Genomic DNA, 53,331 nt, shown 5'->3' with positions numbered 1-53,331 from the left:
AGGGACAGCCGGCCGGGGTATCAAACAAACTTTGGCACTGGCTTTACAAGCACCCTGTTGAGTTCTCAAAGAACAACCACACACCAGACCCGCACCGCCATCGGCGACCCGCATCCGGGGCAACTCCCCAACTCTACCGACCGGAACCGACCGCGTCAAGTCCTTGTTTGAACTCTTCTCAAGTCGCTTCCGAACATGCCAGATCACCGTATCGGTGACCTTGGTGTCGGGGAATCCGACAGACCGGCCGGCGGCACTGCTTTCACGGCGCTACACCCGCCCGGCTCCTGCCGGCTTGACTACTTTAGCGGTCCTACTTCGCTCCCACAACCCCGAGGGGCCGTGTCACGAGATAGTCCTGCTGCCACTTCTGTGTCAGCAAGTGGCGCTCGCGGAACCGGCCGATTCCGTCCGGTTGCCCCGCGGGCAGAGAGAAAGTTACGCGGCGGGAGAACCAACGTCAAATCGGCTCCAGATGTTCCCGATCACGTGACTCAACCGCTCGCGTCTTTCCACGCCGCCCGCGTACGCAGTTGAATGGGCAGATGAGCCCGGCGTACCCCGGCACGACCGCTTCCGGACAGAGTGGCTGTACCGCTTCCGGTCACTACAGCTGCACAGCAACCGCGACAACCGGCGGCGACGCACTGCTCGCCACCCTGGCTCCGATCTGGCAGGTCGTCATCGGTGGATGCGTGCTGGTCACCCTTGTCGCCGCGTCTGCGCGGCTCGCGCGGCGCGGACGTTCACGGATGACCACCGCGCTCCTCGTGGTCGGCGCCGCCATCGTCGGCCTCGCCATCATCGGCGTGCTGACCAGCGAACACTGACTCGTGGGTCGCGATCGGTCACGGAGAATTACAACGCTGTGGCCGCTGAGCTACCGTGGCGCGCCCCGGATACGTACCAGGTAGGCGCTGACCTCGGGACCCAACTGGTCACAGGGGCGTACAACGCGGTGGGCGTGCGGTTGTTCCGACCTTCGACGGCGTCATCCGGCGTCGACGGCGGGCCGGGGGCCGGAACGGCGTTGTCAACTGCGGGTGAGTCGACGGTTGGCGAGACTCGGTAGCTCCGCGCGGATGGTGGTGAGCCGTTCAAGGTCGACGTTGGCGACAGTGACACCAACGACGTCGGGGGCCTGGGCGATCACGGTCCCCCACGGGTCGATCACCATGCTCCGGCCGTAACAGGTACGACCGGGATCGTGGTCGCCGATCTGCCCGGCAGCGATCACGTAGCACTGGTTCTCGATCGCGCGCGCCCGCAGCAGCACCTCCCAGTGATCCCGGCCGGTGTGCATCATGAACGCCGCGGGCACCACGAGCACGTTGGCTCCGGCGGTCGCCAGTTGCCGGTACAGCTCCGGGAAGCGCAGGTCGTAACAGATCGACAGGCCCAGCCGTAGCGCGCCGGCCGTCGCCACGACGATCTCGGTACCGGGTGCGACGGTCCGCGACTCGCGGTAGGAGACCCGGCCGGGGATCTCCACGTCGTACAGGTGGATCTTGCGGTAGACCGCGGCGAGCGCGCCGTCCGGTCCGAAGAGCAGCGACGTGTTGTACGTCCGCTCGGGGTCGGGGCCGACCTCGTGGAACGAGCCGGCGTGCACCCAGATGCCGAGCTGGCGAGCCGCCTCGGCGAACAGCTCGCCGAACTCGCCATCGACCGGCTCCGGCTTGGGCGCCCGGGCCGCCGGCCCGAGGTAGTCGACGTACTCCGGGAGGACGGCGAGGTCGGCTCCGGCCGCCGCCGCCCGGCCAATCAGGTCGCGGGCCACCCGTAGGTTCTCAGCACGATCGTCGCGCGCGTTGAGCTGACACACCGCCACCCTCATGCGGTGCAGCCTATGCCGGGGGCGGCTCCGGCTCCACTGCTACGGCGGCCCGTACGCCGAACGGCCGGCTCGGATACCCGAGCCGGCCGGCGGTACGTATGGATTGGCCCTCCCGCCCAGCGGGAGGGCCAACATGATCAGGCGGACTTCTCCTCGCGCTGGTGGCGGCGCACCGCCTGGCGGGCGAGGTCCCGCGGCACGATCGTGGGGATGACCTTCTCCAGCACGACCTCGCGGGTGATCAGGACGCGACCGATGTCGGGGTTGCTCGGCACCTCGTACATGACCGAGAGGAGCACCTCCTCCATGATCGCGCGGAGGCCGCGGGCACCGGTACCGCGCAGGATCGCCTGGTCGGCGATGGCTTCCAGCGCCTCCTGGGCGAACTCGAGCTCGACGCCATCGAGTTCGAACAGCCGCTGGTACTGCCGGACGAGCGCGTTGCGTGGCTCGGTGAGGATCCGTACCAGCGCCGAACGGTCGAGGCTACGGACGCTCGTGATCACCGGAAGCCGGCCGATGAACTCGGGGATCATGCCGAACTTGAGCAGGTCCTCGGGCATGACCTCGGCAAAGATGTCGTCGAGGTTGCGCTCGGAGACCGACCGGAGGTGAGCGCCGAAGCCCAGGCCCTTCTTGCCGACCCGCGACTCGATGATCCGGTCCAGACCGGCGAACGCCCCGCCCACGATGAACAGTACGTTGGTGGTGTCGATCTGGATGAACTCCTGGTGCGGGTGCTTGCGGCCGCCCTGCGGCGGGACGTTCGCGACCGTACCCTCGATGATCTTCAATAGTGCCTGCTGCACGCCTTCACCGGAGACGTCCCGGGTGATCGAGGGGTTCTCCGACTTCCGCGCGATCTTGTCGACCTCGTCGATGTAGACGATGCCGGTCTCCGCGCGCCGGATGTCGTAGTCCGCCGCCTGGATCAGCTTGAGGAGGATGTTCTCCACGTCCTCGCCGACGTAGCCGGCCTCGGTGAGCGCCGTGGCGTCGGCGATGGCGAACGGCACGTTCAGCATCCGGGCCAGGGTCTGCGCCAGGTGCGTCTTACCGCAGCCGGTGGGGCCGATGAGCAGGATGTTGGACTTCGCCAGCTCGACGTTGTCGGTGCTGGAGGAACCGGCGGCGTCCGCCTGGATCCGCTTGTAGTGGTTGTAGACGGCGACCGCCAGTGCCTTCTTGGCCTGCTCCTGCCCGACCACGTACTGGTCGAGGAAGGAGCAGATCTCCATCGGCTTGGGAAGCTCGTCCCACTTGACGTCGCCGGACTCAGCGAGCTCCTCTTCGATGATCTCATTGCAGAGGTCGATGCACTCGTCACAGATGTAGACACCCGGACCTGCAATGAGCTTCTTCACCTGCTTCTGCGACTTCCCGCAGAAGGAGCACTTGAGTAGGTCGCCACCGTCGCCGATCCGTGCCACCTACGTATCTCCCTGCCCTCACGGCCGGACCATCGTCCGGTCTCGTCCACGTACACCGGAGCGTCCGGCGCTTCTCGGCCTAGGTGCCAGCCGCAGCCTCGACGTTACCCGGTCACGGGCACTTATCCGACCCCCGCGTGTGCGGTGTCTTGTCTGTTGCCGCTCGGTCATCGGGCACCAGACCCAGGATCCGACCAAACGACCGTCGGCGGCGCCACTATCGGTCGACACCGCCAATATGACGGAGCCGGGACGACCGACCCCTTCACCGCTGATGGTACCGGGCAGGAGCGCCCCGACGAGAGGGTCGAGCGCCCGATTCGCCGCCCAATTCCACCGTGACGTACCTGGACAAGCGAGGGGGCGGAGCGCCCGCCGGCGCCCGCCCCTCCCCCGCTACGTCAGCGCGCCGGCGCCAGCGCAGACTTCTTACGGCTGGCCAGCACCTGGTCAACGAGGCCGTAGTCCTTGGCCTCGTCGGCCGTCAGAATCTTGTCCCGATCAATGTCCTTGCGGACCTTGTCCGACGACTGGCCGGAGTGACGGGCCAGTAGGTCCTCGAGGAGGGTGCGCATCCGCAGGATCTCGCGCGCCTGGATCTCGATGTCGGAGCCCTGGCCGTACCCACCCTCGGTGGCCGGCTGGTGGATGATGATCCGCGAGTTGGGCAGCGCCATCCGCTTGCCAGGCGTGCCGGCGGACAGCAGGACCGCCGCCGCCGAGGCCGCCTGCCCCAGGCAGACGGTCTGGATGTCCGGCCGCACGAACTGCATCGTGTCGTAGATCGCCGTCATGGCCGTGAACGAGCCACCGGGTGAGTTGATGTACATCACGATGTCGCGGTCGGGGTCCATCGACTCGAGCGTGAGCAGCTGAGCCATCACGTCGTTGGCCGAGGCGTCGTCGATCTGGACGCCGAGGAAGATGATCCGCTCCTCGAACATCTTGTTGTACGGGTTCATCTCCTTGATCCCGTACGACGTGCGCTCGATGAACGACGGAAGGATGTACCGGTTGTGAACCTCACGCATGCCGGAGGACAGGCTCAGGTCAGTCATCGTGCTACTCCTCAGTCCCGGGTCCCGGCGCCGGCCGGCACCTGGCGCGCCCCGGACACAACATGGTCGATGAAGCCGTAGTCCAGCGCCTCCTGGGCGGTGAACCAACGGTCGCGGTCGGAATCGGCCTCGATCTGATCCTGCGACTGGCCCGTGTGGAAAGCCACCCGCTCCTGGAACATGCGCTTGGTGTAGAGCATCTGCTCAGCCTGGATCGCGATGTCCGACGCGGTGCCGCCGATGCCGCCGGACGGCTGGTGCATCATGATCCGGGCGTGGGGCAGCGCGTACCGCTTGCCCTTCGCACCGGCGCACAGCAGCAACTGACCCATCGAGGCGGCCAGGCCCATGGCGACGGTCACCACGTCATTGCCGACGAACTGCATGGTGTCGTAGATCGCCATGCCGGCGGTGACCGAACCACCGGGCGAGTTGATCCAAAGGTTGATGTCGCGCTCCGGGTCCTCGGCGGCCAGCAGCAGCAGCTGCGCGCAGATCCGGTTGGCGACCTGGTCGTTGACCTCGCTGCCGAGCAGGATGATCCGCTCCTTGAGCAGCCGGTTGTAGACCGAGTCGTCGAGGTTGCCGAGGCCGGCGTCGGCTCCTCGGGCGACCGGGGTCGCGGGAATGTGAAGGTCGGTCATGGCAGCCCTTCGGGATAGTCCTTGATACGCCGACACTAGCCGCTGGGACTGACGCGATGGTCGGGCTGGGCGCATTGTTCGCTCTGAGCGCACCTGCCCGCCCTACCCACCGATGAAACACGTCGCACCCGCGCAAGGCGGGTGCGACGTGGCCAAATGTCAGCCCTCGTGGGTGTGGTCGTGGTCGTGGTCGTGCTCGTCGCCCTCACCGGCGGAACCGCGAAGGTCGTCGAGGGACAGCGCGTTGCCGGCGGTGTCAACGATCTTGACTCGCTCCATGACCGCCGCCAGCGCCTTGCCGCGGCGGACGTCACCGAAGACGGCTGCCGCCATGCCGGACTTGATGAGCTGGTCGTAGTACTGCTGCGGCGAGACGCCGGCGCGCTGCGCCCGGTGGACGATCTCGTGGCCGAACTCGTCGTCGGAGACCTGGATCTCCTCGGCGTCGGCCAGCGTGTCCAGGACGAGCTGGATGCGCACGCCATCCTCGGCCGCCTCGGTCAGCTCGTTGTCGATCTCCTCCTGGGACTTGCCCTCGGCCTGGAGGTACTCCTCCATCGACGCGCCGATGCGCTGCAGCTGGTCGTTCATCGCCTCCTTGCGCTGCTCGACCTCCTCGCGCACGACGCCCTCGGGAGCCGGGACGGCGGCCGCCTCGACGATGGCCTTCAGCGCCTTGTCGCGGGCGTCGTAGAGCTGCTCGACGCGCTTGACCCGCTCCAGCCGGGTACGCAGGTCGGCGCGCAGCTCGTCGAGGGTGTCGAACTCGCTCGCCAGCTGGGCGAAGTCGTCGTCGAGCTCGGGCAGCTGCTTCTCCTTGACCGTCCGGACGGTCACCGCCACCTCGGCGTCGCGGCCGGCGTACTCACCGCCGACGAGCTGGGTGGTGAAGGTCGTGGAGTCGCCGGCGGACATGCCGACCAGCGCGTCGTCCAGGCCGGGCAGCAGCTGGCCGCTGCCGACCTCGTGCGAGACGTTTGTCGCGGTGCCGCCCTCGACCTCCGCGCCGTCGACGGTCGCGGCCAGATCGATCTGGACGTAGTCACCGTTCGCGGCGGCCCGCTCAACCGTCTTGAGGGTGGAGAAGCGGTCCCGCAGCCCGGAGAGCTGCTCCTCGATCTCCTGGTCACCGAGCTGGATCTCGTCGACGGTCACCTCGATCGTGTCGAGGTCCGGGAGCGTGATCTCGGGCCGTACGTCGATCTCGGCGGTGAACTTCAGCGGCGCGCCGTCGGCGAACTCGGTGATCTCCACCTCGGGCCGGCCGAGCGTCTTGACCTCGTGCTCACGCACGGCGGCGAGGAACTGGGTCGGGATGACGTCCTGGACGGCCTCGTTCAGGACGGCGCCGCGGCCCACCCGCTGGTCGATCACAGCGGTCGGAACCTTGCCACGCCGGAAGCCCGGGATGGTGACCTGCGAGCCGATCTCGCGGTAGGCCTTCTTGAGGCTCGGTTCGAGTTCGGCGAACGGCACCTCGATGGCCAGCCGCACGCGGGTCGGGCTGAGAGTCTCGACGGTGCTCTTCACAGGTACTCCTCGTGATGTGACGGATGAGGCCGCATCGGCCGCGAAAAGTCTAGGCGAGCCGGCCCGGGGTCCTTACGGGCGGGCTGACGCCCCGCCGGCGGGACGGCCGCCGACGGTCTCGGTCGGGGTGGCGGGATTTGAACCCACGGCCCCTCGCTCCCAAAGCGAGTGCGCTACCAAGCTGCGCCACACCCCGGTGGCGACGAGAAGTGTATGCGTTCATGTCATCTCCCGTCGCGCCACCCGTCTCTTCTATACCTCCCCACCGCTATTCCTACCGTCTCCCCGCGATCGCGTGGCAGCCTCCCGGCGATCGCGTGGCCACCACGCCGGGCCGGTCGCCGGTGGCCCGCGCGTACGGGAACGCGGTCATCGCCAGATTCCTTTCGTGGACACCCCGCCGTGGATACCCCACCTTCAGGCGGGGGAGGAAACGGATCTCCTGTGGCAGCAGGGCAAGGAAAGCCGGTTCGCCGCCACGGCGGACCGGCGCGGCAATCCATGGCGCGTGGGCGAACATGTGTGCTACTTTCTGTGCGCTTGGCCGGCGACAACCTGGCCGGGGACAACCAAGCCGGTCGGGCCTATCGCCGGGCTGGCGGGAAGTAACGTCTGTGGAGACCGCGTAAGACCGATGGGCGGTACACCGTCCCTCGCCGTTGACTCGGGTCGGCTGTGGTCGGCGAAGCAGAAAGCTCAACCCGCGAGGGTTGGATCCCCCTGCTTCAGCGGGGGAAATGTCAATCGGTACCCTAGGGGCCACCGCGCCAGTCGCGGCGATGCGGGCGTAGCTCAATGGCAGAGCTTCAGTCTTCCAAACTGACGGTGCGGGTTCGATTCCCGTCGCCCGCTCCACGTACGAAGGCCCAGGTAGTCGGTGTGATCGCCGATCCTGGGCCTTCGTCATTTCCTAGATCCTTGACCTTGCGTGCCAGCCGCGGGCCATTAGCCCACCCGTGCCAGCACGCCGGCCGCTCCGTCGTCGCCGTCGTCGCCCGTCTTCCCGCGCCGCTTGCGCTTGGCCTTGCGACCCGCCTGCCCGGTGATCCGGCGGTCCATCCCGGCCGCGATCTCCCGGTCCCGCTCGCTCGTCGCGTGCTGGTGGATCAGCACCGCGCGCATGCTGGACTGCCCCATCCGATGCATCAGCTCCCGTGTGCTCGCCCCGGCCGCCGCCGCGAGCGTGTTGCCGGTGTGTCGAAGATCGTGGAAGTGAAAGTCCCCAGCGATCCCGGCCGCCTTCACCGCGTCGGCCCACTTCACCGCACGGCGGAAGTTGCCGGACCGCAGCACCGCGCCCTTCTCTCCGGTGAACACAAGCGCCTCGGGCTCGGAGCCGACGTGCGCCAAGAGGTGAGGGCGCAGCGCGGCGACCGCAGCGGCCGGTAGCGTCACCGTCCGCACGCCCGCGTCGGACTTCGGCGGCCCGAACTCCATCCGGTTGCGGAGCGCGGCCAGCTTGCGCGGCACTCGCACCGTGCCAGCGGTGAGGTCCACGTCGCAGCGCCGCAGCGCGGCCAGCTCGCCCCAGCGCAGCCCGGAGAACGCCGCGACGATCACCAGCGCCGAGAACCGGTGCGGCACCGCACTGGCGAGCGCGTGGACCTGGGCGACGGTGGCGGTCGGCCGCTCCGGGGTGTGGTAGGTGTCGTACCCCTTCACCCGGCATGGGTTCTTGGGCACGATCTCGTCCTCTTTGACGGCCGTCGAGAAGATCGCCCGAAGGAGGCAGTACGCCTTGACCGCCTGCGGCTCGGGTCGACCGTCGTCAAGGGCGCCGCGCAAGCGCGGCGCGACCGTGCCGGCGCGGCGCGGCGCGCTCTGGACCTCCGGCCCGCCGCGCACGCGCCGGCCGGCCGCACCACGAAGCTGTCAGGCCCCGATCTCGGCGACCATCGTGTCCGAGTCCTCGAACGACTCGACCGTGCGGAACCCTTCAGCGGCGTACAACTGCGCGGCGAAGTTCGCCCGCTCCACGCTCAGCGACACCGACCGCACGCCACGGTCCCGCGCGGCATCCAGAGCAGCGCGCACGAGCGCGCGGCCGACACCTCGGCCGCGCGCTGGTTCCACCACACCGATGGTCAGCTCCGGCACATCGTCACTCACGTACCCGTAGCCCGGATCAGCGGCGGCCAGGAAGCGGAGCCAGGCCGCGCCGACTGGACAATCAGCCGAGTCCACGGCAACGACACCGAAGTCATCCGGTCGCATCCAACCGCTGACATAGTGCGCCAGCGACGGGTCCGTCATGATCTGGCCCCGAGACCAGTTGCGCTGAGGCAACCAGTTCACGGCCTCCACGAGCATGTTCACCAGGAAATCGGCATCAGCCGAGGTGGCCGGACGGATGCTGAAATCGGTCACCGCGGAAGTCTCGCACGAGATCGGATCTGCCTCGGCCCGGCGACACGACCAGGCGGGTCGGTGTCCCGTCCCCCGGTGCTCGACTCTCCACGCCTATCGGGTCTCCACGCCTATCGGGGGGACGGGGCAGAGCGGCGACAGCCGCGTGCCGTGCCGTCCGCGTGCCGGTAACCGGGTCCACCCACGGTCATGAACGGTCACGAGTGGTCACTTCGGCTGCGTCGGCGAGCAGGCGTTTCGGGCATCTCAGGGCAGCAATCGCCAGCCTTCCAAACTGACGGTGCGGGTTCGATTCCCGTCGCCCGCTCCACCACGAAGGCCCGGGCCGCTCGGCCCGGGCCTTCGCCGGTTCCGGGATCCTCGACCTCGCCGCGGACCGGCCCGTCCGGCGGGAGCGGTCAGGCGGTACCGGACAACCAGCGGTACAGCTGCATCACCCAGGGCGTCTGCTGCAGGTAGGCGACCCCGGCCGCGACCAGGAACAGCCCGGTGACCGCATGGGCGCCCTTGGCGCTGCGCCGCACCCGCCCCAGCCGCTGCACCAGGATGAGGCGGCCGAGCAGCCGGGCCACGGCGAACACACCGGCGGCGACCACGAGCACCAGGGAGAACGCCAGCAGCGGTCCCGCCAGGTTGCCCCGTGCGCTCGCCGCCCAGATACCCCAGCAGATGAATGCGAAGAACGCCCCGACCCCGGACAGCTCCCAGCCGCGCTTGAGCATGCCGGGCGCCTCCCGGGGGCGCTGCGGCCAGTCGGCGGGCTCCGGGTCGGCACTGAGGAGCGTCTCGGTGGGGTCGACGCGCTTGGGCGGCGGGACGCTGGCCCGGCCACGGATCTGCGCCGGCCCGGCGGGTGACACCGGCGAGGTCGGCGCGGCACCGGTACCGGTCACCGCCGGCGCGGCCACCCGGGTAGCGAGGCCGGGCGCGGCACCGGTACCGGTCACCGCCGGCGCGGCCACCCGGGTAGCGAGGCCGGGCGCGGCACCGGTACCGGTCACCGCCGGCGCGGCCACCCGGGTAGCGAGGTCGTCGGGGGCGGCGAGGGCGGCCCGCAGTTCGACCAGCTCGCGCTCGAGCTTCTCGATCCGTTGGAAGGCGTCCGTCTCGGTACCGGCGACCGGTGGCCGTGGCCGGGCCCGCCCGATGACCCGGGCCGTCTCCGACTCGCCCCAGTCGACCCCGACGTCGGGCGTACCGCTGCGGCGCACCAACTCGGCCAGGCGCTCCGTCCAGCCCGGCAGTTCGAGGGTGGTCGGCCGGTCGGCCGGCCGGTCGGCGAGGATCTGGTGCAGGTGGTCGCGGAGCGCGGGGACCTGTTCGAGTACCTGATGGCGGCGCAGCACGCTCCAGGCCGGCGGCGACTCCTCACCGGCCGACGACTGGCGGCCCGGCTCGCGCGGGTACTCGCCGGTGACCAGGAAGTACGCCACCGCGCCGAAGCCGTGTACGTCGTATGCCGGCCCCATCTGCGAGACCCCCGCGAACGCCTCCGGACCGCCGGACTCCGGCGTGTACGCGATCTGGGTGATCTCTTCGGGGCGCCAGTACCGGGCACCGGTGAAGTCGATCAACTTCACCTCGCCGGTGGCCAGCACCATCACGTTGGACGGCTTGATGTCCATGTGCAGTACCGGCGTGGCGCCGGGCTCCTGCGGGTGGTGCAGCGCGCGCAGCACGCCGGCGAGCGTGGCCAGCGCGGTGACCGCGTTGAGCCGGCGGGCGCCCGACTCCAGCCCGGCCCGGTCGACCACGTACTGGCGCAGGTTGATCCCGTGCAGGTAGTCGTACACCTGGTAGGGCACCGCATCGCCGTCGTCGGAAACCTCCCCGGGACGGTGCGGCGGCGGCCCGTAGAAGCCATCGGCGCGCCGGCAGATCGCCGGTACGCCCCGGTTGTTGAGGTCCATCAGGGCGGCGTCGCCCTTGTCCCAGGAGCGCAGCTCGTCCACCAGGGGCCGGCGCGGGTCGACCCGGAAGACCTTGACCGTCAACGGCGCCGACGAGACTCCCCCGCACAGCCGGACCGCCCGGTAGACGTCGGCCTGGCCACCGGAGCCGAGGTGTGCGACGAGCCGGTAGCGCTGGTGCGTTTCCGGCAGCGGACCGGCCGGACCACAGACAAGATCCAGCAACCGCGTACCGTTCGCAGTCATCCAACCTCCCCCTAGGCGAGTCTCAGGGTAACGGTCGGGCAAATTGCTCGCGGCCGGGCAGCCGAACCGGTAGACAGGTGCGGTGACACGTGATCCGTACCACCTGCGCACGCTCGACTCGATGGACGACTTCCCCCGGGTCTTCGACGTCCTCTCGGCCGCCTTCGGCGATGACTTCCCCGAGGAGGAGCTCGCCAAGGACCGGCTGGTCTTCGAACCCGCCCGGTCCCACGTCGCCGAGCACGACGCCGACGGGGTCGTCGCGCACGCCGGGGCGTACACCCGCGAGGTGACGGTGCCGGGCGCCGTCGTGACGGCCGCGCACGTCACGCTGGTCGGGGTGCGGCCCACGCACCGGCGCCGCGGCCTGCTCACCCGGCTGATGACCCGGCAGCTGCACGAGGTCCGCGGGCGCGGCGAGCCGATCGCGCTGCTGTGGGCCAGCGAGGGCCGGATCTACCAGCGCTTCGGGTACGGGCTGGCCGGGCTGCGCCACACCGTCATGGTCGACAAGCGCGAGGTCCGGATCAACCGGCCGGCCGACCCGGCGGCGGGCCGGCTCCGCGACGCCGCGCCGGAGCAGGTCCGCAAGGAGCTGGAGCAGGTGTACGAGCGGGTGCGCGCCGCCCGTCCGGGCTGGTCAAGCCGCAACGGCAACTGGTGGAGCTGGCGACTGGAGGACCCGCCGTCGCGCCGGCAGGGCCACACCGAGCGACGGGCCGTGCTGTTCGAGGGGCCCGACGGCACGGACGGGTACGCGCTGTGGCGGCGCAAGGGCGAGTGGGACGAGACCGGCCCGAAGGGCAAGGTCCAGGTGGTCGAACTGGTCGCCGCGACGCCGGACGCGTACCTGGCGCTGTGGGAGTTCCTGTTCTCGGTCGACCTGGCCCGGACCGTCCAGTACGGGTTCGCGGCCGCCGACGAGCCGCTGCGCCACCTGGTCAACGAGCCCCGGGCGCTGGGCGAGCGGGTGGCGGACTCGCTGTGGGTACGGGTGGTTGACGTACCGGCCGCGCTGTCGGCCCGCCGGTACGCCGCGCCGGTCGACGTGGTGGTCGAGGTCACCGACGGCCTGCTGGCCGACAACGCCGGCAGGTGGCGACTGACCGGTGACGGGGCCGGCGCGGCCTGCACCCCGACGACCGACCCGGCCGACCTGGCCTGCGACGTCGCCGACCTGGGCGCGCTGTACCTGGGCGGTACCACGCTCGGCTCGCTGGTGGCCGCGGGCCGGGTCCGCGAGCTGCGCCCGGGAGCCGTCACGGCGGTCGCGGCGGCGTTCGGCTGGCACCGGGCACCGTCGGCGCTCGACATCTTCTAGAGTCCCGGGCATGGGTACGGAGCGGCGGCGGCGCCGGACGCGACGGCCACGGTCCGCCGAGCTTGCCGCGTCGGTCACGGTCGACGCCGCGGCCACGGATGCGATCACGGCTGACGCCGACGCGGTCACCGCCGACGCGGCCGACGCGGCCGACACGGACGCGGTCACCGCCGGCGCGGCCGACACGGACGCGGTCACCGCCGGCGCGGCGCCCGTCGGGGCGCCACGTGCCCCGACTCCCCACGACCTGGCCGAGCGCGGCGCGTTCGCGATGACCGCAGAGGTGCTGGACCCCGAGGACGACCGGCCGAACCCCGGCGGCACCGCGGGGCACCCGGACGACACCGAGCCGCGGCCGGGCGCAGACAAGCCGGGTGTGGACAAGCCGGGTGTGGGCAAGGATGCCGTGCCCGCCCGGTCGACCGCCGAGGACCAGACCGAGCGGGGACTGCGTGGCCTGGTCGGCGGTGGCTCGTCACAGGTCAGCGTCGCGGCGGCGCTGCGGGCCCGGGACGCCGCCCGGCCGACCGACGCCGACCTCGCGGCCGCCGAGGCGGAGCTGGTGATCGTCCGCCGCGGCTGGGTGCCCCGCGAGGACCTGCCACCTCGGGGCGGCGCCCGCCACTGAGCCGTCCCCCGCCGGCGATCGTGGACACTTCCGCGAGCCGGAGGCCGCACCCGTGCCTACGACCGCGGGGAGACGGCGCCGTGGCTACGGCAGCGGGGGCAGCTCGTGGCTCTTCTCGTACTCCGCGATCTGGCCGATCCGCCGCAGGTGCCGCTCGCCACCGGAGAACGGGGTGGTCAGGAACGCCGCGACGATCCGGGTGGCCTCGTCGAGCGTGTGCATCCGGGCACCGACGGCCACCACGTTGGCGTCGTTGTGCTCCCGCGCCAGGTGCGCCGTCTCGACGTTCCAGGCCAGCGCCGCGCGTACGCCGGGGACCTTGTTCGCCGCGATCTGCTCGCCGTTGCCGGAGCCGCCGATCACGATGCCGAGGGCGCCCGGGTCGGCGACCACCCGGGCACCGGCGTGCAGGCAGAAGGCCGGGTAGTCGTCCTCGGGGTCGTACGCGGCCGGTCCCACGTCCACTACCTCGTAGCCCTGCGTCGGCAGGTGGCTGACAAGGTGGACCTTCAGTTCGTATCCGGCATGGTCGGAGCCCAGGTAAACGCGCATGCGACAGAGTCTGTCACCACACGATCAGGCCCGCGCACGAGCCGAGCATCAACAGGGTACCGATCACTACGAGCCCGAGGACCAGCACCGACGGCGGCAGCGTGCTGGCCGCCCGCACCGCCACGGACGCGCGACCGGCTGCCTCCGGTGAGTCACCGGCCCGGGCCCGGCGGGCGGCGCGCCACCCGTGTAGCACGTGACGCCGGTCGAACATCAGCGCCGCCGCCGCGTACAGCCCCATGCCGACGGCGAACACCGCCAGCGCGATGAAGAAGCGCATGCACCCTCTCCCAGCTCCGCTCGATCAAGCGGCCTGGGTATATCACGGCTCACCCCTCCACCGCGAAAACGGCTCAGCTCTCGGCCGTGAGGTCGGCGACCACCAGTCCGGCGCGGGCCTTGGGCGTGAACCAGGTGCTCTTGCGGGGCATCTTCAGCCGGGCGAGATTGACCGCGACGAAATCGTCCACGGTCACCGGCGCGATCAGCACGGCCAGTTCGGCCCGGCCCGCGTCCACCTCCGCGCGGAGCCAGTCAGCGGGATAGTCACCACCGACGTACGTGATCCGCTTGTCACCCGGGTCGAGGCCGAGGACGTCACCGAACAGGTACCGCTCGACCAGTGCGTGGTCGAGGTCGTCGACGACCTGGGCGGAGCCGGCGGCGGGCAGCGTCACCGCCCAGGCACCGGCCGCCGTGTACAGGTGGACCGTGCCGCCCTGAGCGGGGACCGCGGGGGTACCGGTCAGCGCGGTGACCGTCGCACCCACCGCGGTGAGCCGCGCGACCAGTTCCGCCGGCGTCAGGGACAGCTCGGCGACCAGCCGGTTGTACGGCTGGATCGCCACCGACGCGGGGGTCGTGACGACCGCCAGGAAGCGCGGCAGGTCGGCGATCTGGGCGGCCAGGCTGCGGTGGTTGCCGTCGGCGACGACCAGTTCCCCGCCGCCGGCCAGGGCGAGCAGCCGGTCCCGGGTGTCGCCAGGGCCGACCGGCCAGATCTCGTGGATACGCCCGGCCGGGTCGGTGTCGCGCGCGGCCGGCTCGCCCGCCTCCGCGACGGCCGAGGCGAGGGCGGTGTGCAGGTCGTCGCCGCCCGCGGTCTGCAGCAGCAGGACCGGCGACAGCAGGTGTTCGGTGGCCTTGGCGAGGGCGACCCGTTCGCGGACCTTCTCGATGAACACGTCCTCGTTGCGGATCACCAGGCCGGGCTCGTCGGCGCTGGTGGAGATCTGCGCCGTCTCGACCATGGTCCACAGCCCGTAGCCGCGCGTCCCGTCGGGACCGGTGATGCGGTACAGCACCACCACGTCGTCGGCCGCGGCGTAACGGCCCTGCTCCTTGGCGGTGGCCAGCCGGGCCACGGCGTCGGGCAGGCAGTCGGCGAAGGGCCGCCCCACGCTCTCCGGCGCCCGGTGTGGCATCTCCACCGCGAGAGCGCTGGACGGGTTGGCGGAGATGATCGCGGTGATCTCGGCGTCGTCGGCGAACTCGTCGTAGTTCTGCGCCGCGGTGGTCTGCCCGGCGGGGCCGCCGGTGGTCAGCCAGGCCCGGGCGATCGGGTGGACGATCGTCATGGGCCGACGGTATCCGTTCGAGGCCGGTCGCTCCCCTCCGCCCGGCACCGGTCCAAGGGATGGACGGCACCGGGCGTCCCGTGCGGACTCGGGCCACATGCACCCGGCCGGGCACCGCCCCGTACCGGGTGGCTCCCGTACCGGGTGGCTCCCGTACCGGGTGGCTCCCGTACCGGGTGGCTACGGCGGCGCGGTCAGCTCGCGTGGGAGCGGCGCCGGTGGCGCATCCGCCGCGCCCACCCCGGCTTGATGAGGCGGGTGGGGGCCTCGTCGGGCGCGGCGTGCCTGGGCCAGTACGGGACCGGCGCGGCGGTGTCGCCGGCTCCACCCGGCGCGGCCACGTCACCAGACCCGGCCGCGTCACCAGGCCCGGCCGCGTCACCAGGCAGGACGGCGTCACCCGCCGACCGGTTGCGGCCGGCGGAGCCGAACGTCTCGGCCGAGACCACGATGGGCGGGGCGAGCAGTTCCACCACCTCGTCGGGCAGCCGGCCGTACCAGCCGGTCCCCCGGACCGACCAGCACGCGGCCGGCCGGCTGCCCTCCACCGCCTCGGCGGCGACGGCGGTCTCGGTGGGCTTCGGATCCACGCTGGTCGACACCGGTCCTCCTCGGTCGGGGAAGCTGTACCGACGAGACGTAACGATGAGCGATACACAGCCGTGACGCACGCCACGAGGCGAATGTGCGACAGTCGGGGTTAACAGTCCGAACGAACGAGCCGCGGCTTCCGCCGTAGCGCCGGCGTCACTCGAACGACGGAGCCACGTCGCGTGTGCGCTTGAGCTCGAAGAAGCCCGGGGTACCGGCGACGAGCAGGGTGCCGTCCCAGAGCCGGCCGGCCGCCTCACCCTTCGGCGCCGGCGTGACCACCGGGCCGAAGAACGCGATCTGCTGGCCGTCGGGGCCGGGTACGTGGATGACCGGCGTACCGACGTCCATCCCGACCGGGCGCATGCCGGCCTCGTGGCTGGCGCGCAGGGCCTCGTCGTGCTCGGTCGACTCGGCGGCGTCGGCGAGTTCGACCGGCAGCCCGGCGTCGGACAGGGCCGCCTCGTACAGTGCCCGATCGCGCTCCTGCTTGCCGAGGTGGATGCGGGTACCCAGGGCGGTGTACAGCGGGCGCAGCGACTCGTTGCCGTACTTGCGCTCGGCGGCGATCGCCACCCGCACCGGCCCCCATGCGGTCTTGAGGAACTCCCGGTACTGCTCGGGCAGGTCCTCGCGGTTCTCGTTCAGAACGGCCAGGCTCATGACGTGGAAGCGGATGTCGACCGGGCGCACCTTCTCCACCTCGAGCAACCAACGGGAGGTGATCCAGGCCCACGGGCAGGCGGGATCGAACCACATCTCGGCGGTGACACGCTCGGTCACGACGACTCCTCACGTTGTTCAGGTGTGACAGGGGCTGGCACTCCTTACCGATCCTGACCCCGCCGGGTAGGCACAGCGACACTGCCGTAACGTGACCTGCGCCACTTCATGGCCCTCAGGCAGTTATGAAAGGATCCCTTCCTAGCCTGATCTGAACCGCTGGGGACCGCCCCCGTCGCCGGAGAGCGCGAAGGCTTCGCCCTTCACCGATTCGCCCTTCACCGATGAGACGTCACCCCTGATTGACAAGATGGAGACGACAACCGTGGCCGGAGTTCGCAACCTCAGGCAGGTGGAGGCCGTCGAGCGGGCCCGCCTGCTCGATGTCTCGGCATACGACATCAGTCTGGATCTCACCGACGGCACCGGCTACCCCGGGGAGGGCACGTTCCGGTCAGTGACCGAGGTGCGCTTCAGCTGCCGCGAGCCCGGCGCGACGACGTTCATCGAGATCGCCGCCGACTCGCTGCGCGGCGCCACCCTCAACGGCGAGCCGCTGGACATCTCCGGCTGGGCCGCCGACTCCGGCCTGGTCGTACCCGGTCTCGCCGCCGAGAACGTCCTCGTCGTCGACGCTGACTGCGCGTACTCGTCGGTCGGCCAGGGCCTGCACCGCTCGGTCGACCCGGTCGACAAGGAGGTCTACCTCTACAGCCAGTTCGAGACCGCCGACGCGCAGCGCGTGTTCGCCTGTTTCGACCAGCCCGACCTCAAGGCCGAGTTCACCTGGCACGTGACCGCCCCGGCGCACTGGCGGTTGGTGTCCAACATGCCGATCGAGCGCGAGGAGCCGGTCGCCGGGATGGAGCGCGCCAAGACCGCGCACTTCGTCCGGTCGCCGCGGATGAGCACGTACATCACGGCGATCTGCGGCGGGCCGTACCACGAGGTGCGCGAAACCCACGACGGCATCGACCTGGGCGTGTTCTGCCGCGCGTCGATGGCCCGCCACCTCGACGCCGACGACATCCTGCTCATCACCAAGCAGGGCTTCGACTTCTTCCACCGCGAGTTCGGTGTGCGCTACCCGCTGCCGAAGTACGACCAGGTCTACAGCCCGGACTTCAACGCCGGCGCGATGGAGAACTTCGGCTGCGTGGTCCACGCCGAGCAGCACTACATCTTCCGCAGCCAGGTCACCGACTACGAGTACGAGCAGCGGGCCAACACCATCCTGCACGAGATGGCCCACATGTGGTTCGGCGACCTGGTCACCATGCGCTGGTGGGACGACCTGTGGCTGAACGAGTCGTTCGCCGAGTGGGCCAGCCACTGGGCCAACACGGGCGCCACCCGCTTCTCCGACGCCTGGACGACGTTCCTGTCGGTACGCAAGAACTGGGGATACCGGCAGGACCAGCTCTCGTCGACCCACCCGGTCTACTGCGAGATGCCCGACGTCGACGCCGTCGAGGTCAACTTCGACGGCATCACGTACGCCAAGGGCGCGAGCGTCATCAAGCAGCTCGTCGCGTACGTGGGGATCGAGCCGTTCCTGGCCGGGCTGCGCGCCTACTTCGCCAAGCACGCCTGGGGCAACGCCACCTTCGACGACCTGCTGTCGGCGCTGGAGGCGGCGTCCGGGAAGGAGCTGCGCAAGTTCGCGGCCCAGTGGTTGGAGACCTCGCAGGTCAACACGCTGCGTCCGGAGATCACGCTTGCCGCGGACGGCACGTACGAGTCCGTTGCGGTACTCCAGCACGCCCCGGAGCGGTACCCGACACTGCGCACCCACCGCATCGGCATCGGCCTGTACGACCTGGAAGACTCCCGCCTGGTGCGCCGCGAGCACATCGAGGTCGACATCGATGGTGCGCGGACCGGGATCCCGCAGTTCGCCGGCCGGCCCGCCGCCGACGTCCTGCTACTCAACGACGACGACCTGACGTACGCGAAGCTGCGCCTGGACGAGCGGTCGATGGCCACCGTCGTCGACCACATCTCCGGCTTCGACAACCCGCTTGCCCGCGCCCTGTGCTGGGCCGCGTCCTGGGACATGGCCCGCGACGGCGAGCTGGCGGCCCGCGACTACGTCCGGATGGTCGTCCGCGGACTGCCGGACGAGAAGGACATCAACCTGGTCACCGCGACGCTCGGCCAGGCCCGTTCGGCGCTGGCGTTCTACGCCGACGAAGGCTGGGCGCCCGAGGGATGGCAGCAGCTGGCCCGCACCGCCGAGCGGATGGCGGAGCGGGCGACTCCGGGCAGCGGCTTCCAGCTTGCCTGGGCCCGGGCGTACGCCGCCGCCGCCCGCGAGGGCGCCGACCTCGCCATCATCGCCGACTGGCTGCGCGGCGAGAACGTCCCGGACGGGCTGGTGATCCAGGCCGACCTGCGGTGGGGTCTGCTGCACTCGCTGGTGGCGAACGGCGCGGCCGGGCCGGACAGGATCGAGGCGGAGCTCGACGCCGACCGGACCGCCAGCGGCGAGCGGCAGGCCGCGCTCGCCCGGGCACTGGTACCCACGCCGGAGTCGAAGGCCGAGACCTGGCGCCGGCTGGTCTCCGACCACGGCCTGCCCAACTGGTTGCAGCGGTCGCTGCTGCAGGGCTTCCAGCACCCGGCCCAGACCGCGCTGACCGCGCCGTACGCGGCGAAGTACTTCGAGGTCGTGGGCGACGTCTGGGAGGCGCTCGACAGCGAGCCGGCGCAGGACTTCGCGATGCTGGCGTACCCGGCCTACCAGATCAGTGAGGAGACCGTGGCGCTCACCGACGCGTGGCTGGACCGCGCGGGGCACCCGGCCCCGCTACGGCGGCTGGTCCTCGAGGGACGCGACGGAGTGGTCCGCGCGCTGAAGGCCCGCGCCAAGGACACCGGCGCGGCCTGAGCGCAACCGAAGGGCGCCCTCCCACCCGTGGCCACGGGTGGGAGGGCGCCCTTCGGTTACCCGGCGGACGGGACCGCCGACGTCACTCACCGCGAGGAACGGGCCGGATCACGGAGGATCAGGCCGGACCACGCGCCACGGAGATCAATCCGTCGCCCGGCCGGCCTGGTCGGCCAACTGCGCCAGCCCGGACACCAGGCCACCGGCCAGGTCACCGCCGCCGAACGACGCGGCCATGGACAGCGCGGCGAGCTTCGCGGCGCGGTCCGAGATACGCCGGCGGGCCTCGGCGCCCGTGACGATCTCCAACAGTCGCTGGTTGGGCGACACGGCGACCAGGACCGAGCGGTCCGGGTCGGCCAACTGGCCGTGCAGCTTCTCGGCGTGACCGCGCACCGGCTCGTCGAGATCTCCGACGTAGACGCTGAAGGTCATCCCGGTCGATCGGTCGGCCACCCGCAACGCCTCGTCGAGACGCAGCAACTGGCGGGTGTTGAACGGGCCGTCGAGCACCTCGGGGCGCCCGGTCGCCCGGCTCTCCTGCTCACCAGCGGTCACTTGCGCCTCCAGTCGCGCGCTGCTCGGCCGGCTTGCGGGCGGCCCACTCGGCCGCGGCGCCACCGCCGGCCGGAAGTGCCGCGGGCGAACCGGCGCCGGGCAGCGCCTTGTGCTCGTCGGTGCCACCGCCGGTCAACTGGTCCGGTGAGGACAGGAACCACACCGGACGGAACTCGAACGGCCGACCCGGGCGGTACCGCTTGTTGCCGCCACGCCGGACATCGCTGGTGGCATAGACCAGCCCACTGATGAGCAGGATGACCAGCAGCGGAATACCGGCGTATATGAGCACCGTCTGAATTATCGTCAAGCCCAACGCCCCCCGGCGTCAAAGGGACACATATGCGGGCTTCACGTTAGCGGCCGGCACGTGGTACGCCGCGATCGGGGTACCAGGAACCCGGCGCTGCGGAGCGGTGCCGCACCACCCGCCGGTGACCTGGTCCCCACCGGCTACGGTGCCCTTCGTGACGGACCTGTTCGCAGTCGCCAAGGCGCTGGACGCCGACGACCCGCTCGCGTCGTACCGGGAGCGGTTCGTGATCGACGACCCGTCCCTGGTGTACTTCGACGGTAACTCACTCGGGCGGCTGCCGTCGGCCACCCGTGACCGGCTGACCGACGCGGTCCGCCAGGAGTGGGGCCGCGACCTCATCCGCGGCTGGGACAGGTGGATCGACCTGGCCCGCCGGACCGGCGACGTGCTCGCCGCCGGGGTCCTCGGGGCCTCCCCCGGCGAGGTGGTGCTGTCCGACTCCACCACCGTGAACCTGTACAAGCTGGCCGCCGCCGCGCTCGACGCCCGCCCGGACCGCCGGGTGGTCGTCACCGACGACGACAACTTCCCCACTGACCGGTACGTGCTGGAGGGGCTGGCCGCCGCGCGCGGGCTGGAGCTGCGCGTGGTCAAGGCCGACATGGACGACGGCCTCGACCTCGCGGACCTGCGCGCGGCGCTCGACCCCGACGTCGCGTTGGTGTGCCTGTCGCACGTGGCGTACCGCTCGGGCGCCCGGACCGACCTGGTGGCGGCCACCGCCGCCGCGCACGCCGTCGGCGCACTCACACTGTGGGACCTGTGCCACTCCGCCGGGTCGGTGCCGGTACCGCTGGCCGCTGCGGGCGCCGACCTGGCGGTGGGGTGCACGTACAAGTACCTCAACGCCGGGCCGGGCGCGCCCGCGTTCGTGTACGTGCGCGCCGACCTGCAACCGCGGCTGCGGCAGCCGATCTGGGGCTGGTTCGGCCAGCGCGACCAGTTCGCGATGGCCGCCAGCTACGACCCCGCGGACTCGATCGACCGGTTCGTGGTCGGCACCCCGCCGGTACTCGGCGGGTACGCCGCACTGGAAGGCGCGTCGATCACCGCCGAGGCCGGCGTCGAGGCGATCGCGGCCAAGGGCGCCGCGCTGACGTCGTACGCGATCTCACTGTTCGACGAGTGGCTGGCCGACGACGGCTTCGTGCTGGCGACGCCGCGCGAGCCGCGGCGGCGCGGGGCGCACGTCACCCTGTACCACCCGCACGCCTGGCAGATCTGCCAGGCGCTCAAGGCGGCCGACGTGATCCCGGACTTCCGCACCCCGGACCGGCTCCGGATGGGGTTCGCCCCGCTGTACACCCGCTTCGTCGACGTCCACGAGGGCTTCGACCGGCTGCGCGCGATCATGCGCGCGGGCACCTGGCGGGCGTTCCCCGCCTCGCGCGGCCGGGTCACGTAGCCCGCTTCACCCACGGTGGTCGGACATTTCGCGGGGCGGTGACACCGCGCGGTGCCTACGACCGCTAGGCGACGTCCGGCAGGTCCAGCCAGTCCGACCAGCGTGGGTCGGGCGCCCGGTGGCCGAGCACCCGCCAGGCCGTGCCCTTCGGGGCGGCCGGGGACGCGTGCAGCCGCCAGCCCAGCTCCGCCGGCGTGCGGTCACCCTTGGTGTGGTTGCACTTCGCACAGGCGGCGACGACGTTGTCCCAGGCGTGCGGGCCACCCCGGCTGCGCGGCAGCACGTGGTCGATCGTCTCGGCCGGACCGCGGCAGTAGGCGCAGCGGCCGCCGTCGCGCGCGAACACCGCCCGCCGGGAGAGGCCGATGTGGGTGCGGTAGGGCACCCGCACGTACCGGGTGAGCCGCACCACGGAGGGCACCGGCAGCTCGGCGCGCACACTGTGCAGCACGCCGTCACCGTCGGTGACGCACACCGCCTTGGCGGATAAGACCAGGATCGCGGCCCGTCTGACGGACACGACACACAGCGGCTCGTACGTGGCATTGAGTACCAGGGTGGTGCCGACTGTGAGTCGTATGTCAGGCATCACTGCCGCCCTCCCAGGGTGATACGGTCTCCCGTCCTCGCCTTACCGGTCCTGGCGCCAATCGTCCCCGATAGATCGGCGAATTGCACGCGCTAATCGGGGGGGACGACCGGGTGAAGCTCGCCCCACTCGAACCGTCACGTCCGTGACATCGGGGGGTAGTCGGCCGGCAACGGGTGATTTGCCACCATCTGGGGATCGCCCGCGTCGCTTTCGGCGGGGTACGTGCGGCATCGGAACCCGCCATGCGGTACGAAACTATTCCGTGACCCCCCTCCCCCCGATCACCCTGGCGATCCGGACCGGCTCCGTGCTGGCCGCTCCGGCGCAGACCCCCGAGCCGTCGCCGAGCTGCCCGAACGCCCACGACCTGTGCCAGATCATCTACGACAAGACCGGGCTGTCCTGGCTCGCCGAAGGCAGCTACCTGTTCCTGGTGAAGCCGCTGCGGATCCTGCTGATCGTGGCGCTGGCGGTGCTGGCCCGGGCCATCATCCACCGGACGATCAACCGCCTGGTCCGCACGACGACCAGCGAGTCCTCCCCCGCGCTGCTGCAGCCGCTGCGGGAGAAGGTGCCGGGCGCGCTGCTGCGCGACGCCACCGGCGTGCTGCCCGAGCGGCGCCGGCAGCGGGCCGAGGCGCTCGGCTCGGTACTGCGCAGCGTGGCCTCCGCCGCGATCTTCGTGGTCGCGTTGATGCTCGTCCTCGGCGAGCTCAGCATCAACCTGGCGCCGCTGCTGGCCAGCGCCGGCATCGTCGGCCTCGCCATCGGTTTCGGCGCGCAGAACCTGGTCAAGGACTTCGTGGCCGGCATGTTCATGCTGCTGGAGGACCAGTACGGGGTGGGCGACGTGGTCGACGTGGGCCAGGCCAGCGGCACCGTCGAGGCGGTGGGCCTGCGCATCACCACGATCCGCGACGCCCAGGGCGTGGTCTGGTACATCCGCAACGGCGAGATCGTGCGGGTCGGCAACAAGAGCCAGGGCTGGGCGCAGGTCGTCGTGGACATCCCGGTCGGGTTCGCCGGCGTGCAGGAGGCGACCGAGATCCTGCGCGCCGCGGCGACGCGACTGGCCGACGACCCGCAGTGGGGCGAGGACCTGATCGGGGAGCCGGAGGTGCTCGGTGTGGAGCAGATCACCGCCGACGGCGCAGTCCTGCGGACCACCGTCAAGACCACGTCGGAGTCGCAGTGGCGGGTGGGGCGGGAGCTGCGCCGCCGCCTGACCGACGCGCTGGACGAGGCCGGCATCGCCGAGCGGCTCGGCGCCGGCCGGGTACTGCTGCACCCGGCGTCGAGTACCGGCGTGGAGGTCGGCCCGGCGGGATCGGTCGGGCCGGTGGCACCGGCGGGATCAGCGGGACCGGTCGAGCCGGCAACGCCCGGACCGGCCGACGCGTCCGGCCACACCAAGGGCAACGGCGGGTACCTGGCCGACAGCGGGCTCGGCGGAGCCCCGTAGGCAGCCGGCTGCGGCGCGTAAGCGCGGCGGCCGGCTGCGCGCCGCAGCCGGCTACTCACATGCGCCGTACGAGGATGGCTTTCGGGTCTTTTTGCGATTTGCCGGCGGCAACCTTCGGATGAGGTCTCGCGCGCCGGCCGGTCGTTGGGCTATCGTCCGTTCGTTCAGGTCGATGGCACCATCGCCCTACCGGCCGAGCCAACCGGCCGAGGGACCGACAGTGACGTCGGCCACCACCCCGCACCGACCGGACGCAATGTCCGATCGGATCTTGGAGGACCCACCGGTGTCCGACCCGGATCACAGCGCCGGCCGTCCGGCTACCTTTCGTGAGGTTCTGGCGAGTGGCGAATTCCGGGCGATCTACTTTGCCGGTGCGCTGTCCGTGCTCGGCGACTCGATGGCCCGGGCGGCGGTGACGGCGCTGGTCTACCAGCGCACCCACTCCGTGCTGCTGAGTGGTGCGACGTTCGCGATCAGCTACCTGCCCTGGTTGGGACTGGGCACCGTCCTGGCTGCGCTGGCCGAGCGGTATCCGTACCGGCACACGATGATCGTCTGCGACCTGGCCCGCGTGGTCACCATCGCCCTGATCGCGGTGCCGGGCATGCCGACGGCCGCCCTGCTGGGCCTGCTGTTCCTGACCGCCCTGCTGGACCCGCCGTTCCGGGCCTCCCGCTCGGCGCTCATGCCCCGGGTGCTGCACGGCGACCGGTACGTGCTGTCCCTGTCGCTGTACGAGACGACCGCCCAGGTGGCGATGATTTCGGGCTACCTCGCCGGTGGTGCCGTCGCCGCGTACAGCCCCCGGATGGCGGTGCTGTTCGACGCGGCCACGTTCGGGATCTCGGCGTGCCTCGTCGGCCTGTGGGTGCACCACCGGGAGCCGGCGCTGCGCCCGGAACAGCGCCGGAACCTGCTGCGGGAGACCGCCGAGGGCTTCGCCGTGGTGTTCGGCAACCGGGTGCTGCGGTCGATTGCGATCGTCGTCTTCGCCGGTCTGATGTTCGCGGTCGTCCCGGAGGGCCTGGCCGCCGCCTGGGCCGGCCATCTCACCACGGACCCGCACACCCGGGGCTGGACACAGGGCGTGATCATGTGCAGCGGCCCGACCGGCTTCATCCTGGGCAGCCTCCTGATCAACCGGCTGGTCAGCCTCCCGTCCCGGCAGCGCCTGATCCGCCCGTTCTCGATCATCGCGCCACTCGCCCTGGTCGCCACCCTGGTCGACCCGAACGTCTACGGGGTGGCGCTGATCACGGCGGCCAGCGGGTTCGCGGTCGCGGCGATGCTCCCGTCGGCCAACGGCCTGTTCGTCCAGGCGCTTCCGGACCAGTTCCGGGCGCGGGCGTTCGGGGTGATGATGAGCGGAACGCAGTTGTGCCAGGGCGGCGCGGTGTTCGCGACCGGTGCCCTGGCGAGCCGGTTCGACCTGCCGACCGTGGTCGGCCTCTGGGGCGTGGCCGGCGTCACCCTGCTGGCGCTGGTCGGGATGACCTGGCCGAGCCCTGCCGCTTTCACCCGGGCGGTGGACCGGGCACGGCGCGCCAACGACGGCGTCACCCGGTCCCAGCCGGCCACCGCGGCCGCACCCACCGAGCCATCGGCGGCTTCGACCCCGCCCGCCGAACCGGCCGCGTCGCACTGACCGCCGCGTCGCGCCCCGTGCCCGGCGAGGCGCGTCGGGTACGGGCACACCGGCGGGTCACCGGTCACCGCCGGCACACCTGGCAGAATCGAGTGGTGACGACGCAAGCCGACGCCCCTTCGTTCTACGACCAGGTCGGCGGGGAACCGACGTTCCGCAAGCTGGTCGACGAGTTCTACGCCGGGGTCGCGACCGACCCGCTGCTGCGGCCGCTGTACCCGGAGGAGGACCTCGGGCCGGCCGCGGACCGGCTCGCGCTGTTCCTGATGCAGTACTGGGGCGGCCCGAACACGTACTCGGCCACGCGCGGGCACCCGAGGCTACGGATGCGCCACGCCCCGTTCCGGGTGGGGCCGGCCGAGCGCGACGCCTGGCTGCGCCACATGCGCCGGGCGCTGGACACCCTGGGCCTGCCGGCCGAGCAGGAGACCGAACTCTGGCACTACCTGGCCCGGGCCGCGTACTTCATGGTCAACACGCTCGACGAGGACTGACCGCGCGCCGGTCGAGCCGGGCCACCCCCGCGGGACGGCGTCGGCTCGCGGACGAAGGCGTCACCACACCGCGGACACGGTGTCCCCCCTCGCGGGACGCGGCGTCCAGCGCTGGATGCGACACAGATCTCACCCGGTGCAGACCTCTGCACCGGGTGAGATCTGAAGACGGTTCAGGCCCGACCTCCTGAGGAGGTCGGGCCTGAACCGTCTTACCACGTGGGGTGACTGAAGGGATTTGAACCCTCGACACCCGGGACCACAACCCGGTGCTCTGCCAACTGAGCTACAGCCACCACGTACTGCACCGAAGCGCAGCTTCGACGGAGCACAGCTCCGTCACGCCGACGCGGAGCGATGTCCGCGGCGCCGACCCATGATAGCCATACCGGCCCCCTCCGCGTCGAGCGGGATACCGGCGTGGCGCGTCAGGCCTGCCGGTCGGCGTCGAGCAGCTCGGCGGCGACCGCCTTGGCCGTGTCGACGTCCGGGCCGGGCAGCGGCACGAACACGGTGCGCCGGTAGTACTCCAGCTCGCGCACGCTCTCGCGGATGTCGGCGAGGGCGCGGTGCGCCAGACCCTTCGCCGGCTGGCCGAAGTAGACCCGCGGGTACCACCGCCGGCACAGCTCCTTGATCGAGGAAACGTCGATCATCCGGTAGTGCAGGTGGGCGTCCAGGCGTGGCATGTCGCGCGCCAGGAAGCCCCGGTCGGTGGCGATCGAGTTGCCACACAGCGGCGCGGACTTCGGCTCCGGGACGTGGTTACGGACGTACTCGAGGATGATGTCCTCAGCCTCGCGCATGGTCACCGTGGACGCGCGGACGGCCTCCGTCAGTCCGGAGCGCTGGTGCATCTGCTTCACGACGTCGGCCATGCCGTTCAGCAGGGCGTCGTCGGCGTGGACCACCACGTCGATGCCGTCGTCCAGCAGTTTCAGGTCAGGATCGGTCACCACCACGGCGACCTCGATGAGGGCGTCGTGGGCCAGATCCAGCCCGGTCATCTCACAGTCGATCCAGACCAGAAGATCACTCACGCACTCAGCCTAGTCCGCGCCGCGCCGTTCGCGCGGCAACCCGTAGTGTGATTAACACGCAGGGTCCGCCGCGGCCGCCCACGGCGCCCGAATCGGGCGATCACCCCGGTACACCGATAGAGTGGCCGAGTTCCGGTTGGAGCGAGCTGGGGGCAGTCATGGGAACCACACGCGCCGGACGCGCGCGGGTAGGCCCCCTCCACCTCGGCGCGCTCCTGGTGCTGTGGGGCGCCGCCGCCGTCGCCCACGTCTGGTACGGCAACCGCCACGACTTCTTCGACTTCGGCATCTACTACCGCGCGGTCCGCTGGTGGGCCGACGGGCACGACCTGTACTCCTACAGCCTGCCCGACCCGGTACAGGGCGAGCTCGGGTTCACCTACCCGCCCTTCGCCGCCCTGCTGCTCCGTCCGCTCGCGGCGCTGCCGCTGCACACCGCCCTGCTGGTGTTCGGGGCGGTGTCGGTCGCGGCCCTGGTGGCGGGCGTCTGGTGCCTGGTCGCACCGGTGGCGAACCGGCACGGCTACCCGCCCTGGTTCGGCGTCGCGCTGGCGCTGCCGCTGGTGAGCTGGCTGGAGCCGGTACGGGAGACGTTCACATTCGGGCAGGTGAACTTCATCCTGTTCGGGCTGGTCGTGGTCGACCTGCTGGTGGCCGTGCCCCGGCGGTCCCGGCTGGCCGGCGTCGCCATCGGGCTGGCAGCGGCGATCAAGCTGACCCCCGCCGTCTTCGTGGTCTACCTGCTGCTGACCCGCCGGTGGCGGGCCGCGGCGACCGCGGCCGCCACCGCGGTCGTGGCCACCCTGGTCGGCGCCGGGGCGCTGTGGCGCGACAGCATCCGGTTCTGGACCGAACTGCTGTGGCAGACCGAGCGGATCGGGCACGCCGACCGGCTGGAGAACCAGTCGTTGCAGGGCGCTCTGGCCAGGATGGGCGGCGGCGAGCCCGACCGGCTGGCATGGGCGCTGCTGGTGGGCCTGGTCATCGGGTACGGGCTGTGGCGGGCCCGCCGGGCCGCGCTCGCCGGCGACGAGGTGGCCGGCCTCACCCTGACCGGTCTGGTGAGTTGCGTGGTCAGCCCGGTGACCTGGTCGCACCACCTGCTGTGGTTCGCGCCCGCGCTGGTCGCGCTCGTCGACACGGCCCTCGACCGGGGCCGGCCACGGCACCGGCGGTGGTCCCTGGCGGCGATGACCCTGGTGGTCTACGTCACGACGACGTTCGCGGTGATCAGCTGGTACGACTGGCACGTCGTCGAGCGCTCGGCCGACCGGGGCGTGGCCGGTCTTCTGATCGACAACTGGTACCTGCTGCTGATGCTCGTCCTCCTGGTCACGTTGCCGGTCCGGGCGAGGCCGGACGCCCTTCGGCCGGCGCCGGCGCCGGCGCCGGCCGAAGGGCGGGAGTCCACCACCGACCCGGCGTTACCAGATCGGCCATATAGCACACCACGGAGCAAATAGACAGGACTGTTGCGGATCGTTTGCTCGCATTACCGTGTGGCTTGTCCGAAATGATCCCCACGGACAGTAGAAACGGTACGGACGTACCGTCACATCCGACGGACGGCGCAAACCCCCCGCACCGCACCGCCGGCAACCCATATAGTCACCAGTCCCCCCGGTGACAGTCACCAGTCCCCCCGGTGACGCCAGTGGCCTCCGTCGCGGCGGAGGCCACGGTTGTTTCCGCCGGCGAGCGGGCGCTCCAGCGGCCTGGGGCTGCCTCCGCCGGCCAGCGGGCGTCCCCGCCGGCCGGCTGCGCTCAGGAGGTCGGCTTGACCAGCGGGAACGGCACCGTCTCGCGGATGGTGCGGCCGGTCAGCAGCATGACCAGCCGGTCGATGCCCATTCCCAGCCCGCCGGTCGGCGGCATCGCGTACTCCAGCGTCTGCAGGAAGTCCTCGTCGAGCTCCATCGCCTCCGGGTCGCCCCCGGCGGCGAGCAGTGACTGCGCCGTCAGCCGGCGGCGCTGCTCCACCGGGTCGATCAGCTCCGTGTACGCGGTTCCCAGCTCCATCCCGAACGCGACCAGGTCCCACCGCTCGGCCAGCCGCGGGTCGTCCCGGTGCTCCCGGGTCAGCGGCGACACCTCCGTCGGGAAGTCGGTGTAGAAGGTCGGCGCCTCGGTGCGCGCCTCCACCAGGCGCTCGTACAGCTCCAGCACCACCTGGCCGGCCCCCCAGGACGGCTGCACCGGCACGTGCGCGGCCGCGGCCAGCTCGCGCAGCCGCTCCAGCGGGGTGTCCGGGCCGATCCGCTCCCCCAGCGCCGCCGAGATCGCCTCGTGCACCGGTACCGCCGGCCACTCCCCGCTCAGGTCCACCTCGACGCCTCCGCGCCGGGCGACCGGCTTGCCGTACGCGGCGGTGGCGGCACCGATCACCAGGTCACGGGCCAGCACCCGCATCGAGGTGTAGTCGCCGTACGCCTCGTACGCCTCCAGCATCGTGAACTCGGGGTTGTGGGTGGCGTCCACGCCCTCGTTGCGGAAGTCCCGCCCGAGTTCGAAGACCCGCTCGACCCCGCCCACCGCGAGCCGCTTGAGGTACAGCTCGGGCGCGATCCGCAGGTACAGCCGCATGTCGTAGGCGTTGCTGCGGGTCACGAACGGCCGGGCGTTGGCGCCGCCGTGGATGCGCTGCAGGATCGGTGTCTCCACCTCCAGGTACCCGCGGTCGACCAGCGCGATCCGCACCGCGTGCACCGCGGCGGCCCGTACCCGCAGCATCTCCCGCGCGGCCGGGTTGACGATCAGGTCCAGGTGCCGCTGGCGGACCAGCGTCTCCGGGTCGGCCAGGCCACGGTGCTTGTCCGGCAGCGGGTGCAGGCACTTGGCCGTCAGGGTCCAGCGGTGCGCCCGAACCGTCACCTCGCCGTGCCGGGAGGTGACCACCTCGCCGGTGACCCCGACGTGGTCGCCGAGGTCCACCGACCCCTTCCAGTCGCCGATCGCGTCCCCGGCGAGCAGCACCTGGAGATCACCGGACCAGTCGCGGACCGTGACGAACAGCAGCTTGCCGTGGTCGCGGACCAGGATCACCCGGCCGGCGACCGCGACCCGCTCACCCGTGGCGGTGTCCGGCGCGAGGTGCGCGTACGCCTCGCGTACCGCGCCGCAGGAGTGCGTACGGCCGAAGCCGGGCGGGTACGGGTCGACCCCGGCGCCGCGCAGCGCGTCGAGCTTCGCCAGCCGTACCCGCGTCTGCTCCGGCAGCCGCGCCACCGGCGGCTCCGGCCCCGCGCCGTCGGGGAGCTCGACGCCCGCGGCGAGCCCGTCGACCGCGGCGAGCCCGTAGACGGCGGCCGGGTCGGGGACGGCGTCCTTCGGTTCGGCCGCCGTGACCGCCGGCAGCACCCGCGCCGGCGCGCCCGAGCCCCGGCGCAGCAGCGTACGCAGGCTGGGCACCACGACGAACCCCTCGGCGATACCCGAGGCGAGGCCGACCTTCGCCAGGTCACGGATGTCCTCGAAACACAGGTAGCGCGGCACCCACTGCGGCCGGTACTTGACATTGGAGCGGTACAGCGACTCCAGCTGGAACCAGCGGGAGAAGAACAGCAGGAACCCGCGCCAGGCCCGCAGGATCGGGCCGGCGCCGATCCGGGCACCCTCCTCGAACACCGACCGGAACACCGCGAAGTTCATCGAGATCCGCTCGACCCCGAGTTGCGGCGCCGCGGCGACCAGCTCGGCGACCATGAACTCCATCAGCCCGTTGTCGCTGGCGCGGTCGCGGCGCATCAGGTCCAGCGACAGCCCGGTCGTCCCCCACGGGGTGAACGACAGCAGGGCCGCCTCCCGACCGTCGCCGTCGAGCGCCTCGACCAGCACGCAGCCGCCGTCGGCCGGATCGCCCAGGCGCCCCAGCGCCATCGAGAAGCCACGCTCGGTCTCGGTGTCCCGCCAGCGCGCGGCCAGGTCGATGATGCGCTCCATCTCGTCGGCCGAGATCCGGGAGTGGCGGCGGATCCGGACCGTGTACCCGGCGCGGCGGACCCGGTTGACCGCCTGCCGGACCGGGCGCATGTCCCGGCCCTCCAGCGTGAACCGGCGGACGTCGATGATCGCCTCGTCACCCAGTTCGATCACGCGCAGGCCGGCGCGGGCGTACGCGGTGGCGCCCTCCTCACCGGCCCCCATCACCGCCGGGGTCCAGGCGTACGCCCGGCACATCTCCAGCCACTCGGCGATGGCCGGCCCCCACGCCTCCGGGTCACCGATCGGGTCGCCGCTGGCCAGGCAGACGCTGCCGACGACGCGGTAGGTCACGGCTGCCTTGCCGGTCGGCGAGAACACCACCGACTTGTCCCGGCGGGTGGCGAAGTAGCCCAGCGAGTCCCGCTCGCCGGAGGTGGCCAGCAGCGCGCGTACCCGCAGTTCCTCGTCGGCGGTGAGGATCGCGGCGGCGCGCTGCGACCGGAACAGCACGTACAGGGCGGCGAACAGGGTGATCGCGCCGAACAGGCCGAGCAGCAGGTTCACCCAGCCGGGGGCCCTGCCGTGCCGGGTGATGTCGAAGACGAACGCGCCACCGGTGACCCGCTCGGCGGCGTAGGTGAACTCGTCGAGGCCATCGTCACGCAGCGAGCCGGGGAACGCCTCGACCAGCGCCCACCCGGCCAGTACCGACACCACGAACAGGCTGACCAGCGTGATCAGCGCCTTCGGCAGGCTGGCCCGCTGCACCCGGGCGTAGAACTGCCGGTACGACGCGGCCAGCAGGACCAGCACGGCGACGCTCAGCAGCAGGTTGCCGGCGGCCAGCCACGGCTCGAACGGCCTGAGATCGGCCTCCCGGTACTCCGACGGCGCGGTGCGGATCAGGTCGTACACCGCGAACACCAGGAGGTCGGAGACGATCTGGAGACCGAACCCGACCACCAGCATCCAGAACGCCACCCGCTTACGGTGGGCCACCGCGACCGCCAGCACCGCGATGAAGGCGGCGTAGCCGAGGTTGGCCGGGGCCGGTACGAGCAACTCGTCGACGGCCACCCGGACCCACTGCACCCGGTGGTGGAACGCCGCGCTGACCGCCGCGACGGCGCACAGGGCGGCCAGAACGGTCAGCGCACCGGCGAACACCGGTGGTACGCGCTCCTGCCAGCTCCGTCGGACCGCCGCGCCACGCCCGGCCGTTCCCCGCACCATGGCTTCAGCCACCACATCCCCCTACCTACCCGCTGTCGAGCCCCAAGATAGGCCGGTGGCGAGATCGTCCGCCGGCGGTGGGCACCCTTGCCCGGTGCGCTAACGGATCGGAACGTCGGCGACGACGGTCGCCGCGTCGATGTCGGTCGTCCGCAGCGTGATCCGCAGCTGCCAGGTGCCGGGCGTGGAGAACAGGGCCTGCGCCAGCGCATGGTTGTCGGCGATCGGCAGCACCGCGACGTCGGCCGGTTCGATGCCCTGGGCGGGCAGCTCGGCGGTGGCCTTCCACTCCTTGACCTGGATCGGGGACCCGTCGGGCGAGTAGGCGTACAGGTGGATCGTGTTGGGCCCGGTCCGCTTGGGTTCGAGCTGGACCTGCAGCGAGTACAGCTTCGTGGTGAGCGTGGCGGTGTACTCGCTGTCGGCCCGGCTGTCGGCCTGCTCCAGGGTGGCCCGGGCCGGCGTGGTCTGCACCAGGACCGAGGTCAGGACCAGGACGGCCACGGTACCGACCAGTTCCAGCAGCACCGACCGGCGCAGCCGCCGCCGCGTCCACTGGTCGCCGCCCGCGTCGTCCTCGCTCCGCCCGCCCTCGTCCGGCTCGTCGTCGCCTTCGTCGGCCAGCTCACCGGCCGTCCCGTCGTCGGCCTGCTCGCCGTCGGCCCTGTCCGCGCGGCCTTCGCCGTCGTCGGCCCCGTCAGCCGCGTCGTCGACCGATGGGACGACCCGGACGACCGCCCGGCGGCCGGCCCCTTCGGTGGACCCGACCGCCGCGACGGTCGCCACCCGAGCGTCCGCGGTCAGCTCGTCGGCGGTCTCCCCGTCAGCGGCCTCCCCGTCGGCGGCCTCCCCGTCGGCGGCCTCGTCGTCCGCGTCACCGGCCCCGGCGGTGGTCGGCCGCAGCGACAGCCGCCTCGAGTACGCGGCGACCACGAGTACCACGGCCAGCAGCCCGACCTTGGCCAGCAGCAGACGGCCGTACGTGGTGCCGTACAGCCCGCGCAGCGAGCCCAGCGACACCAGCGCCTGCGCCGTGCCGGCGACGACGAGGACGGTCACCGCGGTCATCGCCCATCGCGACCACACCGGCAGGATCGCGGCCAGCTCACGGGCGTTGGCCCGGCGCAGCAGGAACCCGAACAGGATGATCAGGCCGCCGATCCAGACGGCCATGGCGCCCAGGTGGGCGGCGTCGGCGACGGTGGTCAGCACCGGCACCGAGCTGGCCGCCGGGTGGCCGGAGACCGGCCAGGTGGCCAGCCCGACCACCGCGAGGATCCCGACGAGGGCGCGGTCGGTCCAGGCGGTCCGGCCCTCCACCCCGGCCGGCCGGTTGACGAACAGCGGCAGCAGCACCATGAGCGCGGCGATGACGCCGATGCGGACCAGGTGCGCGGCGCCGTACTGGCTGTTGAACACCGCTTCCAGATCGGCCGCGCTGGCCCCGAACACACCGGTCCCGGCGTGGTATGGCGCCTGCAGGTACTGCTCGGCCAGGCTCGACACGGTGACCAGGCCGACGCCGATCTTGACCAGCCGCAGCGGGCCGCGCCGCGACAGCCGCCGCGGCCACAGCAGGGCCAGGAACAGCGCCGGGCCCGTCACCATCGCCAGCCCGGCGTACCCGACGTAGCGGGCGCCCGCCAGCGACGTGGTGACCAGCGGGTCGCTCGGCGTCTCCGTGGTGATCTCGATCGGGGCGTTCGCCGACGGCGCCCCGATGGAGAACGGGATGCTGCCCGAGATCGGGTGGCTGTCGGCGGAGATGACCCGGTAGCTGATCAGGTAGCTGCCGCGGTCGGTCGTCTGCTTCATCGGGATGCGCAGCCGCGTGCCCTCGGTGCTCGGCTCGCCCCGCTCCACCCGGCGGCCGTCCGGGCCGATGATGTGGTTCTTCTGCGGCACGATGCGCACCGGCTCACTGAAGGTCAGCACGACCTCGGAGGGTGAGGTCGCCAGGACCGTCCCGGCCTGCGGCTCGCTCTGCAGCAGCGCGGCGTGCGCGCTCGCCGGGGCGGCCGGCGCGACGAGAACGGCGAACAACCCGACGAGCAGTCCCGCCAGCGCGGCGAGGGCACGACAACGTGTCATGCGCCCCATGCTTCCTGCCCAGTTCGCGGCCGTCACTCCGCTCCGGTCCTCGTTCATGTGCCAGATAGTCGCTCGGACCCTCCGGAACGTTCCCCGCAGCCGGCTGAGCACGGGAGATATCACCGTACACCACCCATAACGACCGTGATGCGGATCACTGTATGGAACCAGCGGTTCGAGGAGGGCGACCAACTCCGGTGAGCATCGCGCAGCGTTGGCCGCTGGTCCACCCGTGGCTGAGTACGGTCGCCCGGCTGGGGCTCGCCGCCGTGTGGCTGGTGGCCGGCGGGTCCAAGGTCGGCGACCTGGCCGCGTCCGGGCGCTCCGTGGCCGCCTTCAAGCTGATGCCCGTCGACCTGGCCCGCGTCGTGGGCGCCGCCCTGCCGTTCATGGAACTGGCCATGGGGGTACTGCTACTGGTGGGCCTGGCCACCCGGTTGGTCGCCGCCATCTCCGTGGCACTGTTGGCCGTCTACATCGTGGGTATCGCCGCCGCATGGGCGCGCGGGCTGTCCATCGACTGCGGCTGCTTCGGCGGCGGCGGGCAGCTCGCACCGGGCCAGCACCCCAACTACGGCCCCGACATCGCGCGCGACGTGGGGCTGTTGCTGGTGGCCGGGTTCCTGGTGGCGTGGCCGCGCACACGGCTGGCCGTCGACGAGTGGCTCCGGGTAGGAGAAGAGGCAGCATGAGTTCACGGGCCAACAAGAAGCAGGCCGCGCAGGTCGTACGCGAGCAGCTCGCCAGGGAGCGGGCCCGCGCCCGGCGGATGTGGGTGTCGATCGCCACCGTGGCGGTGCTCGTGATCGCCGGGCTCGCCGGCTGGGCGGTCTACGAGAGCCAGCGCGCGTCGAGCTACGCGACCCCCGCGCACGCGACCGCCAACGGCGACGGCCTGGTGATCGGATCGGGGCCGAAGACCGTCGAGGTGTACCTGGACTTCATCTGCCCGCACTGCAAGGACTTCGAGACCGCCGCCGGCGGCGACCTCACCCGGATGGCCACGAGCAACCAGATCACGCTGGTGTACCACCCGGTGGCGTTCCTCGACCGCGTGTCCACGACGAAGTACTCGACCCGGTCCGCCAACGCGGCCGGCTGCGCCTCCGACGCCGGGAAGCTGGCCGAGTACGTGAAGGTGCTGTACGCCAACCAGCCGCCGGAGGGCGGTGCCGGCCTCAGTAACGACGAGCTGATCCGGCTGGGGCACACCGCGGGGATCACCGGCTCGGGCTTCGACAGCTGCGTTCGCGACGGCACGCACAACACGTGGGTCCAGCACGTCACGGACGCCGCGGTCAACCGCGGCGTGACCGGCACGCCCACGGTGTACGTCGACGGCAAGGAGGTGCAGCCGACCCTGGCCGACGTCCAGCGGGCACTGGCCGGCTGACGGCAGGCGCCCGACGGGCCGGCGTACGCCCGGCCGGCTGACCGGCGGCCACCGGTCGCCGGCCGGTAGGTTGAGGCCATGACCACGACTCGGCTCTCCCCGGGCGACCGGGCCCCGGACTTCACGCTGCCCACCGCCGACGGCGGCCAGTTGGCGCTTTCCGACCTGCGCGGTCGCAAGGTCGTGCTGTACGCGTACCCGGCCGCCATGACCCCCGGCTGCACCACGCAGGCCTGCGACTTCCGCGACTCGCTCGCCTCCCTGCAGGGCGCCGGGTACCAGGTCGTCGGGATCTCGCCGGACAAGCCGGAGAAGCTGGCGAAGTTCGTGGAGCGGGACGCGCTGACCTTCCCCCTCGTGGGTGACGAGGACCGGTCGGTGCTGACCGCGTACGGCGCGTACGGCGAGAAGCAGAACTACGGCAAGACCGTGGTCGGCGTGATCCGGTCGACCTTCGTCATCGACGAGGAGGGCCGGATCGAGCGGGCGCTGTACAACGTGAAGGCGACCGGCCACGTGGCGAAGCTGCGCAAGGACCTGGGCATCGACTGACCCTTCCCGCGCGATCTCGGACACGTGTGCCGGCCAGGGGCCGCACAGGTGTCCGGGATCGCGGAAGGCGGCGACCCGCGAACCGGGGCGACACCGGTCGGACCGGCACCCTAGACTCAGGGACGCCGCGCGGGAGTGGCGGAATGGCAGACGCGCCAGACTTAGGATCTGGTGTCTTCGGACGTAGGGGTTCAAGTCCCCTCTCCCGCACCACCGTAGTCGCGCGAGACCGCGGATCAGTCGGTCTGCCTGGGGTGGCCGGTGCCGGCGTACTTGACCCAGCAGGTGCGGTTGTCGTGATCGACGAGGTACCAGATCCGCCCGCCGCCGGTCACCTCGTACTGCCACTGAGCCAGCACCTTGCCGGCGTGGGTGTCAGTGGCCAGCTGGCCCTTGAGGGGATGGTGGCGGGGCGTCGGCGGATGAGGACACGGGTCGGCCTCGATCGCGTCGTAGGCGGCGCGGGTGTTGGCAGCGGCCTGACGGCACAGCTCCTCCCAGCCCTTGGCCGCGTCGTTGGTGGCGAACCGCAGCGCGTATCCGCCAGGGCGCGGCGGCGGCGCGACCCGGTCACCTCGTTTGGCGTTCACCGGTCGGCCGGCCGGGGCACCGCCCCGAAGTCGCCGAGATCCTGGCCGGTCAGCGCGTGATACAGCTGCGGATCGGCGTGGATCTCGGCGGTATGCCGCCACTCGGTGAGCAGTTGCGACACCGCAGCGGTGTTACCGATCGCCGCGGCGGCCTCAGCGGTGGCCACGAACTCGTCCACCATGGCGCTCGCGTCGTCAACCGGCAGGAACCGCACCCACGGCAGCACCGTGGGCAGCACCTCGCGCACCAGGGCCGGATCGCGGCGCACCAGGCTGGCCAACAGCCGTGCGGTCAGGTCGACGACCTCCCCCTCCGCCTCGGCCCGGTCGGCGGACATCAGTACCAGATCGGCGGCGTCACGACGGCGCAGCCGCACGGCCCGCGCGCGAGTCAGGCGCGCGGCGGTCTCGGCCGGCTGGCGCAGCAGCTCTGAGAACGGCACGGACTCCGCAGGCAGACTCGTCACACATCAACACTACTTCAGAAGTCGGTACGGGCGCCAGCCGGAAGCTCTGCCCAACGGTGGCGATTCGGGCGTGTTCCGTTCGCGCGGCGCTTCAACGGCCACGGGCCACCGCCGTAGTGTCAGCGAACTACCCGAACCGCCTGCCGGTGTTCCCGCCACAGCCGGCAAGACCCGGACGCGCACCGGCAGCCGTGCGTACCTGGCGAAGGTCTGGTTCGCCGTACGCAGGCCCCTGCAGGGTTGCTCCGCACCGCATTCGAGGCAGCGACCGTCCAACCCGGCGGCAACGTGACGGTCCACCTCGGCTTGGGCCTGGTCGAGTTGTTTCCCCTCACACATCGGCGACGAGCGCCACCAACACGGGATGATCTGCCGGTACCACGACCACGACCATGCCCGGCCTGACGACGAACTGCACGAGCGCGTCCTTGGGGGGTTCGTCCGGCACCGGCACGAGGGCCGCTCCAGACGCCGACGGCCCGTCCTCTCGCGCGAAGGCGTCGCCTGTCGAGCGACGCAAAACGAAAAACCCAAGTTCGGAGTCGGTGGCCGCGCCGAGCACCGCGCGGAACGCCGCCCGGTAATCGGCTCGCGGCCAACGGTGCTCGCCTCGCTCCAACTTCCCTACGTAATTGCCGTCCAGGGCCACGACCCGACCGGTGGCGTTCAAGACGTGGAGGTTCAGCGCCTCGGCCAACTCCTGCCGGGACATCCGCCCATACCCCGCCGGGGATGGCAGCCGTAGCCGCGCCAGGCGAAGTGCCAGGTTCGGAGCGCGAACCCTCGTGCGGCGGGATGGCGTGACCGCGGTAACGGAGGCGGCACTCACAGCCTCTGCTCCTCGGGCTGGCTCGATGACCGTGCCCGGCTGGATGCGAGCGTTCACCGCTGCCCGGCCTACCGCCGAAGGTCCTCCGTGAACGCGCCGCACTGCGGGCACCAACGGCGGGACTGGCGGTAGATGAGACCGCCGGATACGAAGCCCACGACAAGGCCGATCGCGACGGCGATCGCGGCACTGATGATCATGGCATCTCCTGCCCAGCCCGGGACATTCCGCCATGACGCTAAGTGGCGGTGAGCTGGACAGTCCATGATGTTGCGAAAGGTTGCGCTACCCCAGCTCGCCAATGGTGCGCGTGATCAACGCCCGTGCCTCACGGCCATACACAGCGACCGCCTGCAGGTGCTCAAACATCCGGCCGTACAGCTCGATCTCGTTGGGCCGCGTGACCTCGATGCTCGCCGTGGGCGTCTCCAGCGCCACCAGGGAGTTGTCAAAAATCCAAAAGCCCGCGGAGGGCACCCCGGCCCGCTCGGTCATCATCGGCACGATGCCCACCGAGACGTTCGGTAACGACATCACGGCCAGCAGTCGGTCAAGTTGCCCGGCCTGGGTGGCAGCGTCGCCGAACCAGGTCCTCAGCGCCTGTTCTTCTACAACCACGGCAAAGCGTTTGCCACGCTGGTAAATCACGCGCTGGCGTTCCATCCGCGTCGCCACGGCCTCCTCCAGGTCGTTCGGCGTCTGCAGGAAGTCGATCCAGAACGACAGCATGGCCGCCGAGTAATCGGCGGTCTGAAAAAGGCCGGGAATGACGTTGTGTTCGTAAATGCGGAACAGTGAGGTTTGCTCATACAAGGCAACGGTGTGCGCGCCGAGTACGCGCTTCATGCCCGCCCGCGCCTGACGGCGGAACTCGAGATACGCGGACTCAACTGCCCGCAGCGTGGCGATGAGGTCGGGTATCTGTTCCTCAGCACCGCAGGCTCGGCACCAGTCACGGATGTCCTGATCGCTCGGCGGCTGAACACCGTGCTCGATCTTGCTGACGCGGGTGAAGTGCTGGCCGGTTGCCGCTGCCAGCGCCCGCCCCGTGAGGCCTGCGTCTTTACGCAGCTCACGGAGGCGGACGCCGAGCGCTTCTTGAGCTTGCCTGGCGGCGCTAGACGGGCTTGTAGTCACGGTGAGGGATGGCAAGTCGCCAGACGGCATCGAAGGCCGACCGGCACAGGTGAATGTCGGCGGGCTCGGTTGACGTCTGGTAGTCCGCGTTGAGGCCGTTGCCGCTGTAGATCAGGAAGACCACCAGACGGTCATCGAATACATAGAAGTCGTTGCCGGGGATGCCGATGGACGACACCAGGCGGCGAGGCACCCAGCGAATGTCCTCGCCCGCTTCCACCATCGGGTGAGCGATGCTGTGCGACCAACGTTGGTAGTCGCTCAGCGGTTCCGAGACAATGCGCGCCCGACGCACCGTCTTGCCCGCTGCCACATGACCGCGCAAGGTGTCGCACCAGTCCTGCAACCACGCAAGGTCGTCAGGCTCGCCAGCCGCCCACTTCGCCATGTACGGCAGTTCCACCGCCGTACCGTAGGCGTCACGGGTTTCGAGGTGGTCGCTGAAGTGCGCGAAGGTGCGCAGCAGCCGGCCGAACTCGGCCTCGCTGATCGAAATCATTTCCGCGTGAAGAACTGAAGCATCCTGTCGGGGATCTCCACACACGTCTCCCCCTCCGGGATGTCCATCTGCGCCAGGGCGTCAGGGTCGGTCACGACCCAGCCCTGCACCACCCAGCTCCCCGGTCGGTGCGGTAGACGGTCGGTGAGCCGGTCGGGTTGGAGTCCGGGTCTTTGCCCACGAAGGTTAGACACACGGTCGCCTCCTTGTCGCGCCGGTTGCGCGAAGTTGCGCTCGGCCCATGCTTGTTGGCGGGCTTACCGCACGTCAAGGCAGTTGCAATGATCAATTGGGGGTGGGGACGGAACAACCACTTCGGAGCATCCGTCGTCCCGGCACCTTGCCGCCAAGGATTGAATGATGGTTCAATTCTTGCATGGCGTACCGGAGCACCGACCGCGTGAAGGCGCGGCTGAGCGCCGCCCGGGACCGGATCGTCACCGCGGCCATGGAGATCATGGCCCAGGCCGGGTACGCCGGCTGCTCCGTCGCCGCCGTCGCCGAGCGCGCCGGGCTGGCCACCGGCAGCGTCTACCGCCACTTCCCCACCAAGGCCGACCTGTTCGCCGAGGTGTTCCGGATCGCCTCGCAGCGGGAGGTCGACGCGGTCTCCCGAGCCGCCGCGGTGGAGGCGAGCACGGCCGACCGGATCACGGCCGTCATCGAGACCTTCGCCGGCCGGGCGCTGAAATCGCCGCGGCTGGCGTACGCCCTGCTCGCCGAGCCGGTCGACGCGAGCGTCGACGCCGAGCGGCTGGTCTTCCGCCGCGCCTACGCCACCGTGATCGCCGGGCACGTCGCCGACGGCGTGGCCAGCGGCGAACTGCCCGCCCAGGATCCCGAACTGGCCGCCACCGCCCTGGTCGGGGCGCTGGCCGAGGCCATGGTCGGCCCGCTCGCCGCCGGGGTCGCCGGCCCCGGCACCATCCCCGGCCTCATCACTTTCGCCCACCGTGCGCTTGGAGTGTCGACGTGACCACACACGAGGTGTTCAACCAGGTACCACCGATGATCGGCTACGACGCGGCGGACGACCCCGCCCTGCTCGACGGCCTGGAGCGGGAAGGCGCCGGCTGGGCCGCCGCCGACCTGCACGACCTCGGCCGGCTCGGCGGCAGCGAGATGGCGATCGAGTGGGGGCGGCTGGCCAACGAGCACCCGCCGGTACTGCGCACCCACGACCGGTACGGCCACCGCATCGACTCCGTGGAGTTCCACCCCGCCTGGCACGACCTGATGCGCACCGCGGTCACGCACGGCCTGCACGCCGCCCCGTGGGCGGACGACCGCGCCGGCGCGCACGTCGCCCGGGCCGCCAAGTTCTACACCTGGCGCACCGACGCCGGCCACGGCTGCCCGATCTCGATGACGTACGCGGCGGTACCGGCGCTGCGGCACAGCCCCGAACTGGCGGCGGCGTACGAGCCGCTGCTGACGGCCGGCGAGTACGACTTCGGGCTGCGGGCCCCGCTGACCAAGCGCGGCCTGCTGGCCGGCATGTCGATGACCGAGAAGCAGGGCGGCTCGGACGTGCGCGCCAACACGACCACCGCGAAGCCGCAGGCCGACGGCAGTTACCGGCTGGTCGGGCACAAGTGGTTCACGTCGGCGCCGATGTGCGACGTCTTCCTCACCCTCGCCCAGGCGCCCGGCGGGCTCACCTGCTTCCTGGTGCCGCGCGTCCTGCCGGACGGCACGCTCAACCCGCTGCGGCTGATGCGGCTGAAGGACAAGCTGGGCAACAGGTCCAACGCCTCGTCGGAGATCGAGTACGAGGACGCGGTCGCCTGGCGGGTCGGCGACGAGGGCCGCGGGGTCCGCACGATCATCGACATGGTCAACCTGACCCGGCTGGACTGCGTCATCGGCGCCGCCGCCGGGATGCGCCAGGGCGTCATCACCGCCGTCCACCACGCCACCCACCGGCAGGCCTTCGGCCGGTACCTGGTCGACCAGCCGCTGATGCGCAACGTGCTCGCCGACCTCGCGGTCGAGTCCGAGGCGGCCACCGTGCTCATGATGCGGCTGGCCGGGGCCACCGACCGGTCCGCGCGCGGCGACGCCGGCGAGACCGCGTTCAAGCGGCTGGCCCTCGCCGTCGGCAAGTACTGGGTCTGCAAGCGCTGGCCGGGCCACGCCGCCGAGGCCCTGGAGTGCCTGGGTGGCAACGGCTACGTCGAGGAGTCGGGCATGCCCCGGCTGTTCCGCGAGTCGCCGCTGAACGGCATCTGGGAGGGCTCGGGCAACGTCGCCGCGCTGGACGTGCTACGCGCCATGACCAAGGATTCCCAGGTCGTGGAGGTGTTCACCGCCGAGGTGGCCGCCGCGGCCGGCGCCGACGCCCGGCTCGACGCCGCGGTACGCGCACTCCAGGCGGACCTGTCCGACCCGGCCGACCTGGAGATACGCGCCCGCCGCGCGGTCGAGCGGCTCGCCCTGGTCCTGCAGGGCGCGCTGCTGGTGCGGTACGGCCACCCGGCGGTCGCCGACGCCTTCTGCGCCTCCCGGCTGGCCGGCGACCACGGCCAGGCGTACGGCACCCTGCCGGCCGGCGTCGACTTCGCCGCGATCATCGCCCGTGCCACCCCGAAGGTGGGCTGACGTGGCCTTCTCGGTACGGATCGCGGTCCGCGGGTACGAACTCGACACCCAGGGGCACCTCAACTCGGCCGTCTACCACCAGTACGGCGAGCACGCCCGGTGGGAGTACCTGAAGGCAGCCGGCGTGACGACGGACAAGCTGCTGGCCTCCGGTGTCGGCCCGGTGCAACTGGAAGCCACGATCAGGTTCCTCCGGGAGCTGCGCGGCGGCGACGAGGTCGACGTGACCTGCGCGTTCGTCTGGGGCGAGGGCAAGACATTCCGGTTGGAGCAGGAGTTCGTCAAGCCCGACGGGACCCGCTGCGCGTCGCTGACGAGCGTCGGCGGCCTGCTCGACCTCACCGAGCGCCGGCTGATCGCCGAGCCGGGCGGTCACCTGCGCGGCCTCGCCACCGACCCGACGATCTTCGGCCTGCCGGCCACGGTCTAGCGGACCTCGACAGGATCCCCGACGGTGATCGACCCGACGCCGTCGGGGATCAGGTTCAGGCCGAACAGCAGCCCGGCCTCGAAGCGCCGGCGCCGGCCGAGCATGCGCAGTGGCTGCCCGGTCCGCTCGGCGGTCTCCTGGTCGATCGTGGTGACCACGCACCGACCGCACGGCTTGACCGCCCGGAACGTGACCCCGCCGATCCGTACCCGCCGGCCGAGCCAGTCGTCCTCGGCCCAGGCCGGCGCGCCGGTCACCACCACGTTCGGGCGGAAACGGGTCATCGGCACCGGCTCGTCGCCGGCCTCGACCAGCCAGTCGTTGAGCCCGTCGAGCGAGGCCGCGTTGGCCAGCAGCAGCGGGTACCCGTCGGCGAAGCTGACCCGGTCGTGGGCTTGCGCGTACTTCGGGCTGGGCGCCCGCCGGGTCGGGTCGTCGAGGTGGACCAGGCGCACCTTGCGGTCGAGCACGGCGGTCAGCCAGTCGTCGGCGGCCGGGCCGGCCGGCGCGGCGTCGACCGTGTCGCGCCACACCGTCACGGGCATCAGGTCGTTCCCGGTGGGCGCGGGCACCTCGAGGTCGGCCACGCCGGGCGCCCGCAGGACCAGCCCGCCACCGTCACCCGGGTGCGGCCGGACGAGCGCGAGCCGCGGCACGGCCCGCTGGGTCACGAACGTGCCGTCGGGGTCGACGACGAGCCAGCGCCGGTCGCCGGCCAGCCCCCACGGCTCCACGACGGCGTGGTCGTGGTCGAGCCGGTGACAGCTCTATGACCGGGTACGTGTGGATCGAGGCGAGGCGCATCGGCCAAGGATTCCACACCCTCGGACGACCGGGCCCCTCACGTGCAGTCGGCGTCGTTGACGGTGCATTCGTACGGCTCGTACTGGGCGGGCGCGGTGAGGTACGGGTTCTTGTCAGCGACGAAGCCGAAGACGATCTCACCACCGGGCGCGAGCGGTCCGCCGCGAAACGTGACCGTTCCGGCACGCCGGTCGGCGGTGGCGTTCCAGACCTGGCCGGTCACCCGTACCCCGACGGGCAGGGTGAGCCGGACCTCGAACGCCTGCGGCCGGTCCGAGGTGTTGGTGACCCTGACGTCGGCCACGTAGCCGACGTCCCAGACGCCACCGCGCCGGGTGGCGTAATGGGCCAGGATGGGCGACGGGGGCGGGACCGGTCGGGTACGCGGTGGCCGCCGGCTCGGCACGGCCGGGGCGCGGGGAGTCGGGGCGGGCGACGGCGTGGCGGGCGTCCCGGTCGGGGTGACCGGGAGCGGCGGTGGCACCGGGAGCACCTCGGCGGTCCCCACCGGGCTCGGTGTCGGGGTGGCGTCGGTCGGCGGGGCCGGCAGGACCGGCCGGGACGGCGGGGCCGGCAGGACCGGCCGGGACGGCGGGGCCAGCATGGTCACCGGCTGCCGCCGGGTGTCGCCGTAGCTCACCGCCCACCACGCCGCTCCCAGCAGGACACCCATCGCGATGCCGGAGGCCAGGAGCGCCCGCCCCGGAGTCCCGCTCCGGTCGGTCGATCCGTTGACCCCGGTGGCCAGGTGCTTACCCACGCGACCGGTCCTCTCTCCGGGCTGTCCGGCTCTCCGGGCTGTGCCGTGCGCACCACCTCTTCGGGCTGTGCCGTGCGCCACGACGCGAGAACCCTACGGTTCGGTACCCCCGACAGCCCAGAGCCGGCCGTGCGCGCAAAAACGCAATGCCGACGACGTTCACGAAAACGCAACGCGGCTGATGCCGGCGCCCTGCTGGCGTTCGTGCTGCCGCGGTACCCGAAGGAGTCCCGGGACATGACCCGAAGGAGTCCCGGGACATGATCCGGGAGGCCCACCACCTCGGCCTGTCCACCGGCTACGGCGAGCCGGACCGGGCGGGCCTGCGGTCAACGAGATGATGGCGTCCGGCAAGCTGACGGCACCCCGCTGGCCGCGCAGAAGATCGCGCGGGTACTGACCAGCGATCCGGGCATGGGCGTGATCCGGCACGTCGACGCCGGGGTACGAGGGTGCCGAGCAGGTCGCGGCCGCCCACGGGGTACGGGTACCGATACGGGAGGTCGAATGATGTCACCTGAACGCTTCGCCGCGCTATGGCGCTCGCTGGCACCGGTCGGTCGGGTCGGGCGGGACGGCGGGTACCTGCGCCGCTCCTGGAGCCCGGTGGACCTGGAGTGCCGCGAGTGGTTCGTCGAGGAGGCGCTCGACCGGGACCTCACGGTGGAGACCGACGGCAACGGCAACCTGTTCGCGTGGTGGGGCTCGCCGGACGCGGGCGAGGCGGTGGTCACCGGCAGCCACCTGGACTCGGTACCGCACGGCGGCGGCTACGACGGCCCGCTCGGCGTGGTGTCGGCGCTGCTGGCCGTGGACGAGCTGCGCGAGCGCGGCGTGACCCCACGCCGGCCGATCGGGCTGGCCGTCTTCACCGAGGAGGAGGGCGCCCGCTTCGGCGTGGCCTGCCTCGGCTCGCGCCTGCTCACCGGCTCGATCGACCCGGCACGGGCCCGGGCGCTGACCGACCGCGACGGGGTGACCCTGGCCGAGGCGATGACGAAGGCCGGACTGGACCCGGCCGACCTGGGCGCCGAACCCGACCGGCTGCGCCGCATCGGCGCCTTCGTCGAGCTGCACATCGAGCAGGGCCGCGCCCTGACCGACCTGGACGCGGCCGTCGGCGTCGCCAGCGCGATCTGGCCGCACGGCCGGTGGCGGATGGACTTCACCGGCGAGGCCAACCACGCCGGTACCACCCGGATGGCCGACCGGCGCGACCCGATACTGACGTTCGCCGCCGCCGTCCTCGCCGCCAACGAACAGGCCCGCCGGCACGGGGCACACGCGACGGTCGGCCGGGTCGAGGCGACCCCCAACGCCACGAACGCCATCGCCGCGACGGTCTCCGCCTGGCTCGACGCCCGGGCCGCCGACCCGGACACGCTGGCGTCCCTGGTGGACGCGGTCGCCCACCGGGTCGGCGAGCGCGCGGCCGGCGACGGTACCGGTTTCACCCTGACGGCCGAGTCCGACAGCCCGGTCGTCGAGTTCGATCCGGACCTGCGCGGCCGGATCGCCGCCCGCCTCGGCGGGGCGCCCGTCCTGCCGACCGGCGCCGGCCACGACGCCGGTGTCCTGTCCGGACACGTACCGACGGCGATGCTGTTCGTGCGCAACCCGACCGGGGTGTCGCACGCGCCGGCCGAGCACGCCACCGACGCCGACTGCGCGGCCGGGGTGAACGCCCTGGCCGACACCCTGGAGGAGCTGGCGTGCTGACCCGGTACTGGGCCGAGTACACCTGGCTCGCGGGTGACCATGCCGATCCCGGCGTGCTCATCGAGGTCGACGACGGGCGGATCACTGTCTGGGCAGCGACAGTCACGCCGTGATCGACCTGTTCGAGGAGGCCCGCACCGTCGAGCTGGACGAGCGGCTGCACACCGAGCTCCGGGGCACGGGTCGCGGTCGGTCAGCCGCCCGCGCGCTCCGTCTGCTGAACGACGATCTCGGCGAGCGCCCGCATGGCCTGCCCCCGGTGGCTGATCGCGTCCTTCTCCTCCGGCGTCAGCTCGGCGTTGGTCCGCGTGTTGCCGGTCGCCACGAAGATCGGGTCGTAGCCGAACCCGTTCTTCCCGCGCGGCTCGCGGATCAGCTTGCCGGGCTGGCGGCCGTGCGTGACGTACTCGCGGCCGTCCGGGAAGACCAGCGCCGCCGCGCACACGAACTCGGCGCCCATGTGCTCGTCGGGCACGTCGGCGACCTGCCCGAGCACGAGCCGCAGGTTGGCCTCGTCGTCGCCGTGCCGGCCGGACCAGCGGGCGCTGAACACCCCCGGCATCCCGTTCAGCACGTCGACGGTGATGCCGGAGTCGTCGGCGAGCGTCGGCAGCCCGGTCGCGGCCACCCCGTCCCGGGCCTTGAGCAGCGCGTTCTCCTCGAACGTCAGGCCGGTCTCGGGGGTCTCGGGGTAGGCCGGGACGTCGTCGAGGCCGACCAGCTCGACGTCGAGCCCGGCGGCGTCGAGGATGCGGCGCAGCTCGGTGAGCTTCTTGGCGTTGCGGGTCGCCAGCAGCATCCTCACGACAGCGCCTCCCGCTGGAGGCGGGACAGCTCGGCGCAGCCGGCCGCGCCGAGATCCACCAGCGTGTCCAGCTCGGCCCGGGTGAACACGCCCTGCTCCCCCGTGCCCTGGACCTCGACGAACTCGCCGGTGCCGGTGCAGACCACGTTCATGTCGACGTCGGCGACGACGTCCTCCTCGTAGCACAGGTCCAGCCGCGGCTCACCGCCGATGATGCCGACGCTGACCGCGCTGACCGACCGGTGCATCACCTTCTCCGGCGAGCTCTTCAGCGAACCGTTCTTGGCCAGCCACGACACCGCGTCGTACAGCGCCACGTACGCGCCGGTGATCGCCGCCGTCCGGGTGCCGCCGTCGGCCTGGAGCACGTCGCAGTCGAGCACGATCGAGTTCTCCCCCAGCGCCTTGAGGTCGACGCAGGTCCGCAGGCTGCGCCCGATCAGGCGGGAGATCTCGTGGGTACGCCCGCCGATCCTGCCCTTGACGCTCTCCCGGTCGCTACGCGTGGTGGTGGCGCGCGGCAGCATCGCGTACTCGGCGGTGACCCAGCCGAGGCCGGAGCCCTTGCGCCAGCGCGGCACCCCCTCGGTGACGCTGGCCGTGCACAGCACCCGGGTGCCGCCGAATTCGACGAGCACCGATCCTTCCGGGTGCATGCTCCAGTTGCGTTGCAGGGTCACCGGGCGCAGCTCGTCCGCCGCGCGTCCATCAGGTCGGGCCATGACCAACACCCTAGGCGGCCGGTCCGACGCTTCTCACGCCAGGCCGTTGTTCTTCCGGCGCGCGCTGACGTCGTCGTCGGGTACCTTGCGGTCGTCGCGCAGCGGCAGGTAGGGCTCCTGGTCCTCGGGGCGCATGCCGCCCTGGATGGCCCGGGCCCGCTCCAGCTCGGCGTCGAACTCGGCGCCCAGCAGGATCGCGATGTTGGAGATCCACAGCCACACCAGCGCCGCGATCACCCCGCCGAGGGTCCCGTAGGTCTTGTTGTACGAGGAGAAGTTCGCCGCGTACACGCCGAAGGCGGCGGAGGCGACCACCCAGATCAGCACGGCGAGCAGGCCGCCCGGGGTGATCCAGCGGAAGCCCGTCTGCTTGGCGTTCGGCGCCAGGTAGTACAGCAGCGCGAACGCGAGGCTGACCAGTACCAGCAGCACCGGCCACTTCGCGATGGACCAGACCGTGATCGCGGTCTGGCCGAGGTGCAGCGCCCTGCCGACGATCTCGGCGAGCTTGCCGGTGAACACGACGATGAAGGCGCTGACGACCATCAGCGTGCCGATCATGATGGTCAGCCCCACCCGCAGCGGCAGGGTCTTCCAGAACGGACGCCCCTCCGGCACGTCGTAGATCGCGTTGGACGCCCGCATGAACGCGCCGATGTAGCCCGACGCCGACCACAGCGCGCCGAGAACACCGACGATGGCCAGCAGTCCGGTGGGCGCGTGCTGGAGATTCCTGACCGCCGGGTCGATGATCGGCTTCGCCGTCGGCGGCATGAATTCCTGCAGGGTGTCGATGACGGTGTTGGTGGCGCTCGGGCCGAGGAGTCCCAGCGACGACACCAGCGCCAGCAGGCCGGGGAACAGCGACAGCACCCCGTAGTACGTCAGCGCCGCCGCCCAGTCACCGAGGTTGTCGACCTGGAACTGCTTGAACGTTCGCTTCAGCACGCCCCACCAGTTGGGCCTGGTCAGCTCGGTCGGGCCCGCCGGGCCCTCGTCCTGGTTACGTTCGAGCTGCCGCTGGGTCTCCTTCCAGTCGGTCTCCCGCTGCCGGTCCTGCTCTGGAGCCCGCTGACCGGCCTCCGGCTCCCGCTGCTCCTGCCGGGGTACCCGCTGGTCCTGGTGCTGGACCCGCTGGTCCCGCCGTGAATCTCGCTGCTCCACCGCGCGCTCCTTCTCCGGGTGTCACCACCTGGTGTTCCCGAAAATCGGCACGGTGAACCGTCAATGCGCCGCAATGAGTGGCGCCGTGCGCGGCGAGGAACCCGGCTGCCGAGGCCGGCCAGCCGAACCGCTCGGCCCGGGCCCGGGCGGCGGCCCGCCGCGCCGCCTCCGGCCTGGCGATGATCTCACGCACGCCTCGGGCGAAGTCGCCCCGCACGGCGACCCCGGCGTCGCCGACCACCTCGGGCAGCGCGGACGCCGCGTTGACGACCACCGGGGTGCCGCACGCCAGCGCCTCGAGCGCGGCCAGCCCGAACGTCTCGATCGGACCGGGCGCGAGCGCCACGTCCGCCGTGGCCAGCAGCGCCGCCACCGCGGAGCGGTCGTCGAGGAACCGGGTGAAGCGCACCGGCAGCCCGGCGGCCTGCTCGATCAGGCGCGGCCGCAGCGGTCCGTCCCCGGCGACGACGAGGACCGCGTCGACCCGGTCGCGGTACAGCGCGGCGAGCGCCGCCACCGAGCGCCCGGGCTCCTTCTCGGTGGACAGCCGGCCGCAGTGCACGATCAGGAGCTGGTCGGGACGGGCGTACCGGGCGCGGAGCGCGTCGTCGCGCGCCCCGGGGTGGAACAGATCCAGGTCGACACCGAGCGGCACCTCGACCAGGTTCGGCGCCGCGATGCGGCGGAACTCCTCGGCGGCCCAGGCGGTGGTACACACGATGCGGTCATAGCCGCGGGCGCTGCGCGCGTTGAACAGGTCGGCCAACCGCCGCGCGGCGGGCTCCGGCAGGCCGGCGACGCCGAGCAGGCCGGTGAGGCTCTCGTGGGAGACCATCACCGCCGGTACCTCCCGTTCGCGGGCCCACCGACCGGTCCAGCGCAGCGTGAACCGGTCGGAGACCTCCAACCGGTCGGGGCGCAGGTCGGCCAGCAGCCGCCCGAGCCGCCGGCGACCGAGCAGCACCCGATATCCGCCGGTGCCCGGCACCTCCGGGCCGGGCACCGTGATCACCCGCCCGTACGGGGTCAGGTCGTCACCGGCCCGCTCCCCCGGTACGACGAGGACCGGTTCGTGGCCGGCTGCCAGGTACCCCTCGCCGAGACACCGCAACGCGGTACGCAGGCCGCCCGAGCGGGGCATGATGAAGTTGGCCAGGCGCACGATTCTCACGCGGCGACCCCGACGCGGGTGCTCACCGGGCCGTCGAGGACGTCCGCGTAGTGCCCGATCAGCTCGTCGCCGACCGCGGCCCAGCTACGGCCCTGCACCGCCGCGCGGGCGTGGGCACCGAACTCGGCGCGCCGGGCCGGGTCGGCGACCAGCGCGCCCACGGCCTCGACGAGCGCGGCGGAGTCGCAGGGCGGCACCAGGTACCCGGTACGCCCCGGCTCCACCAGGTCCAGCGGCCCGCCGGTCGCCGGAGCGACCACGGGCAGGCCGCTGGCGAGGGCCTCCTGGACGGTCTGCCCGAACGTCTCGTACGGGCCGGTGTGCGCGAACACGTCGAAGCTGGCGTAGAGGCGGGCCAACTGGGCGCCCCGGCGCTCGCCGAGGAACACGGCGTCCGGCATGGCCCGGTGCAGTGACGCGCGGGCCGGCCCGTCGCCGACGATCACGACCCGTACGCCGGGCAGCCGGGTCACCGGTGCCAGCAGGTCCACCCGCTTCTCCGCCGCGAGGCGTCCGACGTAGCCGACGAGGACCTCGCCGCCGGGCGCGAGCGCGCGGCGCAGGGCCGGGCTGCGCAGGTCGGGGTGGAAGCGGCCGGCGTCGACGCCGCGCCGCCACAGCCACACCCGCTCGATGCCGTGCGCCATCAGCGCGGTCGCGGTCGCGGTGGACGGGGCGAGGGTACGGTCGGCGGCGTTGTGGATGCGGCGCAGCCACCGCCAGGCCGCCTCCTCACCCCAGCCGAACCCTCGGTACAGGCCGGCGTAGGCGGGGACGTCGGTCTGGAAGACCGCCACTGTCGGCAGGCCGAGCGTCCGGGACACGCCGGCACCCCGGGCGCCGAGGACGAACGGGCTGGCCAGGTGGACCAGATCGGCCCGGTGCTCGCGCAGCGCCGCCGCGATGCGCCGGCTGGGCAGGCCGAGGCGGAAGCCGGAGTAGCCCGGCGTGGGCAGCGAGGGAACCCGGACCACCGGGTACGGCAGGGGCCCGGTCACGGCGCGGCGGCCGGAGGCCGGCTGCGGGGCGACGACGAGCGGCTGGTGACCTCGGTTGCGCAGGTGTTCGGCCACCCGTACCACTGAGTGCGCGACGCCGTTGACGTCGGGCGGGAACGACTCGGTGATGATCGCGATCCGCATGACCTCACGGTGGGACGCCCTCGGGTGCGCCAGACCAATCGGCGTTGGCCGACGGGCGAAATGTGCGTGACGGTCCCGGTCTCAGATCTCGTACTGGCAGCCGGGGCGGACCACCTCGACCGGGCCGGCGAACGCCGCGGCGGCCGCTTCGACCGTGGACAGCTCGCTCCCCCACGCCGTCACCAGGTGGGTCAGCAGCAGCCGACCGACCCCGGCCTTGGCCGCGTGCTCGCCCGCCTCGCGGCCGGTGAGGTGCAGGTCAGGTGGGTTGTCCATGCCGTCGAGGTAGCTCGCCTCGCACAGGAACGTGTCGGCACCGTGCGCCAGCCGTACCAGCGCCTCGCAGCTCGCGGTGTCGGCCGAGTACGCCAGCACCCGGCCGCCGTGCTCGACCCGTACCCCGTAGGTCTCGACGGGGTGGTTGACCCGGTCGACGGCGACCTGGAACGGGCCGATCGGGAACGAGCCGGGCTGGAGGGTGTAGAAGGTGTACACGTCGTCGACCGGCCCCTCGGCGGGTCCGCCGTAGGCGGTCGCCAGCCGCTCCGGGGCGCCGGCGGGCGCGTACACCGGAATCGCCGGCAGGGCACCACCCGGCGCGTACCGCCGCGCCACCACGTACGAGCAGGCGTCGAAGATGTGGTCGGCGTGCAGGTGGGACAGCAGGATCGCGTCGACGGTGTACAGCCCCGAGAAGCGCTGGAGCGCCGACAGCGACCCGGTACCGAAGTCGATCAGCAGCCGGAACCCGTCGGCCTCGACCAGGTACGCCGAGCAGGCCGCCTCCGGGCCGGGAAAACTCCCGGCACACCCGAGCACCGTCAACCTCATGTCGCCGCCTCGCTCCGCTCGGCGACGCCATGAGCCTTCACGCCACTGAGCCCCTCGATTCGCTCGCTCCGCTCGCTCATGTCGCCGCCTCGCTCCGCTCGGCGACGCCATGAGCCTTCACGCCACTGAGCCCCTCGATTCGCTCGCTCCGCTCGCTCATGTCGCCGCCTCGCTCCGCTCGCTCATGCTGCCGCCTCCACCGGGGAGATCGGCGCGTCGCCGGCGACGCCGACCTCGGGGCCGATGAAGCGCCGCGCGAGGCGGCCGAACCGCTCCGGGTCGCCGGTGGCCAGGAACCGATGTGCCGGCGGCGGGGCGTCGTCGGGGCGTAGCAGGTCGCGCTCGGTCAGTATCCGGTAGACGTCCTTGGCGGTCTCGTCCGCGCTCGACACCAGCGTGACACCGTCTCCCATGACCAGCCCGAGGAGACCGGCGAGCAGCGGGTAGTGGGTGCAGCCGAGGACCAACGTGTCGACCTGCGCCTGCTGGAGGGGCTCCAGGTAGGCGCTCGCCAGCCCGAGGAGGACCCGGCCGGACGTGACGCCCCGCTCGACGAAGTCGACGAACTGCGGGCAGGCCGCGCTGTGCACGGTCACGTGCGACGCGGCGACGAACGCGTCCTGGTACGCGCCGCTGTTGATCGTGGCCACGGTACCGATGACGCCGATGTGTCCGTTGCGGGTGGCCGCGGCGGCGCGGCGGACGGCCGGGCGGATCACCTCGATCACCGGTACGCGGTAGCGCTCACGGGCGTCGTGCAGGCACGCCGCGGAAGCGGTGTTGCAGGCGATCACCAGCATCTTCACGCCCTGATCCACCATTTGGTCGAGGCACTGGAGCGCGTACCGGCGCACGTCGGCTATAGGCTTAGGCCCGTAGGGCACATTCGCGGTGTCTCCGACATACAGGACCTGCTCGTGCGGCAACTGGTCCAGGATGGCGCGAGCCACAGTCAGGCCACCGACGCCTGAGTCGAAGATCCCGATGGGCGCGTCCGTCACGCAGCGCAGCCTACGCCGACGACCCCATCTCTCTCGCAACATCACGCACCACATGTCGCCAACGTGACACCCACGCTCACCAGACTTCGATACCCGTGACACAAGGTCAACTAGCTCGTTGCAGTCAGTGAAGTCGTACCGTCGCGCTGTTCCGCGACCTCGGGTTCAAAAGGGAGGACTTTCGACCATGAGCGGCAAGTCCGCCACCACCTCGGCGGCGAGACCCACGTCCCGGTTCCACCCGGTCAGCGTTCGGTTCAAGCGGCTGCCCACGCAGCAGGAGGCCCGCGCGGCGCTGGGCGAGCTGCGGATGCCGGGCACTCCCGACCCGCAGCTACGGCTCCGCCGACTGCTCGGCGTCTGCGCCTGGGCGGGGACGCTCGGCTTCTTCGGGCTGATCATCGGCATGCGGATCGTGTTCGGAATATTCACCCACATCCCCGGGTGGTACCTGGCGGTCACGTTCACGCTGGGCCTGCCCGGCATCGCGGCCACCGTCGTCGCCTTCGCCACCCTCCACAAGGGCCGGCTGCCGTGGAAGCTGCTCGGCGTCGCCAGCGCCGCCGAGGCCGTCAGCTTCGGCGCCACCCTCCTGCTGTGACCGGATGATCCCCGAACGGCCGCGGCCCCTTCCGGCGAGTCGCCGGAAG

The 53,331-nt window shown here is 71.6% G+C and carries 51 protein-coding genes and 4 tRNA genes; 19 read left to right on the top strand and 36 right to left on the bottom strand.

Features of this window, described 5'->3' with window-relative positions; all coding sequences use genetic code 11:
• Positions 1-545 precede the first annotated feature (545 nt).
• Positions 546-830: a hypothetical protein gene (locus ACNTMW_RS31440; RefSeq protein ID WP_426637605.1), complete on the top strand. Its 285-nt coding sequence runs from the start codon at positions 546-548 to the stop codon at positions 828-830.
• Positions 831-1,033: 203 nt separating this feature from the next.
• On the opposite strand, the gene ACNTMW_RS31435 is transcribed toward ACNTMW_RS31440, so the two are convergent.
• The 6 genes from ACNTMW_RS31435 to ACNTMW_RS31410 form a co-directional block, all read right to left on the bottom strand.
• The gene (locus ACNTMW_RS31435; RefSeq protein WP_426637604.1) at positions 1,034-1,837 is read right to left on the bottom strand and encodes a carbon-nitrogen hydrolase family protein; all 804 of its coding nucleotides are present in this window, start codon (positions 1,835-1,837) and stop codon (positions 1,034-1,036) included.
• 137 nt (positions 1,838-1,974) lie between these two features.
• On the bottom strand, positions 1,975-3,267 hold the full coding sequence (clpX, locus tag ACNTMW_RS31430) for an ATP-dependent Clp protease ATP-binding subunit ClpX (protein ID WP_426637602.1): 1,293 nt from the start codon (positions 3,265-3,267) through the stop codon (positions 1,975-1,977).
• Between the two features lie 401 nt (positions 3,268-3,668).
• Entirely contained in the window at positions 3,669-4,325 is a 657-nt protein-coding gene (locus tag ACNTMW_RS31425) for an ATP-dependent Clp protease proteolytic subunit (RefSeq protein WP_426637601.1), read from the bottom strand.
• 11 nt (positions 4,326-4,336) lie between these two features.
• A complete protein-coding gene (locus ACNTMW_RS31420; RefSeq protein ID WP_426637599.1) occupies positions 4,337-4,969 on the bottom strand; it encodes an ATP-dependent Clp protease proteolytic subunit in 633 nt (210 codons plus the stop codon).
• 159 nt (positions 4,970-5,128) lie between these two features.
• On the bottom strand, positions 5,129-6,499 hold the full coding sequence (tig, locus tag ACNTMW_RS31415) for a trigger factor (protein ID WP_426637598.1): 1,371 nt from the start codon (positions 6,497-6,499) through the stop codon (positions 5,129-5,131).
• A 122-nt stretch (positions 6,500-6,621) separates the two neighbouring features.
• A tRNA-Pro gene (locus ACNTMW_RS31410) sits at positions 6,622-6,695 on the bottom strand.
• Positions 6,696-7,280: 585 nt separating this feature from the next.
• Here ACNTMW_RS31410 and ACNTMW_RS31405 point away from each other — a divergent pair.
• Positions 7,281-7,354 (top strand) — tRNA-Gly (locus tag ACNTMW_RS31405).
• Between the two features lie 90 nt (positions 7,355-7,444).
• On the opposite strand, the gene ACNTMW_RS31400 is transcribed toward ACNTMW_RS31405, so the two are convergent.
• The 3 genes from ACNTMW_RS31400 to ACNTMW_RS31390 all read right to left on the bottom strand — a co-directional run bounded on the left by ACNTMW_RS31400 (position 7,445) and on the right by ACNTMW_RS31390 (position 11,022).
• On the bottom strand, positions 7,445-8,284 hold the full coding sequence (locus ACNTMW_RS31400; RefSeq protein ID WP_426637597.1) for a tyrosine-type recombinase/integrase: 840 nt from the start codon (positions 8,282-8,284) through the stop codon (positions 7,445-7,447).
• Positions 8,285-8,371: 87 nt separating this feature from the next.
• The gene (locus tag ACNTMW_RS31395; protein ID WP_426637595.1) at positions 8,372-8,866 is read right to left on the bottom strand and encodes a GNAT family N-acetyltransferase; all 495 of its coding nucleotides are present in this window, start codon (positions 8,864-8,866) and stop codon (positions 8,372-8,374) included.
• Between the two features lie 398 nt (positions 8,867-9,264).
• Entirely contained in the window at positions 9,265-11,022 is a 1,758-nt protein-coding gene (locus ACNTMW_RS31390) for a protein kinase domain-containing protein (protein ID WP_426637594.1), read from the bottom strand.
• A 121-nt stretch (positions 11,023-11,143) separates the two neighbouring features.
• Between ACNTMW_RS31390 and ACNTMW_RS31385 the strand changes: the two genes are divergently transcribed.
• Together ACNTMW_RS31385 and ACNTMW_RS31380 are read left to right on the top strand one after the other, a co-directional pair.
• A complete protein-coding gene (locus ACNTMW_RS31385; protein ID WP_426637611.1) occupies positions 11,144-12,343 on the top strand; it encodes a GNAT family N-acetyltransferase in 1,200 nt (399 codons plus the stop codon).
• Positions 12,344-12,614: 271 nt separating this feature from the next.
• Positions 12,615-12,971 carry a hypothetical protein gene (locus ACNTMW_RS31380; protein WP_426637610.1) on the top strand — a complete coding sequence of 119 codons (357 nt, stop codon included), beginning with the start codon at positions 12,615-12,617 and terminating at the stop codon, positions 12,969-12,971.
• Between the two features lie 84 nt (positions 12,972-13,055).
• Here ACNTMW_RS31380 and ACNTMW_RS31375 read toward each other — a convergent pair whose 3' ends face one another.
• The 5 genes from ACNTMW_RS31375 to ACNTMW_RS31355 all read right to left on the bottom strand — a co-directional run bounded on the left by ACNTMW_RS31375 (position 13,056) and on the right by ACNTMW_RS31355 (position 16,474).
• On the bottom strand, positions 13,056-13,523 hold the full coding sequence (locus tag ACNTMW_RS31375; protein ID WP_426637593.1) for a ribose-5-phosphate isomerase: 468 nt from the start codon (positions 13,521-13,523) through the stop codon (positions 13,056-13,058).
• A 13-nt stretch (positions 13,524-13,536) separates the two neighbouring features.
• The gene (locus ACNTMW_RS31370) at positions 13,537-13,803 is read right to left on the bottom strand and encodes a hypothetical protein (RefSeq protein ID WP_426637592.1); all 267 of its coding nucleotides are present in this window, start codon (positions 13,801-13,803) and stop codon (positions 13,537-13,539) included.
• Between the two features lie 73 nt (positions 13,804-13,876).
• Entirely contained in the window at positions 13,877-15,100 is a 1,224-nt protein-coding gene (locus ACNTMW_RS31365) for a DUF1015 family protein (protein WP_426637591.1), read from the bottom strand.
• Positions 15,101-15,294: 194 nt separating this feature from the next.
• Positions 15,295-15,702: a hypothetical protein gene (locus tag ACNTMW_RS31360; RefSeq protein WP_426637589.1), complete on the bottom strand. Its 408-nt coding sequence runs from the start codon at positions 15,700-15,702 to the stop codon at positions 15,295-15,297.
• Positions 15,703-15,847: 145 nt separating this feature from the next.
• Positions 15,848-16,474, bottom strand: coding sequence for a mycothiol-dependent nitroreductase Rv2466c family protein (locus ACNTMW_RS31355; protein WP_426637588.1), 627 nt, complete (start codon positions 16,472-16,474; stop codon positions 15,848-15,850).
• Positions 16,475-16,724: 250 nt separating this feature from the next.
• On the opposite strand from ACNTMW_RS31355, the gene pepN reads away from it, so the two are divergent.
• Positions 16,725-19,304: an aminopeptidase N gene (gene pepN, locus ACNTMW_RS31350; RefSeq protein ID WP_426637587.1), complete on the top strand. Its 2,580-nt coding sequence runs from the start codon at positions 16,725-16,727 to the stop codon at positions 19,302-19,304.
• A gap of 144 nt (positions 19,305-19,448) precedes the next feature.
• Here pepN and ACNTMW_RS31345 read toward each other — a convergent pair whose 3' ends face one another.
• Together ACNTMW_RS31345 and ctaJ are read right to left on the bottom strand one after the other, a co-directional pair.
• Positions 19,449-19,862 carry a DUF5130 family protein gene (locus ACNTMW_RS31345; protein WP_426637586.1) on the bottom strand — a complete coding sequence of 138 codons (414 nt, stop codon included), beginning with the start codon at positions 19,860-19,862 and terminating at the stop codon, positions 19,449-19,451.
• A complete protein-coding gene (ctaJ, locus tag ACNTMW_RS31340) occupies positions 19,849-20,172 on the bottom strand; it encodes an aa3-type cytochrome oxidase subunit CtaJ (protein ID WP_483428543.1) in 324 nt (107 codons plus the stop codon). The genes ACNTMW_RS31345 and ctaJ overlap by 14 nt, the downstream gene beginning before the upstream one ends.
• A 157-nt stretch (positions 20,173-20,329) precedes the next feature.
• Here ctaJ and kynU point away from each other — a divergent pair, with 157 nt between their 5' ends.
• Positions 20,330-21,583, top strand: coding sequence for a kynureninase (gene kynU, locus ACNTMW_RS31335; protein ID WP_426637583.1), 1,254 nt, complete (start codon positions 20,330-20,332; stop codon positions 21,581-21,583).
• Positions 21,584-21,647: 64 nt separating this feature from the next.
• Here the strand turns inward: kynU and ACNTMW_RS31330 are convergent, their stop codons facing one another.
• On the bottom strand, positions 21,648-22,172 hold the full coding sequence (locus ACNTMW_RS31330) for an HNH endonuclease (RefSeq protein ID WP_426637582.1): 525 nt from the start codon (positions 22,170-22,172) through the stop codon (positions 21,648-21,650).
• A 289-nt stretch (positions 22,173-22,461) separates the two neighbouring features.
• Here ACNTMW_RS31330 and ACNTMW_RS31325 point away from each other — a divergent pair, with 289 nt between their 5' ends.
• The 3 genes from ACNTMW_RS31325 (at position 22,462) to ACNTMW_RS31315 (ending at position 25,779) form a co-directional block, all read left to right on the top strand.
• Positions 22,462-23,637 (top strand): mechanosensitive ion channel family protein, encoded by a 1,176-nt coding sequence (locus tag ACNTMW_RS31325; protein ID WP_426637609.1) that lies wholly within the window; start codon positions 22,462-22,464, stop codon positions 23,635-23,637.
• 286 nt (positions 23,638-23,923) lie between these two features.
• Positions 23,924-25,285: an MFS transporter gene (locus ACNTMW_RS31320; RefSeq protein ID WP_426637581.1), complete on the top strand. Its 1,362-nt coding sequence runs from the start codon at positions 23,924-23,926 to the stop codon at positions 25,283-25,285.
• A 92-nt stretch (positions 25,286-25,377) separates the two neighbouring features.
• A complete protein-coding gene (locus tag ACNTMW_RS31315; RefSeq protein ID WP_426637580.1) occupies positions 25,378-25,779 on the top strand; it encodes a globin in 402 nt (133 codons plus the stop codon).
• 220 nt (positions 25,780-25,999) lie between these two features.
• On the opposite strand, the gene ACNTMW_RS31310 is transcribed toward ACNTMW_RS31315, so the two are convergent.
• Together ACNTMW_RS31310 and orn are read right to left on the bottom strand one after the other, a co-directional pair.
• A tRNA-His gene (locus ACNTMW_RS31310) sits at positions 26,000-26,075 on the bottom strand.
• A gap of 132 nt (positions 26,076-26,207) precedes the next feature.
• Positions 26,208-26,819 carry an oligoribonuclease gene (gene orn, locus ACNTMW_RS31305; RefSeq protein WP_426637579.1) on the bottom strand — a complete coding sequence of 204 codons (612 nt, stop codon included), beginning with the start codon at positions 26,817-26,819 and terminating at the stop codon, positions 26,208-26,210.
• A gap of 158 nt (positions 26,820-26,977) precedes the next feature.
• Here orn and ACNTMW_RS31300 point away from each other — a divergent pair, with 158 nt between their 5' ends.
• Positions 26,978-28,282, top strand: a complete 1,305-nt coding sequence (locus tag ACNTMW_RS31300; RefSeq protein WP_426637578.1) for a glycosyltransferase 87 family protein — start codon at positions 26,978-26,980, stop codon at positions 28,280-28,282.
• 301 nt (positions 28,283-28,583) lie between these two features.
• On the opposite strand, the gene lysX is transcribed toward ACNTMW_RS31300, so the two are convergent.
• Together lysX and ACNTMW_RS31290 are read right to left on the bottom strand one after the other, a co-directional pair.
• Positions 28,584-31,973: a bifunctional lysylphosphatidylglycerol synthetase/lysine--tRNA ligase LysX gene (gene lysX / locus ACNTMW_RS31295; protein ID WP_426637608.1), complete on the bottom strand. Its 3,390-nt coding sequence runs from the start codon at positions 31,971-31,973 to the stop codon at positions 28,584-28,586.
• A 99-nt stretch (positions 31,974-32,072) separates the two neighbouring features.
• A complete protein-coding gene (locus tag ACNTMW_RS31290; protein WP_426637577.1) occupies positions 32,073-34,064 on the bottom strand; it encodes a copper resistance CopC/CopD family protein in 1,992 nt (663 codons plus the stop codon).
• A gap of 161 nt (positions 34,065-34,225) precedes the next feature.
• On the opposite strand from ACNTMW_RS31290, the gene ACNTMW_RS31285 reads away from it, so the two are divergent.
• The 4 genes from ACNTMW_RS31285 (at position 34,226) to ACNTMW_RS31270 (ending at position 36,222) form a co-directional block, all read left to right on the top strand.
• The gene (locus ACNTMW_RS31285) at positions 34,226-34,756 is read left to right on the top strand and encodes a MauE/DoxX family redox-associated membrane protein (RefSeq protein WP_426637576.1); all 531 of its coding nucleotides are present in this window, start codon (positions 34,226-34,228) and stop codon (positions 34,754-34,756) included.
• Positions 34,753-35,457, top strand: coding sequence for a DsbA family protein (locus tag ACNTMW_RS31280; protein WP_426637575.1), 705 nt, complete (start codon positions 34,753-34,755; stop codon positions 35,455-35,457). The genes ACNTMW_RS31285 and ACNTMW_RS31280 overlap by 4 nt, the downstream gene beginning before the upstream one ends.
• Before the next feature lie 78 nt (positions 35,458-35,535).
• Positions 35,536-36,009 (top strand): thioredoxin-dependent thiol peroxidase, encoded by a 474-nt coding sequence (bcp, locus tag ACNTMW_RS31275; RefSeq protein ID WP_426637574.1) that lies wholly within the window; start codon positions 35,536-35,538, stop codon positions 36,007-36,009.
• Positions 36,010-36,138: 129 nt separating this feature from the next.
• A tRNA-Leu gene (locus ACNTMW_RS31270) sits at positions 36,139-36,222 on the top strand.
• A 23-nt stretch (positions 36,223-36,245) separates the two neighbouring features.
• Here ACNTMW_RS31270 and ACNTMW_RS31265 read toward each other — a convergent pair.
• From ACNTMW_RS31265 to ACNTMW_RS31240, 6 genes are all read right to left on the bottom strand, one after another.
• Positions 36,246-36,599, bottom strand: a complete 354-nt coding sequence (locus tag ACNTMW_RS31265; RefSeq protein WP_426637573.1) for a hypothetical protein — start codon at positions 36,597-36,599, stop codon at positions 36,246-36,248.
• The gene (locus ACNTMW_RS31260; protein WP_426637572.1) at positions 36,596-37,066 is read right to left on the bottom strand and encodes a hypothetical protein; all 471 of its coding nucleotides are present in this window, start codon (positions 37,064-37,066) and stop codon (positions 36,596-36,598) included. The genes ACNTMW_RS31265 and ACNTMW_RS31260 overlap by 4 nt, the downstream gene beginning before the upstream one ends.
• Positions 37,067-37,397: 331 nt before the next feature.
• On the bottom strand, positions 37,398-37,778 hold the full coding sequence (locus ACNTMW_RS31255) for a helix-turn-helix domain-containing protein (RefSeq protein ID WP_426637571.1): 381 nt from the start codon (positions 37,776-37,778) through the stop codon (positions 37,398-37,400).
• Between the two features lie 185 nt (positions 37,779-37,963).
• Positions 37,964-38,095 carry a hypothetical protein gene (locus ACNTMW_RS31250; RefSeq protein WP_426637570.1) on the bottom strand — a complete coding sequence of 44 codons (132 nt, stop codon included), beginning with the start codon at positions 38,093-38,095 and terminating at the stop codon, positions 37,964-37,966.
• 85 nt (positions 38,096-38,180) lie between these two features.
• Positions 38,181-39,032: a helix-turn-helix domain-containing protein gene (locus ACNTMW_RS31245; protein ID WP_426637569.1), complete on the bottom strand. Its 852-nt coding sequence runs from the start codon at positions 39,030-39,032 to the stop codon at positions 38,181-38,183.
• Positions 39,013-39,531, bottom strand: coding sequence for a DUF6879 family protein (locus ACNTMW_RS31240; protein WP_426637568.1), 519 nt, complete (start codon positions 39,529-39,531; stop codon positions 39,013-39,015). The genes ACNTMW_RS31245 and ACNTMW_RS31240 overlap by 20 nt, the downstream gene beginning before the upstream one ends.
• Before the next feature lie 376 nt (positions 39,532-39,907).
• On the opposite strand from ACNTMW_RS31240, the gene ACNTMW_RS31235 reads away from it, so the two are divergent.
• From ACNTMW_RS31235 to ACNTMW_RS31225, 3 genes are read left to right on the top strand one after another with little or no spacing between them, the layout of a single operon-like run.
• A complete protein-coding gene (locus ACNTMW_RS31235; protein ID WP_426637567.1) occupies positions 39,908-40,507 on the top strand; it encodes a TetR/AcrR family transcriptional regulator in 600 nt (199 codons plus the stop codon).
• The gene (locus tag ACNTMW_RS31230) at positions 40,504-42,132 is read left to right on the top strand and encodes an isovaleryl-CoA dehydrogenase (RefSeq protein WP_426637566.1); all 1,629 of its coding nucleotides are present in this window, start codon (positions 40,504-40,506) and stop codon (positions 42,130-42,132) included. The genes ACNTMW_RS31235 and ACNTMW_RS31230 overlap by 4 nt, the downstream gene beginning before the upstream one ends.
• Position 42,133: 1 nt before the next feature.
• A complete protein-coding gene (locus ACNTMW_RS31225) occupies positions 42,134-42,562 on the top strand; it encodes an acyl-CoA thioesterase (protein ID WP_426637565.1) in 429 nt (142 codons plus the stop codon).
• Here ACNTMW_RS31225 and ACNTMW_RS31220 read toward each other — a convergent pair.
• The gene (locus ACNTMW_RS31220; RefSeq protein WP_426637564.1) at positions 42,559-43,296 is read right to left on the bottom strand and encodes an MOSC domain-containing protein; all 738 of its coding nucleotides are present in this window, start codon (positions 43,294-43,296) and stop codon (positions 42,559-42,561) included. The two genes, ACNTMW_RS31225 and ACNTMW_RS31220, sit on opposite strands and share 4 nt — an antisense overlap.
• A 107-nt stretch (positions 43,297-43,403) precedes the next feature.
• Entirely contained in the window at positions 43,404-44,126 is a 723-nt protein-coding gene (locus ACNTMW_RS31215) for a cellulose binding domain-containing protein (protein WP_426637563.1), read from the bottom strand.
• Positions 44,127-44,636: 510 nt separating this feature from the next.
• Here ACNTMW_RS31215 and ACNTMW_RS31210 point away from each other — a divergent pair.
• Positions 44,637-45,845, top strand: coding sequence for an allantoate amidohydrolase (locus ACNTMW_RS31210; RefSeq protein WP_426637607.1), 1,209 nt, complete (start codon positions 44,637-44,639; stop codon positions 45,843-45,845).
• A gap of 193 nt (positions 45,846-46,038) precedes the next feature.
• Here the strand turns inward: ACNTMW_RS31210 and rdgB are convergent, their stop codons facing one another.
• The 7 genes from rdgB to murI all read right to left on the bottom strand — a co-directional run bounded on the left by rdgB (position 46,039) and on the right by murI (position 52,681).
• The gene (gene rdgB / locus ACNTMW_RS31205) at positions 46,039-46,644 is read right to left on the bottom strand and encodes an RdgB/HAM1 family non-canonical purine NTP pyrophosphatase (RefSeq protein ID WP_426637606.1); all 606 of its coding nucleotides are present in this window, start codon (positions 46,642-46,644) and stop codon (positions 46,039-46,041) included.
• 2 nt (positions 46,645-46,646) lie between these two features.
• Positions 46,647-47,372 carry a ribonuclease PH gene (gene rph, locus ACNTMW_RS31200; protein ID WP_426637562.1) on the bottom strand — a complete coding sequence of 242 codons (726 nt, stop codon included), beginning with the start codon at positions 47,370-47,372 and terminating at the stop codon, positions 46,647-46,649.
• Positions 47,373-47,405: 33 nt separating this feature from the next.
• Positions 47,406-48,320: a YihY/virulence factor BrkB family protein gene (locus ACNTMW_RS31195; protein ID WP_426637561.1), complete on the bottom strand. Its 915-nt coding sequence runs from the start codon at positions 48,318-48,320 to the stop codon at positions 47,406-47,408.
• A gap of 55 nt (positions 48,321-48,375) precedes the next feature.
• Positions 48,376-49,707: a glycosyltransferase gene (locus ACNTMW_RS31190; RefSeq protein WP_426637560.1), complete on the bottom strand. Its 1,332-nt coding sequence runs from the start codon at positions 49,705-49,707 to the stop codon at positions 48,376-48,378.
• The gene (locus tag ACNTMW_RS31185; protein ID WP_426637559.1) at positions 49,704-50,849 is read right to left on the bottom strand and encodes a glycosyltransferase family 4 protein; all 1,146 of its coding nucleotides are present in this window, start codon (positions 50,847-50,849) and stop codon (positions 49,704-49,706) included. The genes ACNTMW_RS31190 and ACNTMW_RS31185 overlap by 4 nt, the downstream gene beginning before the upstream one ends.
• A gap of 81 nt (positions 50,850-50,930) precedes the next feature.
• Positions 50,931-51,680 (bottom strand): MBL fold metallo-hydrolase, encoded by a 750-nt coding sequence (locus tag ACNTMW_RS31180; protein WP_426637558.1) that lies wholly within the window; start codon positions 51,678-51,680, stop codon positions 50,931-50,933.
• Positions 51,681-51,862: 182 nt separating this feature from the next.
• Positions 51,863-52,681: a glutamate racemase gene (gene murI, locus ACNTMW_RS31175; protein ID WP_426637557.1), complete on the bottom strand. Its 819-nt coding sequence runs from the start codon at positions 52,679-52,681 to the stop codon at positions 51,863-51,865.
• 187 nt (positions 52,682-52,868) lie between these two features.
• On the opposite strand from murI, the gene ACNTMW_RS31170 reads away from it, so the two are divergent.
• Entirely contained in the window at positions 52,869-53,282 is a 414-nt protein-coding gene (locus tag ACNTMW_RS31170; RefSeq protein ID WP_426637556.1) for a hypothetical protein, read from the top strand.
• Positions 53,283-53,331 lie beyond the last annotated feature (49 nt).

Source organism: Planosporangium spinosum (genome assembly GCF_049999945.1).
Classification (GTDB): Bacteria; Actinomycetota; Actinomycetes; order Mycobacteriales; family Micromonosporaceae; genus Planosporangium; species Planosporangium spinosum.
The sequence above is the reverse complement of the archived record's forward strand: the minus strand, read 5'-3'. Positions and strand labels throughout refer to the sequence as shown.

Coding starts and splice junctions, on each gene's coding strand:
- ACNTMW_RS31380 (WP_426637610.1), top strand. CDS start 12,615: ATGACCGCAGAGGTGCTGGACCCCGAGGACGACCGGCCGAACCCCGGC.
- ACNTMW_RS31370 (WP_426637592.1), bottom strand. CDS start 13,803: ATGCGCTTCTTCATCGCGCTGGCGGTGTTCGCCGTCGGCATGGGGCTG.
- pepN (WP_426637587.1), top strand. CDS start 16,725: ATGGAGACGACAACCGTGGCCGGAGTTCGCAACCTCAGGCAGGTGGAG.
- ACNTMW_RS31180 (WP_426637558.1), bottom strand. CDS start 51,680: ATGAGGTTGACGGTGCTCGGGTGTGCCGGGAGTTTTCCCGGCCCGGAG.
- ACNTMW_RS31235 (WP_426637567.1), top strand. CDS start 39,908: ATGGCGTACCGGAGCACCGACCGCGTGAAGGCGCGGCTGAGCGCCGCC.
- rdgB (WP_426637606.1), bottom strand. CDS start 46,644: ATGCTGCTGGCGACCCGCAACGCCAAGAAGCTCACCGAGCTGCGCCGC.
- ACNTMW_RS31170 (WP_426637556.1), top strand. CDS start 52,869: ATGAGCGGCAAGTCCGCCACCACCTCGGCGGCGAGACCCACGTCCCGG.
- ACNTMW_RS31425 (WP_426637601.1), bottom strand. CDS start 4,325: ATGACTGACCTGAGCCTGTCCTCCGGCATGCGTGAGGTTCACAACCGG.
- ACNTMW_RS31240 (WP_426637568.1), bottom strand. CDS start 39,531: ATGATTTCGATCAGCGAGGCCGAGTTCGGCCGGCTGCTGCGCACCTTC.
- ACNTMW_RS31385 (WP_426637611.1), top strand. CDS start 11,144: ATGGACGACTTCCCCCGGGTCTTCGACGTCCTCTCGGCCGCCTTCGGC.
- ACNTMW_RS31435 (WP_426637604.1), bottom strand. CDS start 1,837: ATGAGGGTGGCGGTGTGTCAGCTCAACGCGCGCGACGATCGTGCTGAG.
- lysX (WP_426637608.1), bottom strand. CDS start 31,973: ATGGTGCGGGGAACGGCCGGGCGTGGCGCGGCGGTCCGACGGAGCTGG.
- ACNTMW_RS31365 (WP_426637591.1), bottom strand. CDS start 15,100: ATGACGATCGTCCACCCGATCGCCCGGGCCTGGCTGACCACCGGCGGC.
- ACNTMW_RS31285 (WP_426637576.1), top strand. CDS start 34,226: ATGGAACCAGCGGTTCGAGGAGGGCGACCAACTCCGGTGAGCATCGCG.
- ACNTMW_RS31440 (WP_426637605.1), top strand. CDS start 546: ATGAGCCCGGCGTACCCCGGCACGACCGCTTCCGGACAGAGTGGCTGT.
- ACNTMW_RS31375 (WP_426637593.1), bottom strand. CDS start 13,523: ATGCGCGTTTACCTGGGCTCCGACCATGCCGGATACGAACTGAAGGTC.
- ACNTMW_RS31255 (WP_426637571.1), bottom strand. CDS start 37,778: ATGTCCCGGCAGGAGTTGGCCGAGGCGCTGAACCTCCACGTCTTGAAC.
- ACNTMW_RS31250 (WP_426637570.1), bottom strand. CDS start 38,095: ATGATCATCAGTGCCGCGATCGCCGTCGCGATCGGCCTTGTCGTGGGC.
- ACNTMW_RS31210 (WP_426637607.1), top strand. CDS start 44,637: ATGTCACCTGAACGCTTCGCCGCGCTATGGCGCTCGCTGGCACCGGTC.
- rph (WP_426637562.1), bottom strand. CDS start 47,372: ATGGCCCGACCTGATGGACGCGCGGCGGACGAGCTGCGCCCGGTGACC.
- ACNTMW_RS31280 (WP_426637575.1), top strand. CDS start 34,753: ATGAGTTCACGGGCCAACAAGAAGCAGGCCGCGCAGGTCGTACGCGAG.
- ACNTMW_RS31420 (WP_426637599.1), bottom strand. CDS start 4,969: ATGACCGACCTTCACATTCCCGCGACCCCGGTCGCCCGAGGAGCCGAC.
- bcp (WP_426637574.1), top strand. CDS start 35,536: ATGACCACGACTCGGCTCTCCCCGGGCGACCGGGCCCCGGACTTCACG.
- ACNTMW_RS31185 (WP_426637559.1), bottom strand. CDS start 50,849: ATGCGGATCGCGATCATCACCGAGTCGTTCCCGCCCGACGTCAACGGC.
- ACNTMW_RS31300 (WP_426637578.1), top strand. CDS start 26,978: ATGGGAACCACACGCGCCGGACGCGCGCGGGTAGGCCCCCTCCACCTC.
- ACNTMW_RS31390 (WP_426637594.1), bottom strand. CDS start 11,022: ATGACTGCGAACGGTACGCGGTTGCTGGATCTTGTCTGTGGTCCGGCC.
- ACNTMW_RS31330 (WP_426637582.1), bottom strand. CDS start 22,172: ATGCCTGACATACGACTCACAGTCGGCACCACCCTGGTACTCAATGCC.
- ACNTMW_RS31290 (WP_426637577.1), bottom strand. CDS start 34,064: ATGACACGTTGTCGTGCCCTCGCCGCGCTGGCGGGACTGCTCGTCGGG.